Annotated in this window: 54 protein-coding genes and 4 tRNA genes (2 of these 58 only partly in view); 39 read left to right on the plus strand and 19 right to left on the minus strand. The window is 64.3% G+C overall.

Annotated features, from left to right (window positions below):
• Both purE and ACZ415_RS08450 read left to right on the plus strand, forming a co-directional pair.
• Positions 1-412, plus strand: the 3' portion of a protein-coding gene (gene purE, locus ACZ415_RS08445; RefSeq protein ID WP_344701522.1) for a 5-(carboxyamino)imidazole ribonucleotide mutase. 95 nt of this gene lie to the left of the window's left edge; the window shows 412 of its 507 coding nt (coding positions 96-507); the start codon falls outside the window, past its left edge; it ends in the stop codon at positions 410-412.
• A 50-nt stretch (positions 413-462) separates the two neighbouring features.
• The gene (locus ACZ415_RS08450) at positions 463-1,578 is read left to right on the plus strand and encodes a 5-(carboxyamino)imidazole ribonucleotide synthase (protein ID WP_344701520.1); all 1,116 of its coding nucleotides are present in this window, start codon (positions 463-465) and stop codon (positions 1,576-1,578) included.
• A gap of 18 nt (positions 1,579-1,596) precedes the next feature.
• Here ACZ415_RS08450 and ACZ415_RS08455 read toward each other — a convergent pair whose 3' ends face one another.
• The 5 genes from ACZ415_RS08455 to ACZ415_RS08475 form a co-directional block, all read right to left on the minus strand.
• Complete coding sequence (locus ACZ415_RS08455) at positions 1,597-2,367, minus strand: transporter substrate-binding domain-containing protein (RefSeq protein ID WP_344701518.1); 771 nt, start codon at positions 2,365-2,367, stop codon at positions 1,597-1,599.
• Positions 2,368-2,476: 109 nt separating this feature from the next.
• A complete protein-coding gene (locus ACZ415_RS08460; RefSeq protein ID WP_344701516.1) occupies positions 2,477-3,205 on the minus strand; it encodes an ABC transporter permease in 729 nt (242 codons plus the stop codon).
• Entirely contained in the window at positions 3,205-3,909 is a 705-nt protein-coding gene (locus tag ACZ415_RS08465) for an ABC transporter permease (protein ID WP_344701514.1), read from the minus strand. The genes ACZ415_RS08460 and ACZ415_RS08465 overlap by 1 nt, the downstream gene beginning before the upstream one ends.
• 15 nt (positions 3,910-3,924) lie before the next feature.
• Positions 3,925-4,695, minus strand: coding sequence for an ABC transporter ATP-binding protein (locus ACZ415_RS08470; protein WP_344701512.1), 771 nt, complete (start codon positions 4,693-4,695; stop codon positions 3,925-3,927).
• Positions 4,696-4,826: 131 nt separating this feature from the next.
• Entirely contained in the window at positions 4,827-5,822 is a 996-nt protein-coding gene (locus ACZ415_RS08475) for a succinylglutamate desuccinylase (protein ID WP_344701510.1), read from the minus strand.
• 174 nt (positions 5,823-5,996) lie between these two features.
• Here ACZ415_RS08475 and ACZ415_RS08480 point away from each other — a divergent pair, with 174 nt between their 5' ends.
• Complete coding sequence (locus ACZ415_RS08480; RefSeq protein WP_344701508.1) at positions 5,997-7,466, plus strand: alanine/glycine:cation symporter family protein; 1,470 nt, start codon at positions 5,997-5,999, stop codon at positions 7,464-7,466.
• A 24-nt stretch (positions 7,467-7,490) separates the two neighbouring features.
• Positions 7,491-7,811, plus strand: a complete 321-nt coding sequence (locus tag ACZ415_RS08485; RefSeq protein WP_344701506.1) for an MGMT family protein — start codon at positions 7,491-7,493, stop codon at positions 7,809-7,811.
• Here the strand turns inward: ACZ415_RS08485 and ACZ415_RS08490 are convergent.
• From ACZ415_RS08490 to ACZ415_RS08500, 3 genes are all read right to left on the minus strand, one after another.
• Entirely contained in the window at positions 7,808-9,394 is a 1,587-nt protein-coding gene (locus ACZ415_RS08490; protein WP_344701504.1) for a bifunctional GNAT family N-acetyltransferase/carbon-nitrogen hydrolase family protein, read from the minus strand. The genes ACZ415_RS08485 and ACZ415_RS08490 overlap by 4 nt on opposite strands.
• 176 nt (positions 9,395-9,570) lie before the next feature.
• Positions 9,571-9,897, minus strand: a complete 327-nt coding sequence (locus ACZ415_RS08495; protein ID WP_344701502.1) for a hypothetical protein — start codon at positions 9,895-9,897, stop codon at positions 9,571-9,573.
• Between the two features lie 364 nt (positions 9,898-10,261).
• Positions 10,262-10,576 (minus strand): high-potential iron-sulfur protein, encoded by a 315-nt coding sequence (locus tag ACZ415_RS08500; RefSeq protein ID WP_344701500.1) that lies wholly within the window; start codon positions 10,574-10,576, stop codon positions 10,262-10,264.
• Between the two features lie 180 nt (positions 10,577-10,756).
• Between ACZ415_RS08500 and ACZ415_RS08505 the strand changes: the two genes are divergently transcribed.
• Together ACZ415_RS08505 and ACZ415_RS08510 are read left to right on the plus strand one after the other, a co-directional pair.
• Complete coding sequence (locus ACZ415_RS08505; RefSeq protein ID WP_344701498.1) at positions 10,757-11,032, plus strand: Lrp/AsnC family transcriptional regulator; 276 nt, start codon at positions 10,757-10,759, stop codon at positions 11,030-11,032.
• Between the two features lie 23 nt (positions 11,033-11,055).
• Positions 11,056-11,913, plus strand: a complete 858-nt coding sequence (locus ACZ415_RS08510; protein WP_344701496.1) for a DNA/RNA non-specific endonuclease — start codon at positions 11,056-11,058, stop codon at positions 11,911-11,913.
• Between the two features lie 185 nt (positions 11,914-12,098).
• Here the strand turns inward: ACZ415_RS08510 and ACZ415_RS08515 are convergent.
• From ACZ415_RS08515 to ACZ415_RS08525, 3 genes are all read right to left on the minus strand, one after another.
• Positions 12,099-12,185: transfer RNA gene (locus tag ACZ415_RS08515), tRNA-Leu, on the minus strand.
• A gap of 42 nt (positions 12,186-12,227) precedes the next feature.
• Positions 12,228-12,314: transfer RNA gene (locus ACZ415_RS08520), tRNA-Leu, on the minus strand.
• 77 nt (positions 12,315-12,391) lie between these two features.
• Positions 12,392-12,478: transfer RNA gene (locus ACZ415_RS08525), tRNA-Leu, on the minus strand.
• Between the two features lie 303 nt (positions 12,479-12,781).
• Between ACZ415_RS08525 and rnr the strand changes: the two genes are divergently transcribed.
• From rnr to rloA3, 13 genes are all read left to right on the plus strand, one after another.
• Positions 12,782-15,091 (plus strand): ribonuclease R, encoded by a 2,310-nt coding sequence (gene rnr / locus ACZ415_RS08530; protein ID WP_344701494.1) that lies wholly within the window; start codon positions 12,782-12,784, stop codon positions 15,089-15,091.
• Positions 15,088-15,879, plus strand: coding sequence for a 23S rRNA (guanosine(2251)-2'-O)-methyltransferase RlmB (rlmB, locus tag ACZ415_RS08535; protein ID WP_344701492.1), 792 nt, complete (start codon positions 15,088-15,090; stop codon positions 15,877-15,879). The genes rnr and rlmB overlap by 4 nt, the downstream gene beginning before the upstream one ends.
• Before the next feature lie 167 nt (positions 15,880-16,046).
• A complete protein-coding gene (gene rpsF / locus ACZ415_RS08540; RefSeq protein WP_344701490.1) occupies positions 16,047-16,430 on the plus strand; it encodes a 30S ribosomal protein S6 in 384 nt (127 codons plus the stop codon).
• Positions 16,431-16,489: 59 nt separating this feature from the next.
• Positions 16,490-16,717, plus strand: a complete 228-nt coding sequence (rpsR, locus tag ACZ415_RS08545; protein WP_179928855.1) for a 30S ribosomal protein S18 — start codon at positions 16,490-16,492, stop codon at positions 16,715-16,717.
• Positions 16,718-16,729: 12 nt separating this feature from the next.
• A complete protein-coding gene (locus ACZ415_RS08550) occupies positions 16,730-17,587 on the plus strand; it encodes a hypothetical protein (RefSeq protein ID WP_344701484.1) in 858 nt (285 codons plus the stop codon).
• A 22-nt stretch (positions 17,588-17,609) separates the two neighbouring features.
• Positions 17,610-18,056 (plus strand): 50S ribosomal protein L9, encoded by a 447-nt coding sequence (gene rplI / locus ACZ415_RS08555; protein WP_344701482.1) that lies wholly within the window; start codon positions 17,610-17,612, stop codon positions 18,054-18,056.
• Between the two features lie 166 nt (positions 18,057-18,222).
• Entirely contained in the window at positions 18,223-19,623 is a 1,401-nt protein-coding gene (dnaB, locus tag ACZ415_RS08560) for a replicative DNA helicase (RefSeq protein ID WP_344701480.1), read from the plus strand.
• A gap of 120 nt (positions 19,624-19,743) precedes the next feature.
• Positions 19,744-20,031, plus strand: coding sequence for a hypothetical protein (locus ACZ415_RS08565; RefSeq protein ID WP_344701478.1), 288 nt, complete (start codon positions 19,744-19,746; stop codon positions 20,029-20,031).
• A 221-nt stretch (positions 20,032-20,252) separates the two neighbouring features.
• A complete protein-coding gene (hemH, locus tag ACZ415_RS08570) occupies positions 20,253-21,326 on the plus strand; it encodes a ferrochelatase (RefSeq protein WP_344701476.1) in 1,074 nt (357 codons plus the stop codon).
• Positions 21,327-21,502: 176 nt separating this feature from the next.
• On the plus strand, positions 21,503-21,679 hold the full coding sequence (locus tag ACZ415_RS08575; RefSeq protein ID WP_344701474.1) for a DUF2256 domain-containing protein: 177 nt from the start codon (positions 21,503-21,505) through the stop codon (positions 21,677-21,679).
• A complete protein-coding gene (locus ACZ415_RS08580; RefSeq protein WP_344701472.1) occupies positions 21,664-23,055 on the plus strand; it encodes a DASH family cryptochrome in 1,392 nt (463 codons plus the stop codon). Before ACZ415_RS08575 ends, ACZ415_RS08580 begins: the two co-directional genes overlap by 16 nt.
• 78 nt (positions 23,056-23,133) lie before the next feature.
• Positions 23,134-24,399, plus strand: coding sequence for a lytic murein transglycosylase (locus ACZ415_RS08585; protein ID WP_344701470.1), 1,266 nt, complete (start codon positions 23,134-23,136; stop codon positions 24,397-24,399).
• An 11-nt stretch (positions 24,400-24,410) separates the two neighbouring features.
• Positions 24,411-24,968 (plus strand): retropepsin-like aspartic peptidase RloA3, encoded by a 558-nt coding sequence (gene rloA3, locus ACZ415_RS08590; RefSeq protein ID WP_344701469.1) that lies wholly within the window; start codon positions 24,411-24,413, stop codon positions 24,966-24,968.
• Between the two features lie 12 nt (positions 24,969-24,980).
• Here rloA3 and ACZ415_RS08595 read toward each other — a convergent pair whose 3' ends face one another.
• Positions 24,981-25,694 (minus strand): 16S rRNA (uracil(1498)-N(3))-methyltransferase, encoded by a 714-nt coding sequence (locus ACZ415_RS08595; protein ID WP_344701467.1) that lies wholly within the window; start codon positions 25,692-25,694, stop codon positions 24,981-24,983.
• Between the two features lie 140 nt (positions 25,695-25,834).
• Between ACZ415_RS08595 and purD the strand changes: the two genes are divergently transcribed.
• The 3 genes from purD to ACZ415_RS08610 all read left to right on the plus strand — a co-directional run bounded on the left by purD (position 25,835) and on the right by ACZ415_RS08610 (position 28,454).
• Positions 25,835-27,154, plus strand: coding sequence for a phosphoribosylamine--glycine ligase (gene purD / locus ACZ415_RS08600; protein ID WP_344701465.1), 1,320 nt, complete (start codon positions 25,835-25,837; stop codon positions 27,152-27,154).
• Complete coding sequence (locus ACZ415_RS08605) at positions 27,154-28,026, plus strand: phosphoribulokinase (protein ID WP_344701463.1); 873 nt, start codon at positions 27,154-27,156, stop codon at positions 28,024-28,026. Before purD ends, ACZ415_RS08605 begins: the two co-directional genes overlap by 1 nt.
• Before the next feature lie 86 nt (positions 28,027-28,112).
• Complete coding sequence (locus ACZ415_RS08610) at positions 28,113-28,454, plus strand: histidine triad nucleotide-binding protein (RefSeq protein WP_344701461.1); 342 nt, start codon at positions 28,113-28,115, stop codon at positions 28,452-28,454.
• A gap of 73 nt (positions 28,455-28,527) precedes the next feature.
• Here the strand turns inward: ACZ415_RS08610 and ettA are convergent, their stop codons facing one another.
• From ettA to ACZ415_RS08630, 4 genes are all read right to left on the minus strand, one after another.
• A complete protein-coding gene (gene ettA / locus ACZ415_RS08615; RefSeq protein ID WP_344701459.1) occupies positions 28,528-30,189 on the minus strand; it encodes an energy-dependent translational throttle protein EttA in 1,662 nt (553 codons plus the stop codon).
• A 157-nt stretch (positions 30,190-30,346) separates the two neighbouring features.
• The gene (locus ACZ415_RS08620) at positions 30,347-30,781 is read right to left on the minus strand and encodes a PAS domain S-box protein (protein WP_344701456.1); all 435 of its coding nucleotides are present in this window, start codon (positions 30,779-30,781) and stop codon (positions 30,347-30,349) included.
• A gap of 72 nt (positions 30,782-30,853) precedes the next feature.
• Entirely contained in the window at positions 30,854-32,227 is a 1,374-nt protein-coding gene (gene iscB / locus ACZ415_RS08625) for an RNA-guided endonuclease IscB (protein ID WP_464387717.1), read from the minus strand.
• 341 nt (positions 32,228-32,568) lie between these two features.
• The gene (locus ACZ415_RS08630; RefSeq protein ID WP_344701888.1) at positions 32,569-33,882 is read right to left on the minus strand and encodes an MFS transporter; all 1,314 of its coding nucleotides are present in this window, start codon (positions 33,880-33,882) and stop codon (positions 32,569-32,571) included.
• A 140-nt stretch (positions 33,883-34,022) separates the two neighbouring features.
• Here ACZ415_RS08630 and ACZ415_RS08635 point away from each other — a divergent pair, with 140 nt between their 5' ends.
• On the plus strand, positions 34,023-34,892 hold the full coding sequence (locus tag ACZ415_RS08635) for a DMT family transporter (RefSeq protein ID WP_344701890.1): 870 nt from the start codon (positions 34,023-34,025) through the stop codon (positions 34,890-34,892).
• Positions 34,893-34,914: 22 nt separating this feature from the next.
• Here the strand turns inward: ACZ415_RS08635 and ACZ415_RS08640 are convergent, their stop codons facing one another.
• The gene (locus tag ACZ415_RS08640) at positions 34,915-35,568 is read right to left on the minus strand and encodes an arylesterase (protein WP_344701892.1); all 654 of its coding nucleotides are present in this window, start codon (positions 35,566-35,568) and stop codon (positions 34,915-34,917) included.
• Between ACZ415_RS08640 and ACZ415_RS08645 the strand changes: the two genes are divergently transcribed.
• Both ACZ415_RS08645 and ACZ415_RS08650 read left to right on the plus strand, forming a co-directional pair.
• Entirely contained in the window at positions 35,567-36,283 is a 717-nt protein-coding gene (locus ACZ415_RS08645; RefSeq protein ID WP_344701894.1) for an ABC transporter ATP-binding protein, read from the plus strand. The two genes, ACZ415_RS08640 and ACZ415_RS08645, sit on opposite strands and share 2 nt — an antisense overlap.
• Complete coding sequence (locus tag ACZ415_RS08650; RefSeq protein ID WP_344701896.1) at positions 36,280-38,877, plus strand: ABC transporter permease; 2,598 nt, start codon at positions 36,280-36,282, stop codon at positions 38,875-38,877. The genes ACZ415_RS08645 and ACZ415_RS08650 overlap by 4 nt, the downstream gene beginning before the upstream one ends.
• Positions 38,878-38,891: 14 nt before the next feature.
• Here the strand turns inward: ACZ415_RS08650 and ACZ415_RS08655 are convergent, their stop codons facing one another.
• Positions 38,892-39,548 carry a histidinol-phosphatase gene (locus tag ACZ415_RS08655; protein ID WP_344701898.1) on the minus strand — a complete coding sequence of 219 codons (657 nt, stop codon included), beginning with the start codon at positions 39,546-39,548 and terminating at the stop codon, positions 38,892-38,894.
• A gap of 204 nt (positions 39,549-39,752) precedes the next feature.
• Here ACZ415_RS08655 and ACZ415_RS08660 point away from each other — a divergent pair, with 204 nt between their 5' ends.
• The 9 genes from ACZ415_RS08660 (at position 39,753) to ACZ415_RS08700 (ending at position 49,391) form a co-directional block, all read left to right on the plus strand.
• Positions 39,753-40,235: an RNA pyrophosphohydrolase gene (locus tag ACZ415_RS08660; protein WP_344701900.1), complete on the plus strand. Its 483-nt coding sequence runs from the start codon at positions 39,753-39,755 to the stop codon at positions 40,233-40,235.
• Between the two features lie 65 nt (positions 40,236-40,300).
• Positions 40,301-42,562 (plus strand): phosphoenolpyruvate--protein phosphotransferase, encoded by a 2,262-nt coding sequence (ptsP, locus tag ACZ415_RS08665; RefSeq protein ID WP_344701949.1) that lies wholly within the window; start codon positions 40,301-40,303, stop codon positions 42,560-42,562.
• 221 nt (positions 42,563-42,783) lie between these two features.
• The gene (locus ACZ415_RS08670; protein ID WP_344701902.1) at positions 42,784-43,581 is read left to right on the plus strand and encodes a sulfite exporter TauE/SafE family protein; all 798 of its coding nucleotides are present in this window, start codon (positions 42,784-42,786) and stop codon (positions 43,579-43,581) included.
• Positions 43,582-43,621: 40 nt separating this feature from the next.
• Positions 43,622-44,446: a prolipoprotein diacylglyceryl transferase gene (lgt, locus tag ACZ415_RS08675; RefSeq protein WP_344701904.1), complete on the plus strand. Its 825-nt coding sequence runs from the start codon at positions 43,622-43,624 to the stop codon at positions 44,444-44,446.
• 123 nt (positions 44,447-44,569) lie between these two features.
• Positions 44,570-45,343, plus strand: a complete 774-nt coding sequence (locus tag ACZ415_RS08680; RefSeq protein ID WP_344701951.1) for a thymidylate synthase — start codon at positions 44,570-44,572, stop codon at positions 45,341-45,343.
• Positions 45,340-45,900: a dihydrofolate reductase gene (locus ACZ415_RS08685; protein ID WP_344701906.1), complete on the plus strand. Its 561-nt coding sequence runs from the start codon at positions 45,340-45,342 to the stop codon at positions 45,898-45,900. Before ACZ415_RS08680 ends, ACZ415_RS08685 begins: the two co-directional genes overlap by 4 nt.
• A 60-nt stretch (positions 45,901-45,960) precedes the next feature.
• A complete protein-coding gene (locus tag ACZ415_RS08690) occupies positions 45,961-46,770 on the plus strand; it encodes a ProQ/FINO family protein (protein WP_344701908.1) in 810 nt (269 codons plus the stop codon).
• A gap of 276 nt (positions 46,771-47,046) precedes the next feature.
• Positions 47,047-48,207: a porin gene (locus tag ACZ415_RS08695; protein ID WP_344701910.1), complete on the plus strand. Its 1,161-nt coding sequence runs from the start codon at positions 47,047-47,049 to the stop codon at positions 48,205-48,207.
• Positions 48,208-48,371: 164 nt separating this feature from the next.
• The gene (locus tag ACZ415_RS08700; protein WP_344701912.1) at positions 48,372-49,391 is read left to right on the plus strand and encodes a hypothetical protein; all 1,020 of its coding nucleotides are present in this window, start codon (positions 48,372-48,374) and stop codon (positions 49,389-49,391) included.
• Between the two features lie 44 nt (positions 49,392-49,435).
• Here ACZ415_RS08700 and ACZ415_RS08705 read toward each other — a convergent pair whose 3' ends face one another.
• The gene (locus ACZ415_RS08705; protein ID WP_344701914.1) at positions 49,436-50,605 is read right to left on the minus strand and encodes a DcaP family trimeric outer membrane transporter; all 1,170 of its coding nucleotides are present in this window, start codon (positions 50,603-50,605) and stop codon (positions 49,436-49,438) included.
• Between the two features lie 732 nt (positions 50,606-51,337).
• On the opposite strand from ACZ415_RS08705, the gene ACZ415_RS08710 reads away from it, so the two are divergent.
• From ACZ415_RS08710 to cysQ, 5 genes are all read left to right on the plus strand, one after another.
• Complete coding sequence (locus ACZ415_RS08710) at positions 51,338-53,368, plus strand: diguanylate cyclase (protein ID WP_344701917.1); 2,031 nt, start codon at positions 51,338-51,340, stop codon at positions 53,366-53,368.
• Positions 53,368-54,315, plus strand: a complete 948-nt coding sequence (locus ACZ415_RS08715; protein ID WP_344701919.1) for an AEC family transporter — start codon at positions 53,368-53,370, stop codon at positions 54,313-54,315. The genes ACZ415_RS08710 and ACZ415_RS08715 overlap by 1 nt, the downstream gene beginning before the upstream one ends.
• Before the next feature lie 92 nt (positions 54,316-54,407).
• Positions 54,408-54,484: transfer RNA gene (locus tag ACZ415_RS08720), tRNA-Arg, on the plus strand.
• 123 nt (positions 54,485-54,607) lie between these two features.
• Positions 54,608-55,876 (plus strand): serine hydroxymethyltransferase, encoded by a 1,269-nt coding sequence (glyA, locus tag ACZ415_RS08725; protein WP_344701921.1) that lies wholly within the window; start codon positions 54,608-54,610, stop codon positions 55,874-55,876.
• A 41-nt stretch (positions 55,877-55,917) separates the two neighbouring features.
• Positions 55,918-55,980, plus strand: partial view of a 3'(2'),5'-bisphosphate nucleotidase CysQ gene (gene cysQ, locus ACZ415_RS08730; protein WP_344701923.1) — the beginning only. 711 nt of this gene lie beyond the right edge of the window; only the first 63 of its 774 coding nucleotides appear in the window; it begins with the start codon at positions 55,918-55,920; its stop codon lies off the right edge, out of view.

The raw sequence follows: 55,980 nt of genomic DNA on the forward strand, positions 1-55,980 counted from the left end.
GGGCGTGGCCTATGAGACCCGGATCGTTTCGGCCCACCGCACGCCGGATCTTTTGTTTGACTATGCCAAGGGCGCGGCCGATCGCGGGATTCAGGTAATCGTTGCCGGGGCCGGCGGGGCGGCGCACTTACCGGGCATGGTGGCCGCACAAACGCCGCTGCCGGTGTTTGGCGTGCCGGTGGAATCCAAAGCGCTCAAGGGGCTGGACTCGCTTTTGTCCATCGCCCAGATGCCCGGCGGCGTGGCCGTGGGGACGCTTGCCATCGGCAAGGCCGGCGCTACCAATGCGGGCCTGCTGGCCGCCCAGGTGGTAGGGCTTAGCGATGCCCAGGTGCGCGCCAACGTCGAGGCGTTCCGCGCCGAGCAGACCCGGACCGTGCTCGATCACCCCGATCCGCGCGCCGGCGCCTGAGCGGGCGCCCGCCATCCGCCGCTACTGGCAAACCACCCCGGAGATGTGAAATGAACATTGGCATACTCGGCGCCGGCCAGCTCGGGCAGATGCTCGCCCTTGCCGGCTATCCGCTGGGCAACCGCTTTACCTTTCTCGATACCACCGGCGGCCACAGCGCGGCCATCGGCGATATCATCAGCGACCCGCAACATCAGCGTCTGGCCGAGTTTCTTGAACGGGTCGACGTGGTGACCTATGAATTTGAACACCTGCCCGTCGCGCTGATCCGCGAGATTGAGGCGCACCGGCCGGTGTATCCGAGCAGCCGCGCCATTGCCGTGTGCCAGAACCGGGTGGAGGAAAAGGCGCTGTTTGACCGGCTGGCGATTCCCACGCCGGAATATCGCGTGGTGGAAAGCGCCGAGGCCCTTGAGCATGCAGCGCGGGCGCTTGGCTGCCCGGTGGTGGCGAAGTCCACCACCGAAGGCTACGACGGCAAGGGCCAGGCGGTGCTCAAAGCGCCGGAAGATGCCCAAAGCGCCTGGGCCGCTATCGGCCATTCGCAGCTTGTTGTCGAAGCGTTCGTCGATTTTGTGCGCGAGGTCTCGATTATCGCCGTGCGCGGCCGGGACGGCGAAGTGCGCTTTTATCCCATGGCGGAAAATCAGCACGTGGACGGCATTCTGCGCTACTCCGTGGCGCCGCTGCCGGATCTTGACGATGCCGTACAACACACCGCCGACGGCTATATCCGCGCGCTGCTCGACGAGCTGGACTACGTGGGCGTGCTGGCCCTTGAGCTGTTTCAGACCCGGGACGGCCGGCTTTTGGCCAACGAGATGGCGCCTCGGGTGCACAACTCCGGCCACTGGACCCAAAACGGCGCGGTGACCGGCCAGTTCGAAAATCACCTGCGCGCGGTGCAGGGCTTGCCCCTTGGCGATACCGCCGCCCGGGGCGTGACCTGCATGGCCAACGTGATCGGGCGCGAACCGGCCAGCGCCGAGGTGCTGGGCCAGCCGGGCGCGCATCTGCACCGCTACGGCAAGGCCGAGCGCGCAGGTCGCAAGCTTGGGCATATCAACGTCGTCGCCCCGGACCACGCGGCCCTGCAGACGCGCCTCGATGCCGTGGCCGCGCTGCTGCCGGGCGCGCCGGCCCCGGCGTTCAGCTTCGTTTCCTGACGCTACCCGGCGTTGGCGTTATTGGGCGTCATCAAAGTAGCGCGCCTTGATCTTGTCGTAGGTGCCGTTGTCTTTGAGCGTTTCCAGCGCCTGGTTGAACTGCTCGGCCAGGTCGCGATCGCGCTGGCGAAACGCAATGCCGAAGCCGTCGCCGAAATACTGCTTGGGCTCGGTGATCATCTCACCGACGACCTGGTAATCGCGGCTGTCGCTTTCCAACAGCGTTGACTGGCCTACCGGGTAGTCGAGAAACACGATGTCCAGCCGCTCGGCTTCCATGTCCAGCACCATATCGTCGGCGGTGGAGTAGCGGTTGATGTCGGCCACGTCGCCGTACATGTCGGTGGCGTAGTTGTCCTGCAGTGTGCCGCGCTGTACGCCGATGGTCATGCCGTCAAGCGATGCGTCGGTGGCCTCGTCCAGCTCGGTGGTGGACGGGGCAAACCAGGCCGAGGGCGGGGTGAAATACGGCTCGGAGAACAGCACTTTTTCGCGGCGTTTGTCGTTGATGGTCATCGACGACATGATGGCGTCGTATTTGCGCGCCATGAGGCCGGGAACGATGCCGTCCCAGCTTTGCACGACCCACTCGCACTGCTTTTTCATCTCGGCACAAAGGGCGTTGCCCAGCTCGATGTCAAAGCCGGTGAGCTCGCCGTCCGGCGTGCGGTATTCCATGGGCTCGTAGGGTACGTCCACGCCGATGCGGAGCTGATCGTCGTTGCGTGCCTGGGCGGCGGTGGCGGCCACGGCAAGGCTCAAAAGGGAAAAGGTCAGCAGTTTTTTCATTGTAAGTATCTCCTCGCTAAGGGGATGCACCGCCAAGCGGCGATCAGTCTCAACGTACCTTTGCCGGGGTGTCGGGGCAAAGTTTTTTTGCTGCCGGAAAGGGGCGCGCCTAGGTAGCCGGGCCCAGGTGGGCCAGCAGGCGCTTTTCCAGAAAGCGGAAAAAGTAAAGAATGGCAAACGTCAGGCACAGATAGATCGCCGCGACGAACAAAAAGGCATCGAAAGGCGCATAGAAGCGGGCATAGACAAAACGGGCCGCGCCGGTCAGATCCATCAGCGTCACGACGCTTGCAATGGCGCTGGCGTGGAGCATAAAGATCACCTCGTTGCCGTAGGCCGGCAGCGCGCGGCGAAAGGCGCTGGGCAGCACGATGCGCCGCAGCGTCAGCATGGGCGACATGCCGTAGGCCCGGGCGGCCTCGACCTCGCCCTTGGAGGTGGCCTTGATCGCGCCGCGGAAAATTTCGGTGGTGTAGGCGGCGGTGTTCAGGGTAAAGGCCACCAGCGCGGGCACGAAGGGGTCTTTGATCAGCGGCCACAGCCAGGACTGCTGCACGCCTTCCACGAACACCACGCCGTAGTAGATCAGGTACAGCTGCACCAGCAGGGGCGTGCCGCGAAACACATAGGTGTAGGCAAAAATCGGCCATTTGATCCAGCGCCGCCCGGAGCAGCGGCCCACGGCCAGCGGCACGGCCAGCAAAAGCCCAAGGAGCAGCGAGAGAAACACCAGCTGTACGGTGGTGGCCAGCCCGTCGCCGTAGTAGGCAAGGGTCTGTAGCGTGAAGATGCTGTTGTCGGCGAGCAGCGCCTCCAGCCGGTCAACGAGTGCCTGCATTAGTCCCCCTCCCCGTAGCCGATGCTGTAGCGTTTTTGCAGCCGGGCGAAAATCCATTCCGAGACGCTGGCGATCAGCAGATACGCCACGGCGACGACCATCATGAAGGTGAACGGCTCGCGGGTGGCCTTGGACGCCTCGGCGGCAATGCGCACCATGTCGGACAGGCCGATCACCGAGACCAGCGCGGTGGTCTTGAGCAGCACCATCCAGTTATTCGAAAGCCCCGGCAGGGCGTGGCGCATCATCTGCGGAAAGCGAATGCGCCAGAACACCAGCCGCGGGCTCATGCCGTAGGCCTTGCCGGCTTCGATCTGGCCCTGCTCCACGGCCATGAAGGCGCCGCGGAAGGTTTCGCCCATGTAGGCGCCGAAAATCAGCCCGATGGTGACCACCCCGGCGACGAAGGCGTCGATATTGATGAAAATATCCACGTCAAAGGTGTAATAGAGCCAGTCGGTGAACGTGTTGACGCCGATCTGGCCGCCGAAGAACAAAAGCATCATCAGCACCAGATCGGGCACGCCGCGGATCAGCGTGGTGTAAAGCGTCGCTGCGCGGTGTGCCACCCGGCTTGGCGACATCTTGGCGCTGGCGGTCACCAGCCCCAGCACGATAGCCAGCGCAAGCGACAGCACGGCAAGTGATACGGTGACGCCGGCGCCTTCCAGCAGCCGGGGGCCGTAGCCCTGTAAATCCAGCATGGTGGCCTCCGGAGATCAGTACTTGGGCGCCAGAAACTGCTTGAGACGCGGCGACTGCGGGTTGCCGAGCACGTCGGCGGGCGCGCCGGCCTCTTCTACCAGCCCCTGGTGGAGATACATCACCCGGCTGGAAACGTCCCGGGCAAAGCCCATTTCGTGAGTCACCACCACCATGGTGCGGCCTTCGCGGGCCAGGTCGTGCATCACCTTGAGCACATCGCCGACAAGCTCCGGGTCCAGCGCCGAGGTGGGCTCGTCAAACAGCATGACGTCCGGGTCCATGGCCAGCGCCCGGGCAATGGCGCCGCGCTGCTGCTGGCCGCCGGAAATCTGTGTGGGGTAGGCGTTGGCGCGGTGGCTTAAGCCCACGCGTTCGAGCAGCGCTTCGGCGTGCTCAACGGCGTCTTTTTTTGACTTGCCCAGCACATGAATCGGCGCTTCGATGATGTTTTCCAGCACCGTCATATGCGCCCAGAGATTAAAGCCCTGAAACACCATGGAAAGCCGGGCGCGCATGCGCACCACCTGCTTCCAGTCGGCGGGCTCGCGGCCTTTGGCGGTGTTTTTAAAGCGGATGGGCTCACCGTGGACGATCAGCTCGCCGGCGTCGGGCTGCTCCAGCAGGTTCATGCAGCGCAAAAAGGTGCTTTTGCCCGAGCCAGAAGCGCCGATCAGGGTAATGACGTCGCCCTTGTGCGCTTCAAGCGATAGCCCTTTCAAAACATCAGTGTCGCCAAAGCGCTTGGTCACGTTGCGCACTTCAAGAGGCAGAGGAGTGGCGGCCATAGCAGGGGCTCCAGAACAGGGATTGCCGCGGCAACCGTTGCGTATCAATCAGAACAGGGCGTTAAAACGCTATGCCATAGTGCCGTATTTGGCGGGTAGCGTCGTGGTTGGCGCGCAAAAAAGCTGGTGATTTATTTGCCTGGAGCGCCGGGTGCCATCGTGCGCGCGGCCAGCAGCGCTGCCCGAGCGCCGATTTCCACCTGGGCGTTGGGAAAAACCACGTGCAGCGGCTCGCCGCTCACCCGGGTGTCGCCGCCCTGGCCGTCGTGGGCGATGCGCGTACCCGGGGCAAAGGCGGTAAAGTTGGGCGTGTCGTCGGCAAAGCACAGATGAAAGTCGTCGCTTTCGCGCCTGATTTCCTGCACGACGCGAAAAAAGGCCATGCGCTCGGTGCAAGCTTCAGCAGGTGTGCCGCCGCCGGCCAGCGTTTTCAGCAGAGCGAGCATGGGCGCCAGCGCGTCCAGGTCGTTGTGGCCGAAAGGTGCGACCTGACCCAGCTCCAGGGTGAAGGCCTCGGCAGCGTGGTAGTGGCGGCTGTAGTGAGAAAACGTCCAGCTATGGCGGTGCTGGCAGAGTGCTGCCTGCATGCCGGCGGCGGCGAGGCGCCGCCAGTGCGCCAGGCAGACAGGCGCGTTCGAAAACGGCGCCAGGGCAAAGCGCGGATAGCGGCTCTGGCGTATGGCGGTGTGCAGGTCGTAGTGCAGCGGGGGCAGCGCTGCGTGACGGGCATAAAAGGCGTCGACCTGAGCCATGAGCGCCCGGGCGCGGTCGGGCTCGTCGCCGGGCGTTGCCAGGCCGCGGTGAAAAAGCCGGTTGAGGTTGGTGTCGATATAGCGCACGCCGGCGCGCAGCGCGGGAATATTGCCAAGCATCACCAGCAGCGGCGCACCCGGGCGCAGCACGCCGGCCTCGATGGCGCAGAGCAGCTCGCCGATCAGCTCCACCGGCGCGGTTTCGTTGCCGTGGACGGCGGCGGAAAACACGCAGGCCCGGGCGTTGGCTGCCTGCTTTGCGGGTATGATTTCCACTACGCCCGGGGCGTGCAGCGTATAGCCGTACGCTGCCAGCACGCCTGAGCGCACCGGCGGCGTACCGTCCAGCGTTATGTCCAGCCATTGGTCGAGCATGGTTTTCCCCTGTGCCTAGGCACGTTTTTGTTGAATCGCGCTGAATTTTTTACTTAAAACTGTATTTATTGCTATTTTATGCCGGGCTCAAAAAGGGTAGACCGCATCATCGATGACGGCCAGTGCGGCATCGTGCTTGGGCCTTTCCCTATCATCCGCAAACGGAAAAACGCCATGGACAACACTTTTTTTGCTGCCTTCGCCGGGCTGGTGGATGCCGGCAACGGCCTTTTATGGGGCAGCGTGCTGATTTATCTGCTGCTGGGCGCGGGCCTTTATTTCACGGTCATGACCCGGGGTATCCAGCTACGCTATTTCGGCCACATGTTCAAGCTGCTGCGCCATTCCCGGGAGTCCGACGGCGGCATTTCTTCGTTTCAGGCGCTTTCCACCAGTTTGGCGGCGCGCGTGGGCACCGGCAACCTTGCCGGCGTGGCCGTGGCCATTTCGCTCGGCGGCCCCGGGGCGGTGTTCTGGATGTGGATGACGGCCATGGTGGGCATGGCGACCAGCTTTATCGAGTCGACCCTGGCCCAGGCGTTCAAGGTAGATCACGGCGACGGCACCTTTCGCGGCGGCCCGGCGCGCTATATCGAGCGCGGTCTGGGCCTGCGCTGGCTGGCCGTGGCGTTTTCCGTGTGCCTGATCATTGCCTTTGGCCTTGCGTTCAACAGCGTGCAGGCCAACTCCATTGCCCAGGCCATGGAGCAGGCCTTTGCCGTGCCCACCTGGGCCATCGGCGTGCTGCTGATCGCGGTGGTTACGCCGATTATCTTCGGCGGGCTGAAGTCCATCGCCCGGGTGGCGGAGCTGATCGTGCCGCTGATGGCGCTGCTGTATCTGCTTTTGGCGCTGGTCGTGGTCGCCACGAACGCCGCGGAGCTGCCCGGCGCCCTTGCCACGATTGTCAAAAGCGCGTTCGGCCTGGAGCAGGCCGCCGGCGGTGCGGTGGCCTATGCTGTGTCCCAGGCGATCATGAACGGTATTCAGCGCGGCCTGTTTTCCAACGAAGCGGGCATGGGCTCGGCACCCAACGCCGCGGCGACCGCTACCACCAAGCCCGACCATCCTGCCGCTCAGGGCTTTATTCAAATGCTCGGGGTGTTTCTCGATACGCTGGTAATCTGCACGGCGACGGCGGCGATTATTATTATGGCCGGGCCGGGGCTGCTGGCCGGTGACGAGGTTAACGGCATCCAGCTGACGCAGATGGCGCTTTCCAGCCACGTAGGCCAGTGGGGCGGCATGTTCGTTGCCGTGGCGATCCTGCTGTTTGCCTTCACCTCGGTGATTGCCAACTACTCCTACGGCGAGGCCAACGTGGAGTATCTGGCCGGCTGCCGTGCGCCGGTGGCGGTGCTGATCTATCGGCTGGCGGTGCTGGCCATGGTCATGGTGGGCTCGGTGGCAAGCCTGGGGCCGATCTGGAACTTTGCCGATTTATCCATGGGCATGATGGCGCTTATCAACCTGGTGGCTATTTTGCTGCTTTCGCCGGTGGCCTTTGCGCTGTTTCGCGACTACGAGCGCCAGCTCAAGGCCGGGGTGGAGCCGGTCTTTGACCCGGCGCAGTTCCCGGATTTGGCTCACAAGCTGGACGCGCAGGCCTGGCCGGCGCGCAAAGCGGGCCGCGAAACCCGATAGCGTTTTTCATCAACGGACGAAGCCATGGCCCGCCCTGAGCTGCTGGAGCAGATTCACACCGTAGTCGCGCAGATACCGCCGGGGCGGGTGACCACCTACGGCCGCGTGGCGCAGATGACCGAAGGCGCGACGGCGCGGATGGTGGGCACCGCCATGCGCAAGCTGCCCGCGGGCAGCGAGCTGCCCTGGCACCGGGTGGTGGCAGCCAGCCGGCGGCCGGCCGATCACGGCGGCGCCGATCGCCAGCGAGCACGGCTGGCTGACGAAGGCGTTGTATTTGATGCGGCGGGGCGTATCCCCGCGCATTTGCTGTGGCCCGATGCCGGCCCCGGGCCGGGCGGCTAGCCGTCGCGCCTTTTGTCCTGTTCCAGGTGGGCGCCGGACTTCCACGACCAGTCTCGCCAGCGCAGATCGAACAGGTCTTGCCGGCGATCCTTGAGGTTGGTCACCGAGCCTTCGGCGCGCACCACGGTCAGCCGGGTCAAATCCAGGTCAGAAAAGAAGATCATCTCGGTGTTGGGCGTGGTTTCTGCCAGCACCGCGTCGTGGGGAAAGGCGAAGTCTGACGGCGAGAATACCGCCGACTGGGCGTACTGGATGTCGAGATTTTCGATGGACGGCAGGTTGCCGACGCTGCCGCACAGCACCACGTAGCATTCGTTTTCGATCGCCCGGGCCTGGGCGCAGTGGCGCACCCGCAAATAGCCGTTTTTCGTGTCGGTCCAGAAGGGCACGAACAAAATATCCATGTCCTGGTCTGCCAGCAGCCGCGACAGCTCGGGAAACTCCACGTCATAGCAGATCAGAATGCCCACCCGCCCGGCATCGGTATGGAAGACGTGCAGCTCGTCGCCGCCCTCGATCACCCAGTCCCGGCGCTCCTGGGGCGTAATGTGCAGCTTCGCCTGGCGCTCGACGCTGCCGTCGCGATGAAACAGATAGGCGATATTGTAAAGCCGGTCGTCGTCGCCGATTTCAATCATGGAGCCGCCGACGATATTGATGTTGTAGGCCACCGCCATGCGCGAAAGCTCCGTTTTGAACGGCTCGGTAAAGCCGGCCAGAAAACGGATAGCGCCGATGGAATCCTGCTGCGCGGCGCGGTCCTGCAGCCCGATCAGCGGCGCGTTAAAAAGCTCCGGGAAAACGGCAAAGTCGCTTTGGTAGTCCGACAGCGCATCGACGAAATATTCGATCTGCTGCAGCGCGGCTTCCACCGAGGAAAACTCACGCATCTGCCACTGTACGGCCCCCACGCGCACCTGGGTGGGGCGGGTGTTGAGCACGCGCTCGGCGGGCTCGAAGAGGATGTTGTTCCATTCCAGCAAGGTGGCGTAGCCCCGGGACGGGGCATCTTCAGGCAGGTATTTGCGCAATAGCCGCTTGACCTGAAAATCGTTGGCCAGCTGAAACGACAAAATGGGGTCGTGCAGCTCTTTGCGCGCGACTTTTTCGATGTATTCGCTGGGGGCCAGATCCTCGGCATGCTCGTAATATCGGGGAATGCGTCCGCCGGCGAGAATGGCGCGCAGGTTAAGCGAGCGGCAAAGCTCCTTGCGCGCCTCGTACAGCCGGCGCCCCAGGCGGTAGCCGCGATAGTCCGGGTGGATGAGCACGTCCAGCCCGTACATGGCGTCGCCGTCGGGATTGTTGAGAACGGTCTCCCGGTGATCAATCAGGTCATCGTAGCGGTGAGGGTTGGAAAAGGCGTCGTAGTCGACCTGAACGGTCAGCGCCACTCCGACGATAACGCCGTCGTTTTCAATGGCGATCTGCCCGTCGGGAAAAGCCTGGATCAGCTTTTCGATCGTGCGCGCCGGCCAGGCGCCGCCGAGATCGTGATAGACGGCGTCCATCAGCGCTTTGAGCTGCGGATAGTCGGCGGGTGTCAGATTGCGCAAGTTCAGTTGCAGGTCTTCTAGCGACATGGCAAAACCCCGGATAAGAAAAGACGGCGCACTATACCGCGCATAGGGCAAGGCCGATAAGGCCGCAATGCAAAAACCCGGCACATGGCCGGGTTTAGCGCGTATGTTGTCAATGCGCCTCGGGCAGGCGCAGAGCCCGGCCTTGAAGCCTGGCCCTGCGCGGGCAGCCGCGAGCGTTATCCTTTGACGTTGGCGGAGTCGACGCCGTGATCATCTACCAGGCCGTCATCTTCCGGCAGTTTGCCGTCCGGCCCGTTTTCTGCGGAGGGAGCGTTGGCGCTGTTGGTGCTTTCCTGCTTGGTGACAACCGGATCGCCCGGATCGACTTCACCGGCTTGGCGCGTTTCGGCCTGTACGTCCGTGGGGTCGTTGGCGGAATCTGCCGCCTGGTCCGGATGTACGGCGTTTTCACCTTGCTGATCGGCGAGTGCCGTGCCGGAAACCAGGGTGAGAGCGCCGGCGATGGCGGCTGTCTGGATAACGTGTTTCATTGATAGCTTCATGCTCACCTCGTTTCGTAGGATGGAAAGCCTTGTAGGATACAAGGTGTTGTAGGATACAAGGTGTTGTAGGATGAAAAGTTGTGCAGGATAGAAGGCGTTGCCCGTTGCTCGCTGTTGTTTTTAGTTCTGCTCTCAGCATAGATGATACAGCGTATTTTTCAAATACAGCGTTTGATAAACCCTGCTATCCGCCGGCAGTGCGCCGCCGTACGGCGTGAGCCCGTGAAGATCCGTACGCATCGTCTCAGGCGTTATACGCTTGTTTGAAAACCGCACGACAAGAGCGTGATGGCACCGTATCCCGGACGTTGCCAACCGCCGCACCCGGGCTTGCCGCGACTGGCAGCGGCGCGTTACTTCAGGGTCAGCCGGCAGACGTCCACGACTGGCACCAGCCTCCGGAGGCTACGCTGTGCTGCGGGAAAAGCTGGCAGCCCTGGGTGTCAGCGGTGTAGAACATGCAGCTAGCGCAGGTCTGGCCGGGTTCGTAGGCCGGGTGATCGCTGGCGTTGCTGGCCTTTTCTACATAGTTGAGCGCCCGGGCGTTGCTGGAGGACGGGTCCAGCCGGGGCAGGGATTGCGCCTGCGCCGAGGGGGAGAGCAGCCCGGCGCCCAGCGGCAGGGCCGCCATGCCCAGCGTGCTTTGGCGTATAAAGCGGCGGCGGCTTTGATCAGCCATAAAAACCTCCTTGGGTTGTCAATGGGCGTAGTGCACGTCCGCATTCATGCTAGCGCAGCCGCTTGCCGGGTGCGACCCGCTGTGTGGCGCGGCGCTTGCTGCTATACTCGCCTGGCTGCCGGCAAGGCAGACAGCTGATTTGACACAGCGCTGCACCGAATACGTGCGCAGGGGGAGGTTATGCAAAACGCGGTAATTCTGATCAATACCCAGCAAGGCCAGGTCAAGCCCGTGGCTGAACGGCTGGCCGAGGTGGACGGCATCAGCGAAGTGTATTCGACCTGCGGGCGGTACGACCTGGTGGCCATTGCCCGTACCCGGGATTTTGAAAGCCTGGCCGAGCTGGTCACCGGCAAGCTCAACGCCGTAGAAGGCGTCAGCGATACGGAAACCCTCAACGCCATGCAGGTGCACTCGCGCCACGATCTGGAAAGCATGTTTTCTCTGGGCTGGTAGCGCCCCGATCACAGGAGCCTGATGTGGCCAAGCCGCTACGCTTTCGCCGATACGGACGTCGTTTGGGCATTACGCTGCTTTTCGCAGTGGCGATCACCGGGCTCTGGCAGTATCAGGAGCGCCAGTACCGCGACGACTATACCTGGATGGGCGTGCCCGGCTGGGATGAGCTGACGCCGACCAGCGTCCACCGCGTGCTGCGTAACGACGGCTATCTGGTGGGCTGGTCGGACGTGCGCATCGGTGCGCTGTGGGTAAGCTATCAGGTGCACGCCGTACGCGACCGCCGCATCGGCTCGCGCCCGGGCTTTACCAGAGACTGGCGTACGCTATGGCCGATTGCCCCGGACAGCTATTTCGGCAGCGGGTACGACCGGGGTCATCTGGCGCCCAACTACGCCATTGCCGCGGTACACGGCCGCGATGCCCAGGTCGACACCTTCCGCATGAGCAACATGCTGCCTCAGAAGCCGGCGCTCAATCGCCAGCTCTGGCAGCGCCTGGAAGAGGCGATCATGGATCATTTTGCCCCGCGCTTTACGCGTTTGCAGATCGTGACCGGGCCGGTGTATCCGCCGTCTTTTATGGAGAATGTCTTCAACCGCGTAGGGCTTGTCGAAGTGCCCGCGGCGTTTTACAAGATTATCGTCGCCCCGGACGCTGCCGACCCGAAAGCGCTGGCGTTTATCATGCCGCAAAACGTCAAGGGCAACGAGCCGCTGGACGACTACCTGGTCAGTATCGACGAAATCGAGGCGCGAACCGGGCTGGATTTTTTCCCCGACTTGCCCGTGGACATGGAAGACCGCCTGGAAGGGCAGACGCGAACCGAGGGCTGGGCGCTGGACGCGGTGGCAAACAAGCCCGGGCGTTTTCAGTAGCAGTCGCCCAACCAGAACAGACAAAAGGATAGAACGAAACAGAACAGGAGAAAAGCAGGACAGAGAGAAGTTAGTACAGAGAGAAATGAGTACAGAGGAAGGGCAGTGCAGAGAAAAATCAGTATGGGCAAGAAAAACACTGCAGGAGAAAGCAGGAAAAGATGCGCGGGCTGCCACCGTTGCGGTGGTGCCCGGGAGAGGACTTGAACCTCCACGTCCTTACGGACACTAGCACCTGAAGCTAGCGCGTCTACCCATTCCGCCACCCGGGCGCATCGTTGTTTTGCGTACTTGCCGTGTCGGTTATATTCGCGTGGTGCCCAGGAGAGGACTTGAACCTCCACGTCCTTACGGACACTAGCACCTGAAGCTAGCGCGTCTACCCATTCCGCCACCTGGGCGAATATAACCTTGTGCACCCGTTCATGTCTCGCAGCACGATCACGCTTTGCGCGACGATCTGCCTTGATCCATGAAATGGTGCCCGGGAGAGGACTTGAACCTCCACGTCCATACGGACACTAGCACCTGAAGCTAGCGCGTCTACCAATTCCGCCACCCGGGCAAGTGGCGCGTATGATACCGCCGTGATGATAAAACGCAAGCTTTTTTTATCGGCCGCCGGCGCTGCCCGCCCCGCACCGCTTGGCCGCGGGCCAGTGCCGGCGGCCTGTGTAGCCGGCTGCGGGTATTTGGCGGTTGGGTGATAGCGCGCGCAACGCTATACTGCCCGCATGATGAAAAGCACATTCCCCGAAAGAGCGCCCTTTTGTATCAGCGCCGCCGGCGCTGCATTTTACTGCTCGCCGCGCTCTGCGCCTGCCAGGCATGACCGCCTGCCACGCACGTCATCAAGGATGCCTACCGCATGAAAGAATGGACGTTACGCGATGATCCGCACGCCCGTCGCGAAGCCCACAAGTATTCCAATCCGGCGCCCAGCCGAGAGTATCTGCTGGCGGCGCTGGAAGCCTACGGCAAGCCGATCACCCACGAGAACATGAGCCGCATGCTGGGCCTGGACGATGACGAGCTTCAGGAGGCCGTGCGCCGCCGTCTGGCCGCCATGGAGCGCGACGGCCAGGTGCTGCGCAACCGCGGCGGCGCCTACGCGCTGATTGACAAGCTCGACCTGATCAAAGGCAAAATCATCGGCCACCGCGAGGGGTTCGGTTTTTTACAGCGCGACGACGGCAAAAAGCCTGACCTGGTGCTGCAGCCCCGGCAGATGCGCCGCGTCTTCCACGGCGACTACGTGCTGGTGCGTATCAGCGGCCGCGACCGGCGCGGGCGTGACGAAGCCACGATTGTCGACGTGCTGGCGCGCAACACCCAGACCCTGGTCGGCGTGTATCGGCGCAACACTCCTGAATTCGGCGTGATGATTCCGGAAAACCCGCGCATTACCCAGGAAGTCATCGTGCCGCACAGCGCCTGCGCCGGCGCTCAGGACGGTCAGGTTGTGTCGGTCAACATTACCCAGCAGCCGGCGACGCGAGTGCAGCCGGTAGGTGAGGTGGCCGAAGTGCTGGGCGAGCGCATGGACCCGGGCATGGAAATCGACATTGCCATCCGCAGCTACGAGATTCCCGCCGAGTTTCCGCCCGAGGTGATCGATCAGATCGCCTCGATTCCTGCCGAGGTCGAAGAAGACGACAAGCGCCACCGCATCGACATGCGTGACGTGCCGCTGGTGACCATCGACGACGAAACCGCCAAGGACTTCGACGATGCCGTCTATGCCCGGCCGGCCGAAGGCGGCGAGTGGAAGCTGATGGTGGCGATTGCCGACGTTTCACACTACGTGCGCCCGGGGACGCCGCTGGACGACGAAGGCCGCCGGCGGGGCAACTCGGTGTACTTCCCCGGCCAGGTGGTCCCCATGCTGCCGGAGCTTTTGTCCAACGGGCTTTGCTCGCTGAATCCGAAAGTCGACCGGCTGGTGCTGGTCTGCGAGATGACCATCACCGCCGCCGGCGAAGTGAAGGACTACCGCTTTTACGAAGCAGTAATGAACTCCCACGCCCGGCTGACCTATAACAAGGTGGCCGCGATTCTCGATGAAGACAGCGAAGACGGCGCGGCCCTGCGCGAGGAGTATCGCGATCTGGTCACGCCGTTAAAGCAGCTCCACGGGCTGTACCGTGTGCTGCGCCAGGCCCGTGAGGCCCGCGGCGCCATCGAGTTTGACACCACCGAAACGGCGATCGTGTTCAACGACGAGCGCAAGATTGAAAAGATCGTGCCGCGCAGCCGCAACGACGCCCACAAGATGATCGAAGAGTGCATGCTGGCGGCCAACGTGGCCACCGCGCGCTTTCTTGATACCCATGATCTGCCGGCGCTTTATCGCATTCACGAAAAACCCTCGGCCGAGCGGCTGGAAAAGCTGCGCCTGTTTCTCAGCGAGCTGGGGCTGACCCTGCCCAACGGCGACGACCCCACGCCCCAGGACTTTCAGGCGCTGCGGGAAAGCATCGCCGACCGGCCGGACGCCGACGTTATTCAAACGGTAATGCTGCGTTCAATGAACCAGGCGGTGTATTCGCCCCAGAACGAAGGCCACTTTGGTCTGGCTTACGACGCCTATGCGCATTTCACCTCACCGATCCGCCGCTATCCGGATCTGCTGGTGCATCGCGCCATCCGCTCGGTGATTCGCGGGCCGCGCAAGACTGATACGGTGCTGCGCGCCGAGGGCGCACCGGTCGAGCCGCCAAGCCAGTGGAGCCCCTACACGTTTGAGCAGATGCTGGAATTCGGCGAGCACTGCTCGATGACCGAGCGCCGCGCCGATGACGCCACACGCGACGTGGAAAGCTGGCTCAAGTGCGAGTTCATGTCCGACAAGCTGGGGGAAACCTTCGACGGTAGCGTGGCGGCGGTGACGCAGTTTGGCCTGTTCGTGCGGCTGGACGCGTTTTTCGTTGAGGGGCTTTTGCACATCAGCTCGCTGCCGTCGGACTACTACCACTACGAAGCCGAAAAGCACCGCCTCAAAGGCGAGCGTACCGGTACCACCTACCGGCTGGGCGATGGCGTCACCGTGCAGGTGGCAAGAGTGGACATGGACGATCGCAAGATCGACTTCATCCTGGCCGATGAACGCCCGCCGCGGCCGCAGCGCCCGTCGCGCCGTCGGCGTACCGGCTCGGGCGGCAAGGGTGATGCATCGTGAGTGCTCACGGCTCTGCGCATCGTCGGGGACCGCGCCCGCCGGAAGGGCTGGATCACGTCTTTGGCGTGCACGCCCTGGAAAGCCTGCTGGAGCGGGGCGAAGCGCCCCGGGCGCTGTGGGTGCAGCAAGGAGCCGCTAAGCGATTGCAGACGATCATCCGCCGGGCCCGGGACGGCGGTGCCGTGGTCAAGGAACACCCGCGGGAGGCGCTCGATCAGCTGACTCGCGGCGCCGCTCACCAGGGCGTGGTGGCGTTCTGCCCGCCGCTGGTGGCGGAAAGCGAGGCCTCACTGATGCTCAAGCTCAAGGCCTGGCCCCACGACACGCCGCCGCTTTTGCTGGTGCTTGACGGCGTGACCGACGTGCACAACTTCGGCGCCTGCCTGCGCAGCGCCGATGCCGCCGGCGCCCACGGCGTGATCGTGGCCAAGGACAAGGCCGCGCCGCTGAACGCCACGGTGCGCAAGGTCGCCTGCGGCGCGGCGGAGAGCGTGCCGGTGTATCAGGTGACGAACCTGGCGCGCACGCTGGGTGCCTTGAAAGATGCCGGGGTGTGGATTACCGGCACCGCCGGCGAAGCCGACCATAGCGTCTATGATATCGATTTCAGCGGCCCGGTGGCGCTGGTGATGGGCGCTGAGGGCAAGGGCATGCGAAGGCTCACCCGAAACGCCTGCGACTACCTGGCCAAACTGCCCATGGCCGGCGAGGTTTCCAGCCTCAACGTCTCTGTTGCCACCGGCATCTGCCTTTTCGAGGCGCTGCGCCAGCGTCGGCTTGCAAGTTAGCCGGCGCTTCCATAGAATGCCTGCGCCCGCTTTTTACCGGCGGGCATTTTTATCCGTTCTGCTTGATGCCCGGCAGCGCACCCGCGCGTCCGGCGCATTGTAGTATGACTCCTTGCTTCCTTGCGGCCGCGTGCCCAACGGAAGCTGCCAAACCGCAAGGAGATTCCATGCGTCATTATGAAATCGTGTTCATGGTCCACCCGGACCAGAGCGAGCAGGTGCCGGCCATGGTCGAGCGCTACACCGGCATTGTCACCGACAACGGCGGCACCGTGCATCGCCTGGAAGACTGGGGCCGCCGCCACATGGCATACCCGATCAACAAGATCCACAAGGCCCACTACGTGCTGATGAACGTCGAGTGCGAAGGCGAGACGCTTGAAGAGATCGAAAACATCTTCCGTTTCAACGATGCGATCATCCGCAGCCTGGTCATGCGCTGCAAGGAAGCCATCACCGAAGCCTCGCCGATGATGAAGCCGGTGGAAGAAAAGCGTCAGCGTCGCGACGACAAGCCGCGTGATGACAAGCCGCGCAGCGAGTCTGCGTAACGCCGCTTGCTGTTTTACGCCCTGCGCTTTATCTACTGCACGTATTAAGGAGCTGTTCCATGGCACGTTTTTTCCGTCGCCGCAAGTTTTGCCGCTTTACCGCTGAAGGCGTCAAGCAGATCGACTACAAGGATCTGGACACGCTGAAGGCTTACATCACCGAAACCGGCAAGATCGTTCCCAGCCGTATCACCGGCACCAAGGCACGCTACCAGCGTCAGCTGGCCGGCGCCGTCAAGCGCGCGCGCTACCTGGCCCTGCTGCCCTACACCGATAGCCACCAGTAAGCCGCCAACGCCATGCTGGCTTTTGCCCGTTGGCTGATGCAGCGCCCGAGCTACGCCGTGGGCGCTACGCTGCTGGCCTCGCTCATACCCTGGCTTTTTTGGCTGGGTGCGGCTATTGCCGCGCTGGTCACCTTGCGCAAGGGTGCTGCAGCCGCGCTGCCGGTTATCCTGGCCGCGGCCATTCCCGCCGGCTGGTGGTGGACCCAGGGCGACGTAGTGCCCCTGGCAAGCGTACTGCTGGCCACGCTGATGGGCGTGGTTCTGCGCGAGCGCATGCGCTGGAGCGAAGCGCTGCTGGCCGGCACCCTGGCCTGCGCTGCCATGATTGAGCTGGGCATTTTTCGCCCGCCGGGCGGCACCGAAGCCATGCTCGCACAGCTGCGCCAGAGCTCGGCCGAGTTCGACCGCATGGTCACCGAGCTTGGCCGCACCGGCTACGACACCACGCTGCTGGCCGACCTGGTCGTCAGCGGGGTAACCGGGCTTGTGATTTTGCTGCTGGCCGTTGCCTGCCTGGCGATCGGGCGCAGCTGGCAGGCCGGGCTTTATAACCCCGGCGGCTTTCGCCGGGAGTTTCACGCCCTGCGCCTGGCCCCGCGTGAGCTCGCCCTGCTGGCAGGGCTTGGCGCTATCAGCATGCTGTTCGGCATGGCCGGGTTTGCGCTGGTGGGCTGGGTGCCGCTGCTGATTGCCGGCGTGGCGCTGGTACACGGAATTATTGGATTAAAGGAGATGAACGGGCTGTGGCTCGGCGCATTTTACCTGCTGCTGATTACCACCTGGCCCATGATTCTCATTGTGCTGCTGTCAGGGCTGATTGATTCGTTCGCCAACGTTCGCGCACGCCTTGCCCGCAGCAACGGACAGTAGCAACTGACAAGAGGTTTACGAGATGGAAGTCATTCTGCTCGACAAGATTGGCAAGCTGGGCGGCCTGGGTGATCAGGTCACCGTCAAGCCCGGTTACGGACGCAACTACCTGATTCCCTACGGCCACGCCGTACCGGCCACCAAGGACAACATTGCCGCGTTTGAAGCCCAGCGCGCCGAGCTCGAAGCGCAGGCCGCCGAGCGCCGCGCCGAGGCCGAAGCTCGCGCCGAGCAGCTCAACGAGATTGAGCTTTCGCTGGTGTCCAAGGCCGGCGAAGAGGGCAAGCTGTTTGGCTCCATCGGTCCGCGGGATCTGGCCGACGCCATTTCCTCTGCCGGCATCGACGTGGCCAAGCGCGAAGTGCGCATGCCGGAAGGGCCGCTGCGCCAAACCGGCGAGTACGACATCACGCTGCACCTGCACGCGGAAGTCGACGCCGTGGTGCGCATTATCGTCGTGGGTGAATAAGCCATGACCGCATAAACGCCGCCGCGCCCCGAGGGCGGCGGCGCTATGTACGACGCGCAGAAGGGCGCGGGGAAACTCCCCGCGCCCTTTGTGTTCCCGGCCGCCGGCCGGATGTCGTATGCTTTCGCTGATTTTTTCGTTGACCGTGCTGCCAAGGAGCCTTGCCATGCCGGACACCACGCATGAGGCGCTGCCCGTGGATCAGCAGACCGCCGCGCTGAAGCTGCCGCCTCACTCGCTGGAGGCGGAGCAGTCGGTGCTGGGCGGGCTGATGCTGGATAATCCGGCCTGGGATCACGTTGCCGATCATCTGGCGGCGGATGATTTCTATCGCTACGAGCATCGGCTGATTTTCAACGTCATGGCGCACCTGGCCGAGGCCGGCCAGCCGCTGGACGTGGTGACGCTCTCTGAGGCGCTGGAAGCCCGGGACCAGCTCGATACCGTGGGCGGGCTTGCGTTTCTCGCCGAGCTTGCGCGCAACACCCCGTCGGCCAGCAACATCCGCGCCTACGCCGAGATCGTGCGCGAGCGCGCCACGCTGAGAAAGCTGATCCGCGCGGCCAACCAGATTGCCGACGGCGCCTTTGCCTCCCAGGGGCGCCCGGCGGATGAACTGCTCAACGAGGCCGAACGGCTGGTGTTCCAGATTGCCGAGGAGCGCCCCAAGGCCGGTGGCCCCATCGGCATGAGCGAGCTTTTGACCAAGGCCGTGGATCGTATCGACGAGCTTTTTAACCTCAAGGGGGAAATGACCGGGCTGCCCTCGGGGTTTCGTGACCTCGACGAGATGACCACCGGGCTGCAGCCGTCGGATCTGGTGATCATCGCCGGCCGGCCTTCCATGGGCAAAACCTCCTTTGCGATGAATATGGTCGAGCACGCAGTCATTTCCAGCGACAAGCCGGTCATGGTGTTTTCCATGGAGATGCCTGCGGAATCGCTGATGCTGCGCATGCTGTCGTCGCTTGGGCGCATTGACCAGACCCGTGTGCGTACCGGCCAGCTTGAAGACGAGGACTGGCCGCGGCTGACCTCGGCGGTCAATATCCTCAAGGACAAGCAGCTTTTTATCGACGATACCGCCGCACTTTCGCCCAACGAGATGCGCTCGCGCATTCGCCGGGTGGTGCGCGAGCACGGCAACGTAGCGCTGATCATGATCGACTATCTGCAGCTGATGCAGATTCCCGGTTTTTCCGAGAACCGCACCGGGGAAATTTCGGAAATTTCCCGCTCGCTCAAGGGGCTGGCCAAGGAGTTCGGCTGCCCGGTGGTGGCGCTTTCCCAGCTCAACCGCTCGCTGGAGCAGCGGCCCAACAAGCGCCCGGTGATGTCGGATCTGCGCGAGTCCGGTGCCATCGAGCAGGACGCCGACGTTATCGCCTTTGTGTACCGCGATGAGGTTTACAATCCCGACAACCCCGATAACCAGGGGCTGGCCGAGCTGATTATCGGCAAGCAGCGTAACGGGCCCATCGGCACTGTGCATATGGCGTTTATCGGCAAGTACACCCGCTTTGAAGACCTGGCGCCGGACAGCTACGGCGAAACCTTTGGCGAGTAGCGCGCCGGCGCAGATTGGCTTGTGCCGGCGCGCTTGAGACTCGCCGGCGAGCACGTATAATGCCCGGCCCGTTGCACAAAGCGCCGGTATCCGGCTCACATATCACAAAGAGGAAACACGATGGCAGGTGGTTTTCGCCGAGGTAAACGTACGCCCAAACTGCAGGCGCGTGGAGAGCTTCAGGCCGTGGAGCGCGAAGGGCCGTTCAAGGAGTGGCTGGGTATGCCCGATCTGTACCGCTATGCGCTGAAGGTGGACGGAGAGGCCTACAGCTATCAGACCGAAGATGCCGAGCTGCCCGTGGCCATCGGTGATCGGGTGGTGTTTCGCTACAAGGAAACCAAGGCCGGCAACTGGATTGACCGCAACTCTCTAGGCAAGGCCATTGATCCGTCTGAATACCAGTGACGGGTTGCAGGGGCGCTTTTGCATTTTTGCATAGCGCCGTTTTGCCAGCGGGCTTTTGTTAAGAGTGGCTTTGTGAAGACAATCTTTTCGAGACCGGTTTCATCAAAAACTATTTGATCAATAGTTATACAACGCGTTTTTCGGGCACAAGGACGTACCGCGCTGTGCGGTAAAAGTGCTATCATCCGGGCTTATGACAACGCCGGATTCAGGAGAGACGCATGAGCACCACGATAGCCAAGGATCAGCCGGGTGAGGGCCGCCTGGCTCACGCCGACAGCGACCACCCGCCCATTGCACCGGCAAAGGTCGGTGTTGTGCTGGCCAACCTCGGCACCCCGGACAATACCGACTACTGGTCCATGCGCCGCTACCTGGGCGAGTTTCTCTCTGATCGGCGCGTGGTCGACTACGCCCGCTGGAAGTGGCAGCCGATCCTGCAGCTGATCATTCTCACCCGGCGGCCTTTCGCTTCCGGTCAGGCCTACAAGGGCATTTGGAATACCGAACTTGACGAAAGTCCGCTGCTCACCATTACCCGGGCGCAGACGGAAAAGTTCGCCCAGCGTATGCAAGCCCTTTACGGCGACGACGTGGAAGTCGATTTCTGCATGCGCTACGGCAACCCGTCTACCGAAAGCGTGCTCAACCGCATGGCGGAGAAGGGCTGCAAGCGCATCGTGTTCTTCCCGCTGTACCCGCAGTACGGCTCGCCCACCACGGCCACGGCCAACGACCAGGCGTTTCGCACGCTGATGAAGATGAAATGGCAGCCGGCCATTCGCACGGTGCCGGCCTATTTTGATCATCCGGGCTATGTGCGCGCTCTGGCGGCGTCGGTGGTGGACGGCTGCGCCGGGCTTGACTCGGCGCCGAGCAAGCTGGTGGCAAGCTATCACGGCGTGCCCGAGCGCTACCTGCTGGAAGGCGACCCCTACCACTGCCAGTGCCAGAAAACCACGCGCCTGCTGCGCGAGCAGCTGGGCTGGGAAAAAGGCGATATCGACACGGCCTTTCAGTCCCAGTTTGGCCCGGAGAAGTGGGTGGGGCCGGCAACGGTAGACCACGTCGCTGAGCTGGCGAAACAGGGGCACAAGCATATTGCGGTGATTTCCCCGGCGTTTTCCGCCGACTGCGTGGAAACTCTGGAAGAAATAAAAGAAGAGATCCACGACAGCTTCATGGCCGCCGGCGGCGAGACCTTTACCTACATTCCCTGCCTGAACGACCGCGACGATCATATCGACGCGCTGGTCGATATCGCCAACAACGAGCTTGGCGGCTGGCTGCGCTAACCCCGTCACGGCGCATGTACCTGCCCGCTCTTGCCTCGCCCTCCGCCAGCGCCGCCGTACCCGTCGAGGGTTGCGGCGGCGCTGCACCGTGATTTCCCCGCGACGCGTCTCTTTTGTGTACATTCATTGTACGACGTGTTTTTATTGTCGAATTATTGATATCCAGCGAGCGAGCCATGCAGCGCAAAGCCGACCTGCCGCACAAACGCTGCGCCTGCTGCCAGCGCCCCTTTGCCTGGCGCAAGAAATGGGCGCGCTGCTGGGACGAGGTGCGCTACTGCAGTGAACGCTGCCGCCGCCAGGCACGGGCCGCTCGCCGCCACCGGGAGACGCCGCTATGTCCCAGACCGTGACCGACATCATCTGGCTCAACAATGATCTGCGCGTAGCGGATAATCCGCTGCTGCGCTTTGCCTCGCCGCCCGAGGCCATGCTGGTGGTGTATGTGCTGGACGGTCGCGAACTGGACGCTTGGCACCGCGAGGAAAGCGGAATGCGCCTGGGGCCTGCTCGGCTGACGTTTATCTGGCAAAGTCTGATGGCGCTGCGCGGCGAGCTGCTGCGGCTGGGCAGCGATCTGCTGGTAAAAATCGGCACGCCGGCCGATGAGCTCGCCGCGCTGTGCAACACGCTACGCCCGCGCCGGGTTCGAGTAAGCCGCCAACCCTGCTGCGATGAAGCGGCTCAGATCGATGCGCTACGATCAAAACTGCCGGCCGGCACCGCGCTTGAGGTGGTTGCAGGCAACACCCTGGTTGATACCGCCGCCCTGCCGTTTGCCCTGGACGCGCTGCCGAGCACCTTTTCGGCGTTTCGCCGCCGCGTGGAAAAAGACGCCGAAATTCCCCCGGCCTTGCCCGCGCCGGTGACGCTGCCGCCCTGGCCGGATGACGCATCGCGCGGCTTTCCGCCGCTTGCCCGGCTGAGCCGGCAAAGCGCCGCCTGGCAGCCCGACCCGCGCGGGCAGTTTGACTACGTCGGCGGCGAAGCGGCCGGGCACAAGCGCCTGGAGGCGTATCTGTGGCAAACCGGCGCGTCGCCTGCGCCTTCGGGGCCGGCGCACTATAAACAGACGCGCAACGGCCTTGCAGGGCCGGATTTTTCCACCCGCCTGTCGGCCTGGCTGGCCCGGGGGTGTCTGTCGCCGCGCCAAGTGCATCAGGCCGTCAAACGCTGGGAGGCGCGCCACGGCGCGTGCGAATCCAGCTACTGGATCACCTTCGAGCTGTGGTGGAGAGACTACTTTCACCACGCCGCGGCCCTCGACGGCAGCGGGCTTTTTGGCCGCCGCGAGCTGCCCCCGCTCAGCGATGCCTTCTGCGCCTGGCGCGACGGGCGCACCGGCATTCCCTTTATCGATGCGGCCATGGTCGAGCTTGCCGCTACCGGCTTTCTTTCCAACCGCGCCCGGCAGAACGTCGCAAGCTATTTGGTCAAGGATCTGGGCGTGGACTGGCGGCTGGGCGCGGCCTGGTTCGAGCACTGCCTTGTCGACTTTGACGCGCCGAGCAACTGGGGAAACTGGCGCTACGTCGGCGGCACCGGCCGCGATCCGCGTCGCGACCGCTACTTCAACGTGCTCAAACAGGCCGAGCGCTACGACCCCGACGGGCATTACGTGGCCCGCTGGCTGCCCGAACTGGCGGCGCTGCCCGCCGCCTTGCGTCACCGCCCGTGGCGCCACGCGCCGGAGCGCTTTGCCCCGCCCCGGGTCACTCCGCCCGCCTGACGGGCAGGCGCCGGGGCTGGCGTTGGCCGCGTTTATAAGGGACCATCGCTTCTTTGCCCGCGACAACTGAGGAGCGCCATGTTGCCTTTTATCCCCGGTGTGCTGTCTGCTCGATCAGGTCTTGCCCGCGCCTCGCTGCTGGGCGTACTGCTGGCGGCCGGTAGCGTTCAGGCCGAAAGCGCGCTGATGCAGGAAGTCGATAGCCGCTCGGCGCCCGAGGCCAGCGAGCAGCGCGCCGGCTTCGTCGACTGGCTGGGCGCGTTTCGTCGCCGCGCCGCAGGTCAGGGCATCAGCGAGCGCACCCTTGAGCGAGCGCTGGACGGCGTGCGCTACCGCCCCGAGGTTATCGAAAACGACCGCTACCAGCCGGAATTCGTGCGCCCGATATGGCAGTACCTCGACACCGCCGTTTCCAGCGCCCGGGTGAACACCGGCCGGGAAAAGCTTGCCGCCCACCGGGCTACCGCCCGGGCCATGCAAAAGCGCTACGGCGTGCCGGCCGAGGTGATCGTGGCGATCTGGGGCATCGAGAGCAACTACGGCCGCCATTTCGGCGACTATTCCACGCTGGACGCTTTTGCCACCCTGGCGTTTGACGGCCGCCGGCGCGACTTTGCCCGCCAGGAGCTTTTGGCCGCGCTCAAGATCATCGATGCCGGGGACATTGCCGCCGACGACATGGTGGGCTCCTGGGCCGGGGCCATGGGCCATACCCAGTTCATCCCCTCCAGCTTTCGCGCCTACGCGGTAGACGGCGACGGCGACGGCCGCCGGGATATCTGGGGCAGCATCCCTGACGTTATGGCCTCCACGGCCAACTACCTCAAGCGCGCCGGTTGGCAGCCGGGCCAGCCCTGGGGCACCGAGGTGCGCCTGCCGGAAGACTTTGACTACGCCCAGACCGGGCAGCTGAGCACGGCCCAGTGGCGCCGGCGGGGCGTGCGCGCCGTCGACGGCGCCACGCTGCCCGAGTTTGCCGAGGCCAAAATCATCGTGCCCGCGGGGGCCGAAGGCCCGGCGTTTCTTACCGGCCCCAATTTTCGCAGCATCCTGCGCTACAACAACGCCACCAGCTACGCGCTGGCCGTGGCCAAGCTAAGCGATGCCGTTGCCGGGCGCAGAGGCATCGTCAACGCCTGGCCCCGGGAGCAGGCGCCGCTGACCCGGGACGACGTAACTCGGCTGCAGCGGCTGCTGAACCGGGCCGGCTATGAGGTAGGCGGCGCCGACGGCATCATGGGGCCCAATACCCGCAAGGGGCTGCGCGCCTTTCAGCGCGATCAGGGCCTGACGGCGGACGGCTTTGCCACCCAGGCGCTGCTCAAGCGGCTGGAAAACAGCTAACGGAGTACTGTATGACCGCATGCGTGACGCGAATGCTCGCCGGGCTGGCGGCCGGCTGCCTGCTGGCGGCCGGCGGCGCCGCTGCCGACTCGTCCGAGGTGTTGGGCTGGGTCGAAAAGGCCGAGCTCAAGCCGTGGGACATCAAGGTCAAGGCCAAGCTGGACAGCGGTGCGCTGACGTCATCCATCGACGCCCGAGACATTGCATCTTTCACCCGAGACGGCGAAGACTGGGTGCGCTTTCGTTTCCGGCTGGAAGACGAAGACACCGGCGACACCGTTACTGAAGAAGTCGAGCGCCCGCTGTATCGCACCCTGACCGTGCGCGGCGCCGGCGGGCGCGACCAGCGCCCGGTGGTGCTGCTCAAGCTGTGCATAGGCAACACCGTGTACGAAGAGCAGTTCAGCCTGCGCGATCGCAGCGCGATGAACTACCCGGTACTGCTGGGGCGGCGCACCCTTGGCCATCTTGGACACCTGGACGTAGGCCGAACCTTTACCCGGGATGCCGAATGCGGGGAAGACGCCGAGTTTGTGGCGCACAAGCCGCACGCGCAAGACGACGACTAGCCTGCAGGCCGCCTAGAACAGCCGCGACAGCAGGGCGGTCACGGCGGTTTCCACCCGTAAAATGCGCGGGCCCAGGTGCATGCCTTCGCAGCCGGCGGCAAGCAGCCGCTCGACTTCCCAGTCGATAAAGCCCCCTTCGGGCCCCACGACCAGCACCGCAGGCTCGCGCAGCCCGCGGGGGCAGGCGTTGGCCATGCCCGGATGCGCCACCAGCCCGCGGCGGGTGCTCAGCAGCCCGGGCAGCACGTCTTCGACAAAGGGGCGAAAGCCGCGGCGTAGCGTCACCTCGGGCAGTACGGTATCCCGGGCCTGCTCCAGTCCCAGCACCAGATGCCGGCGGATTTTTTCCGCCGCCAGCTCCGGCGACTGCCAGTAGCTTTTCTCCACGCGCCGGGTATGCAGCAGGGTGATGTCTTTGACTCCCAGCGCGGTGACGTGCTCCAGCGTGCGCGCCAGCATGCGCGGGCGGGGCAGGGCCAGCACCAGATGCACCGGCAGCGCCGGCGGCGGGGTCTGGGTCAGCGGCGCGCAGTGAAACGTAGCCTGCTGGTCGTTCAGCGCGGTGAGCTCGGCGCGGCCCATGGCGCCGCCGGCCACGCCTACGGTCAAATGCTGGCCGGGCGCGGCGCGGTGCACCTCGCGCAGGTGGCGCAGGCGGCGCGGATCGCGGATCGTCGCGTTGCCGTCGGCGGTGATATCCTCAGGGCTGAGTAAAATCAGGTTCATGGCGTATCGGTTGATGGGTGGGAAAAACGCCGGCAGGGGCTGGCCGGCCCGGCGCTTGGCTGTGGCATAATACGCCTCTGCAGCGCGCCTGGCGAACGCGGCACCGGCGCCCACGACGCTTTAGCTCAAGAAGGGACAGCATGAAGGTACTACTCATAGGCGGCGGTGGCCGCGAACACGCGCTGGCGTGGAAAATCGCCCAGTCGCCCTCGGTCGAGCAGGTGCTGGTGGCACCGGGTAACGCCGGCACGGCCGGCGAGCCCGGCCTGACCAACGTTGACATCGCCGTCACCGACATCGACGGGCTGGTCGCGCTCGCCCGTAGCGAGCAGGTCGGCCTGACCGTGGTCGGGCCCGAAGCGCCGCTGGTGGAAGGCGTGGTGGATCGTTTTCAGGCGGCCGGGCTTGCGATCTTCGGCCCCACCCGGGCGGCGGCCCAGCTGGAAGGCTCCAAGTCGTTTGCCAAGGATTTTCTGGCTCGCCATGCCATTCCCTCGGCGGCCTATCAGACCTTTACCGAGGTGGCCCCGGCGCTTGACTACATGCACAGGCTCGGCGCGCCCGTGGTCATCAAGGCGGACGGCCTGGCAGCCGGCAAAGGCGTGGTCGTGGCCGCCAGTGAAAGCGAAGCCGAGGCGGCCATTCGCGACATGCTGGAAGACAACGCCTTCGGCGATGCCGGCGCCCGGGTAGTGGTCGAGGCGTTTCTCGAAGGCGAAGAAGCCAGCTATATCGTCATGGTGGACGGCGAAAATATCGTGCCCATGGCCACCAGCCAGGACCACAAGCGCGCCTGCGACGGTGACACCGGCCCCAATACCGGCGGCATGGGCGCCTACTCGCCGGCGCCGGTGGTCACCCCGGAAGTGGACGCGCGCATCATGGAGCAAGTGATTGCGCCTACGGTGCGCGGCATGGCCGCCGAGGGCAACGCCTACACCGGCTTTCTCTACGCCGGGCTGATGATCGACGCGGCGGGCAACCCCAAAGTCATCGAATACAACTGCCGCTTTGGCGACCCGGAAACCCAGCCGATCATGCTGCGCCTTGAGTCCGACCTGGCCGAGCTGTGCCTGGCCGGCGCCAACGGCGCGCTTGCCGGCCGCGAGTGCCGCTGGGACAGCCGCGCCGCCGTGGGCGTGGTCATGGCCGCCGGCGGCTATCCCGGCCGCTACGCCAAAGGGGATGCGATCAGCGGCATCGACGCCGCCGAGGCCGGCGGCTGCAAGGTGTTTCAGGCCGGCACCGCAGTGGACGCTGACGGGCGCTTGCTTACCGCCGGCGGGCGCGTGCTCTGCGTTACCGCGCTGGGCGAGCGCGTGCTCGACGCCTGCGACGCCGCTTACCGGGGCGTGGCCTGCGTGCACTGGGACGGCGCACAGTACCGCCGGGATATCGCTCACCGCGCCATTGCCCGGGAAACCGAGCAGGCCGCCGGCGCCGCGCCTCGGGGCCGCTGATGTCCCGCGAGTATCCGATCATTGCCGTTACCGGCTCGTCCGGTGCCGGCACCACCACGGTGCGGCGCAGCTTTGAGCGCATGTTTCAGCGCGAAGACGTGCACGCCGCGATAGTCGACGGCGATGCCTTCCACCGCTATACCCGCGACGACCTGCACCGCATGTACTGCGCCGAGCCCGAGCGCTACGAAAAGCTGTCGCACTTTTCCGTCGAGGCCAACCTGATGGACCGGCTGGAAGCGCTGTTCGTGGAATACGGCGACGGCGGCAGCGGCCAGTACCGCCACTATATTCACGCCGAGGATAAGCAAAAGGTGGAGGCGGGCTATAAGGTCGGCACCTTCACCGAATGGCGGCCGCTGCCCAGCGGCACTGATCTGCTTTTTTACGAAGGGCTGCACGGCGGGCTGGTCACCGAAGAGTACGACATTGCCCGCCACGTGGATTTGCTGGTGGGCGTGGCCCCGGCGATGAACCTGGAATGGATCCAGAAAATCGACCGCGATACCCGGATGCGCGGCTATTCCCAGGAAGCGGTGATCGACACCATTCTCGGGCGCATGGGCGACTACGTGCGCTGCATTCAGCCGCAGTTTTCGCGCACCCACATCAACCTGCATCGCGTGCCCGCGGTGGACACCTCCAATCCCTTTGAGGTGCAGGATATTCCCACCGACGGTGAATCGTTTGTGGTCATTCGCTTTCGCGAGCACTCAAGGGTGGACTTTCCCTGGCTGCTGGCGATGATCAGTGACTCGTTCATGACCCGGCCGCACACCCTGGTGGTGCCCGGCGCGCGCCTGGCGCTGACGCTGGAGCTGATCATGGCGCCGCTGTTGCGCCAGCTTCTGGCCGAGCGGCGCTTTTACTAGCGCTGACCGTGGCGTATGCCGCGCAAAAACGCTACCGTAAGCGCAGCCGTGCGCGGCAGCGTTGCGGATTGCAAGGAGGAAAACGGATGGAATGTTTGTTCTGCAAGATGATCGAGCGGGAAGTGCCCGCCGACATCGTTTACGAAGACGAGCACGTGCTGGCGTTCAACGATATCAATCCTCAAGCGCCGACCCATGTGCTGATCATCCCCAAAAAGCACATCGCCACGCTCAACGATATCAACGAAAGCGATCTGGAAACCGTAGGGCGGCTGCAGTACGCGGCCGCGAAGCTGGCCAGGCAAAACGACTTTGCCGAAGACGGCTACCGCGTGGTGATGAACTGCAACGAGATGGGCGGCCAGACCGTCTATCACATCCACATGCACCTGCTTGGCGGGCGCGAATTCACCTGGCCGGCGGGCTAACACTTAAAGCACTGAACACAAAAAAGGCACCCTCGGGTGCCTTTTTTGATCGTACATGCTGCGCGCTGCGCTATTACGCGTCGATGCGCTTGTACTTCATGCGCTTGGGCGTGTCGCTGCCCACGCGCTTTTTGTGGTCGGCTTCGTACTCGGTGTAGTTGCCGTCGAAGAACTCCACGTGGGAATCCCCTTCAAACGCCAGAATATGCGTGGCGATGCGGTCGAGGAACCAGCGGTCGTGTGAGATCACCAGGGCACAGCCGGGGAAGGCCAAAAGCGCTTCTTCCAGCGCCCGCAGGGTCTCGATATCCAGATCGTTGGACGGTTCGTCAAGCAGCAGCACGTTGGCGCCCTGCTTGAGCGTCTGGGCCAGCTGCAGCCGCCCACGCTCGCCGCCGGAGAGCTCGTCGAGGCGCTTTTGCTGGTCGTTGCCCTTGAAGTTGAAGCGGCCCACGTAGGCCCGGGACGGCACTTCGTAGCCGTTGATGTTGAGGATATCCTGGCCGTCGGATACCGCCTCCCAAACGGTCTGCTTGTTTTCCATGTCGTCGCGCAGCTGTTCGACATAGGCGGTTTCGACGGTTTCGCCCAGCACGACCTCGCCGGCATCGGGCTTTTCGGTGCCTTCGATCAGCTTGAACATAGTGGATTTGCCCGCGCCGTTGCCGCCGACGATGCCGACAATCGCACCGGGGGGAATGGCAAAGCTCAGGTCGTCGTAGAGCAGCTTGTCGTCAAAGCGCTTGGCGACGTTGTGAAACTCGATGACCTTGTCGCCCAGGCGCGGGCCGGGCGGAATATAGATCTCGTTGGTTTCGTTGCGCTTTTGAAAATCGCCGGACTGCATCTCCTCGAAGCGGTTCAGGCGCGCCTTGCTCTTGGCCTGGCGGCCCTTGGCGTTGGAGCGCACCCACTCAAGCTCTTTCTTGATGGCCTTTTGACGCGAGGCCTCCTGCTTGGATTCCTGGGCCAGCCGCGCTTCTTTCTGCTCCAGCCACTGCGAGTAGTTGCCCTCGAAGGGAATGCCCTCGCCGCGGTCGAGCTCAAGAATCCAGCCGGCCACGTTGTCGAGGAAGTAGCGGTCGTGGGTAATCGCCACCACGGTGCCGCTGTAGTCGTGAAGAAAGCGCTCCAGCCAGGCCACGGACTCGGCGTCCAGGTGGTTGGTGGGCTCGTCGAGCAGCAGCATGTCCGGGTTGGACAGCAGCAGGCGGCACAGCGCCACCCGGCGACGCTCACCGCCGGACAGGTTGCCCACAGTGGCGTCCCAGGGCGGCAGGCGCAGCGCCTCGGCGGCGACTTCCAGCTTGCGCTCAAGGTTGTGCGCGTCGGCGGCTTCGATGATGTTTTCCAGTCGCGCCTGCTCGGAGGCCAGCGCGTCGAAGTCGGCATCCGGCTCGGCGTAGGCCATATAGACGGCCTCAAGCTCTTCCTGGGCCTTTTTGATCGCGCCGAGGGCTTCTTCTACCGTGTCGCGGACGTTGTTGTCATCATCGAGCTCCGGCTCCTGGGGCAGATAGCCGATGTTCAGACCCGGCATCGGGCGGGCTTCGCCCTCAAACTCCGTATCGACACCGGCCATGATGCGCAGCAGCGTGGACTTGCCCGCGCCGTTCAAGCCCAGAACGCCGATTTTGGCGCCGGGGAAAAACGACAGCGAAATGTCCTTGAGGATTTGCTTTTTGGGCGGCACGATCTTGCCGACCCGGTTCATGGTGAAGACGTATTGCGCCATGGATATCCGATAGGTTGGTAAACGAAAGCGTCGGCGGCCGCTGCGTGGGCTGCCCGGGCAAACGCGCCGGGCAGCGGGATTACACGCAAACAGGGCCGGATTGACAGGGCCACGATGATAGTGCCGGGCGACGGGAAAGGCCAGCGTTGCCGGCGGCTTACTCGGCGGCATTGGCGCGCTTGAGTGCTGCAAGCTCTTGCTGCGCTTCTACCCGGTCGGTCACATCCTTTTGCACGCCGATGTAATACATCAGGTTATCGGCTTCGTCGAATACCGGGGTAATCGACAGCTCGTTGTAGAACATGGTGCCGTCCTTTTTGTAGTTGCGCAGCACCTGCCGGGACGGCAGGCCCTGCTTCAAGGCGCGGCGGATGGCATCAAGCGCTTCCTGGTCGCGGTCATCGCCCTGCAGAAAGCGGCAGTCGCGATAAAGAATCTCGTCTGCGCTGTAGCCGGTCAGGCGTTCAAACCCCTTGTTGACGTAGATCAGGATGTTTTCGTCGCCTTCCTGCTCGGCCACGACAATGCCGTCTTCCGAAGCGTCAACAATGCGTTCCAGCAGCGCCGGGCTGATCAAGGGAGATCGTGTCATCAGAACTTGCGCGGGATACCCGGTACTTCGAGTGCCGGGAGGGATAGCGCGTCACCCGCAGGGCGACCCGGATTATGCCACCGCCTGTCCCGCTCCTCCTTTCCGTTGGTGAGTGGTTATTGTGAGGTGGTAGCCGTAGCCATCTCCACGTTGGATAACGGTGCAGTATGTGTGCGAAATGCCCTGCACTGCTTCCTGTTGGGTCTGGATATTAAAGCGGCCGGTTTTGCGGACGGCCACACGGCCCGTATGCGTGCCGGCTTTCCTGCCGGTGGGCACGGTGGCGCTTACCATGTCGCCGGTCTGAAAACCGTGTACCTGTTTTTGTCGCATCAGGTAGCCACGCGGAAAACCGTGTTTGGTCAGTCGAGTGCGCTGATAGCTGCCGCGCCCGGTGGCTTTGATCGTCAGCGTTGGCACTTGCCAGTGGTGCAGGGCGTCCATTGGGCCGACGCAAGCGGCGTCCAGGGCGTGAGTTTTGGGAATACCGAGGCGCTGGCGGTTGTATTTGGTACGGCCACCCGTGCCGACCGTCACCGGCAAGCCGGTGGCCTTGAGGGCATTAAACAGCGCCCAGCGGGTCGTATTGACTGCACTGGCATCGCGTAGCGGTTGCTTGAGTTGGCGCTGTACGCGCTCAAGCTGCGCGCTTGCCGACAGACCATTGGCCTTGAGGCGCTTCTTCAAGCCCTTGTCGGTGGCGAAAAAGTCCGCCAGCGGCAACGTATCCTTCGCCTGGTTGCAGTTATGACACGACAGAGCCAAATTGCTGATGCGGCTGGAACCGCCCCGGCTGCGTGGTTCAACATGCTCGACTTCCAACGGCGTCTCGGTGGCGCCGCAGTAGGCACATGCCCGCCCCCATTTTTCCAGCAGATACTCCCGCACCTCGTAACCGAGCAGCGTGCCTTGCTGGTACTCGACGCCGCTTATCTCCGGATTGTCGAGCCGCTGGGTATCAAAGCGCACCAGCTCCTTATCCAGCGCGGTGATGGGGGCGAGCTTGCTTAGCCGCTTTACCCACGCCATCACCGTATCGACTTGATGCTGCAGGCTGGGCGGCAACCAATCGGCTTTGCGCGTGCGGTTGTTAAATCGTGGCGCCCGGTAGCGCAGATGGGCCGAACGGCGGCGGCGCCGAAACGCGGCGCGCTGCTCCAGCGCCTTTTTGATCTGGAAGCCGCGATGCAAAAGCTCGAACAGACACAGCACATGGCGCTGCTCACCGTCTGATTCACGCATCAGCGCCAGCCCCGTGGTCTTGCTGCCGGGGTCAATGCCCAGGCGAAGCGGTTGCGTGTCGCCGCCCACCCGATCCTTGAGCCGGATCGTGAACGGGTAGCGTTTATGCACCACGGCGCGACCGCGTTTCAGCAGCAGCCGGGCACGCTTTTCGCTGCACGGCATCAACGGCTGCTTGTGTTTATCCCATACGAAAACCGCCATGGCGATTTCCTCCCGTGTTCATGCCCTTACGGGCCTTGTGTCGCGGATCGTTCGATCCGTCTCCCCTCGGGAATGTCGATAACCGGCTCCTGCCTGGCGGCAGCGGTCAGAACCTTCGGCGTTTTACCTTGCGCCCGCATGATCCCGACCTTTCAGAGCGCCGAACTGAGGAAGCATTCGGCGGTGAGTCTTGACGACCTGTTATCAACGTAGCGGCCATGTTGCCCGCTCTCCCTGGTCAACCGGGCCTGCTTTCACAAGCCTCTCCCTTCAGGGAGAGGTAGTTGACTCCAGTCCTTAATGTGGTACCGGCGGGCATCGCCGTTTTGCTGAGCTGCCGGCTATTCGACGTCGGGAAGCGTGCGGGCGCTGAAAAAAGCGCCCAGAGCCGCCGCCGCCAGCACGACCAGCAGGGCGGCACTGCCAAGCCACTGCGCCAAAGCGCCGAGTAGGCTGCCAAACAACAACATTAAACCACCCGTCAGCGTGTTGGAAAGCGCCACGTAAAGCGCCCGATTGTCGCTGCTGGCCATATCCACCACGTAGGTCTTGCGCCCCAGGCGCACGCCGTGATGCACAATGACCAGTACCCCATAGATTACCGCGTAGGGCAGCACGCTGGCACTCCATTCACCGGGCAGCCAGACAAGGCCCGCCCCGGCCAGGCAGCAGGCGACGGTGCCCAGCGCGGCATCGCACATGACTCGCCGGCTGGAGGCATCGGCACGCTTGCCCCACACCGGGCTTGCCACCATCGCCGCGACGCCGGAAATCACCACCAAAAGCCCCAGCCCGCCTAGCGCTGCGTCGCTTTGTCGCTGGCCCAGCAGGGCGATGTAGGGCAGTGCCAGCGCGCTTGACAGCAAAAGCGTGCGCGACACGTTGAAGTGTAAAAACGCGCGGTCCTCGCGTAGCAGGGAAAACCCCAGCTTGAGGCTGTCCCAGGCGTTTTCGCCGCCGTCCACAGCGCCGGGCTGCTCACTGATACGTGCAGCGAACAGCGCATTCAGCGCCCAGCCCAGCGCCGCCACGCCAAGCAGCACAGCCAGCGCCAGCTCCCCGGGACGCTCGTCGAACAGCATCAGCACGCCGCCGGCGACCAGCGTGACCGCGCCGGCCACGCTGCCGCTGTAGCCCATCAGCGTGCCGCGGCGCTTTTTGGCGATGGTTTTGCCCATCACGTCTTTGGTGGCAATGGAGGAAAGCCCGCGCGCCAGCGACAGCGCCACCAGCACGGCCAGCACCAGCGCGCCGCCGACCCCGCCGCGGCCCCAAACGGCAAGCAGCGCCAGCGCCAGCGCGGCCAGTGCCTGCAGCGCGCCGCCGGCTACCCATACCCACTTGCGCTGGGGCTTGAGGCGGATAAAGCCGGCCACGAACAGCTGGGGCAGCAGCGCGCCGGATTCGCGAATGGGCACCAAAAGGCCCACCATCCACACCGGTGCGCCGATAACGCCCATCAGCCACGGCAGCACCAACCGAGCGCTGGACAGCTCATCGGCCAGCTTGTTGCCCAGCGCCGCCCACAGGTGGCGGGCAAAGTTGGCCGGCTGGTCGCGGCAGGCGGTGTCGGGAATGTCGTCGCACATGCGGCTGTCTTCGTCGCCGGTCAGCCATTCGTAAAGGCGTGACTGAGAGATGTCCTGATCGGCCATGAAAGCTCCTTGGGTGTTATGCTGCACACGATACATGGTACCCCGTTGCCGCGCGCGCTGCCGGCGCTGGCGGATGCCGGCGTACCACCAGTGTTACCAGTCCCCGACGCAATGTCACGTTTTCCACGCAAGGAGCCAGCATGAACCAGGATCGTCAGGCAATGTTGTACGGCCTGGGCGCGGTGGCGCTGTGGTCCACCGTGGCCACGGCGTTCAAGGTAGCACTGGGGTATATGAGCCCGCTGGAGCTGATGGCGCTGGCCGCCCTGGTGTCCTGGGCGCTGATGGGGGCGCTGGTGGTCAAGCGCGGCCAGCTCGGCCGGGCGCTTGCGCGCGGCTGGCGCACCGCGCTGTGGGCCGGGCTGATGAACCCGGTGGCCTACTATCTGGTGCTGTTCGCCGCCTACGACCGCCTGCCGGGCCAGGAAGCCATGGCGCTGAACTACACCTGGGCGCTGGCCATGGCGTTTCTCGCCGTGCCCATACTCGGCCAGCGGATTACCCGCACGGACGTGGCCGCCGGGCTGATCGCCTACGCCGGGGTGTGGGTGATCGCCACCCGCGGTGCGGTGTTGGATGTCGCCTTCGCCGACCCGCTGGGCGTTATCTTTGCCCTGATGTCCACGCTGCTGTGGGCGCTTTACTGGCTGCTCAACACCCGGGACGCGCGCGAGCCGCTGGTGGGCCAGTGGCAGAACTTCACCGTGGGGCTGCCGGTGCTCGGCGCGCTGCTGGCCTTTGGCCCCGGGTTTGAGTGGCACGGCTGGGCGGCGCTTTCCGCCGGGGTTTACGTGGGCCTTTTCGAGATGGGCGTGGCGTTTATCCTCTGGCAGCTGGCCATGCACAAGATTTCGCGCACGGCGAAGGTGTCCAACCTGATCTTTCTCTCGCCGCCGGTGTCGCTTTTGCTGCTGCATCTGGTCGTCGACGAGCCGATTCGCGCCTCGACCCTTGCCGGGCTGGCGCTGATTCTCGCCGGGCTGGCCCTGCAGCAGCGCCAGAAAACCTGACGCAGCCAGCCCCGGCGAGCGCTTAGCGGGCGGCTTTAAAAAGCGGCGCGAGTACCGGCCAGACGTTGGCCAGCACGGCGGGCTGGGCCTCGGCGGTGGGATGAATGCCGTCTTCCTGCATCAGCGAGTCGTCCAGCGCGATGCCGTCAAGCAAAAACGCCACCAGCGCCACGTGATACCGGGCCGCCAGGCGCGGATAGACCCGGGTAAAGGCCCGGCGGTAGGCCTGGCCGTAGTTGGGCGGAATGTCGATCCCTGCCAGCAAAACCCGGGCCCCCGCCGCCTGGCTTTGCTCGATCATCTGCGCCAGGTTGGCGTAAAGCGCGCTTGGCGGCGTGCCGCGCAGGCCGTCGTTGCCGCCCAGCTCAAGTACCACAAGCGCGGGGGCGTGCCGGTCCAGCAGCGCGGGAAAACGCGCCGCGCCGCCGCTGCTGGTTTCGCCGCTGATGCTGGCGTTGATCACGCGGGCCTTGCCTTCCAGCCGCCGGCGCAAAAGATTCACCCAGCCGGCGTCTTGCTCAATGTTGTGCGCCGCGCTTAGGCTATCGCCCATGACCAACAGCGCCGGCCGGCCCGCGGCGACTGCGGGCACCACGGCCAGCAGGGTCAGCGCTGCCAGTACGATGGCACCTGCCTGCGCTAACCCGCGTTTTTTTCCAGGGATACATACGCTCATGTCGGACTCCTTTTCTGCCGCTGCACCGCTGATCCGCGCCGATCGCCTGAATAAGCAGGTGGCAAGCGGCGAGGGCTCGCTTGCCATCTTACACGAGCTGTCGCTTGCCGTAGCACCGGGGGAGAGCGTGGCGATTCTGGGCAAGAGCGGCTCAGGCAAATCCACCCTGCTGGGGCTTTTGGCCGGGCTGGATACCCCAACTGCCGGCGAGCTTGCGCTGTTCGGCGAGCCGCTCGGTGCGCTTGATGAAGACGCCCGCGCGGCGCTGCGCGCCGGGCGCGTGGGCTTTGTGTTTCAAAACTTTCAGCTGCTGCCCACGCTCAGCGCGCTGGAAAACGTGGCCCTGCCGCTGGAGCTTGCCCCCGGCGGCCACCGCCGCGATGCGGCCCGGGAGTGGCTGGCCCGCGTGGGGCTGGGCGAGCGTACCGGGCATCTGCCCAAGCAGCTCTCCGGCGGCGAGCAGCAGCGCGTGGCGCTGGCGCGGGCCTTCGTTACCGAGCCCGAGCTGGTATTTGCCGACGAGCCCACCGGCAACCTCGATCCGGAAACCGGCGCGGCGGTAATCGAGCTTTTGTTTACCCTCAACCGCGAGGCCGGCACGACGCTAGTGTTGGTCACCCACGATTACGCCCTGGCAAGGCGCTGCAGCCGCTGTTTGCGCCTTGCCCACGGGCGGCTGGAAGCGTTCGACCCCAACGGGGAGGCCACACCATGACGGCTGCTCTGCGGCTGGCGCTGACCGGCCTGAAACGTGATCTGCGCGCCGCCGACGTGCGCGCGCTGTTCATGGCGCTGGTGCTGGCGGTGGCCGCCGCCACCATGATTGCCTTTTTTCTTGACCGGCTGGAGCGCGGCCTGGAGCGCCAGGCCGGGCAGCTTTTGGGCGGGGATCTGGTGCTGGAGCAGCCCGAGCCGTTTGCTGATGCGCTGGTCAAACAGCTGCAGGACGCCGGCCTGACGGTCAGCCGCCAGGTGGAAATGGCGTCCATGCTGCGCCGGGGCGAGAATTTTCAGCTGGCAAGCCTCAAGGCGGTGGATGACGCCTGGCCGCACTACGGCCGCTCGGACGTGGCGCGTGACGGCGGCAGTGCAAGCCTTGAGCGCCCGCCCGCGGCGGGCAGCGTGTGGGCCGATCCGCGGCTGAAGTCGCTGCTGGGACTAAGCCTTGGCGATACGCTTCAAGTGGGCGAGGCCGAGCTGCAGGTGAGCGGTTTTATCCAACGCGAGGCCAATCCGTCGGGCGGCTTTGGCAGCTTCAACCCGCGGGTTTTGCTCAACGCCGCTGACCTTGAGGCCACCGGGCTGGTGCAGCCCGGCTCGCGGATTGACTACGCGCTGCTGGGCGCCGGCCCGCCCGCGGCGCTTGAGCGCCTTGAGCCGCTGCTGGCGCGGCTGCGTGAAGAAGGCGTACAGATCAGTGACGTGCGCCGCGACCGCCCGCGGCTGGGCAGCGCCCTGGCCCGGGCGGAAAACTACCTGGGCATTGCCGGGCTGGCGGCGGTGCTGCTGGCCGGGGTGGCCGTGGCCATGGCCAGCCGGCGCTACGTCGAGCGCCATCTGGATACCGCCGCGCTGCTGCGCTGCTTTGGCGCCGGCCAGCGCCAGCTGACGCTGATTTTTGCCGGCCAGCTGCTGGCGCTGGCGCTGGCGGCTTCCATGCTGGGCGCGCTCGCCGGGCTTGCGGGTCAGGCGCTGCTGGTGCGGCTGCTGGCGGGCTTTTTGCCGCTGACGCTGCCGGCGCCGGGCATCGCTCCGCTGTTTCTGGGCACGTTCACCGCCCTTGCCGTGCTGGTGGGCTTTGCCGGGCCGATGCTGCTGCGCATCAAGCGGGTGAGCGCGCTGAAGGTGCTGCGCCGCGAGCTTGACCCGCTGCCGCCTTCGGCCTGGCTGGTGGCCGGCGTGGCGGCGGCGGTGTTTGGCGGCCTTTTGTGGCTGTATTCGCAAAGCCTGACGCTGGCGCTGACGGTGCTGCTGGGCGGCGGTGCTGCGCTGGGCGTGCTGTGGGTCGGCGGCGCGCTGCTGCTGCGCGGCGTGCTGGCACTGGCCGGACGGCTGACGGGCCGCGGCCTCTGGTCGCAAGCGCTGCGGCTGGGCGGCGGCCAGCTGGCCCGGCGCCGCCGGGCCGGGCTTGGCCAGCTGCTGGCCTTTGCCGTGACGTTTTTTGCCATGGCAATGATGACGCTGGTGCGCGGCGATTTGCTGGCCACCTGGCAGGCTCAGCTGCCGGATGACACGCCCAACTACTTTGCCATCAACATTCAGCCCGGCCAGCGCCAAGCGTTTGCCGAGGCCATCGCGCCGGCCGTGGAGGCCAGAAGTGCGCTGTATCCCATGGTCCGCGGGCGCATCAGCGCGGTGAACGGTGCACCGCCGGCCGAGGCGCTGTCGTCCGAGGCACTGGCCGACAACGCGCTGCGCCGGGCGCTGAACCTGACCTGGCGGGCCACGCTGCCCGAGGGCAACCGCGTGGTGGCCGGCGAATGGTTTGCCGACGCCGACATTGAGCGAGACGCTTCCCCGAACGAGGCCGCCTCGCACGATGCTGCCGAGGGCTGGCTGGGCGCGGTGGACGCCGTGCCCGCTGAGGCCCCGGTGCCGATTTCCATGGAAGACGGCCTGGCCGGGCGGTTGGGTCTGGGGCTTGGCGACACGCTGACCTTTGGCATCGGCAGCGAGTCGTTGACCGGGCGCATTACCAGCCTGCGCAGCCTCAACTGGGACAGCTTTACGCCCAACTTCTACGTGATCTTTCCGCCCGGAGTGCTGGAAGATTTCGCCCACAGCTACATTACCGCGTTTTATCTGCCCGACGACGACCAGAGCCTGGCCAACCGCCTGGCAGAGCGCTTTCCGGGGGTGTCGCTGCTCAACGTTGACGCGCTGCTGGGGCAGGTGCGTGAGGTGCTGTTTCAGGTGACCCGCGCCATTGAGCTGATTCTCGTGCTGGTGCTGCTGGCCGGCGTCAGCGTGCTCTATGCCGCGCTCACCGCCAGCCAGCCGGTGCGCGCCCATGAAAGCGGGCTTTTGCGCGTGTTTGGCGCCGGCAACCGGCTGATCTCGCGGATGCAGGGGGCCGAGTTTGCCCTGCTGGGCGGCGCCAGCGGGCTGCTGGGGGCGGCACTGGCCGAGCTTGCCGCGGCGCTTTTGTACCGCTACTGGCTGGACCTGCCGGTGCAGCTGCACGTCTGGGTGTGGCTGGCGCTGCCGCTGGGCGGGGCGCTGGCGATCGGGGTGATCGGTCACGCGCTTTCCAGGGGGCTGCGCCGAGCAGCCCCGGCGGCCAGTCTGAGGCTGCTCGGCGAGGTGTAGCCGTACCTTTGCGCTTACCCGCGCAGGGAGAGAATGCGCCAGCCGCGCTCCTGTGCGGTCTGGCGCAGAGTGGGGTCGGGGTCCACGGCGACGGGGTGCTCTACCTGTTCCAAAAGCGCGATGTCGTTGTGCGAGTCGCTGTAGAACCAGGCATCGTCAAGGGTGTCGCTGCGCGTTTCCAGCCACTGGTAAAGCCGGGTCACCTTGCCGTCGCGAAAGCTTGGCGTGCCGGTGACCCGGCCGGTGTAGCGGCCGTCCACCACCTCCGGCTCCACGGCGATAAGATGATCAATGCCCAGCCGCTCGGCGATGGGGTCGGTAATAAAGCGGTTGGTGGCGGTAATGATCAGCAGCGTGTCGCCCTGGGCGCGGTGGCGGGCGATCAGCGCTTCGGCCCGGGGGAGAATGCTCGGCTCCACCTTGGCCGCCATGAACTGCTGGTGCCAGGCGGCAAGCTGCTCCGGGGTGTTGTCGGCCAGCGGTTTGAGGGCCACGGCAAGAAAGGCATCGATGTCCAGCGTGCCGGCCTCGTAATCGGCCATGAAGCGTTCATTGGCTTCGCGGTAGGCCTTGGCGTCCACCGCCCCCTGTTCGAGCAGAAACTCGCCCCAGGCATGATCGCTGTCGATGGACAGCAGGGTGTTATCCAGGTCGAAAATGGCCAGGCTCACGGCACTCCCCTTAACGTTAATGGCATTGCGGCGCGATTATGGCAAAAGCCGTACGGTTTGCCCAACGTGCAAAACGATTGCGGTGCAAGGCCGGCCGGCGCTGCTGGATCATGTGCCGGCCTCAACGGTATAACGAATGTATTGATCGTGCTGTGACCATTGTGGAAAAATGAGCGCAACTGATACTTTTTTAAGGTGACGTCCGTGATCGACGCAGACGGCTTTCGCCCCAACGTTGGCATCATTATCGCCAACGCCAGCGGGCAGCTGCTTTGGGCGCGTCGGGTCGGGCAAAACGCGTGGCAGTTTCCCCAGGGGGGCATCAAGGCAGACGAAACACCGCAACAGGCGCTTTTTCGTGAGCTTCACGAAGAGATCGGCCTTACCGCCGATGACGTTGCCGTTGTGGCCTGCACCCGGGGGTGGCTGCGCTACCGCCTGCCGCGACGCATGATTCGCACACATTCCCGGCCGGTATGTATCGGCCAGAAGCAAAAGTGGTACCTGCTGCGGATTCGCTGTCAGGACAGCCAGATCTGCATGAGTGCTACGCCCAAGCCGGAATTCGACGGCTGGCGCTGGGTGAGCTACTGGTATCCCCTCGGGCAGGTCGTGGCGTTCAAGCGCGACGTGTACCGGCGCGCGCTGCGCGAGCTCTCGCCGCGACTTCAGCGTATCGCCCGGTAAACGCCGGCCGCAGTGAGCGGCTTCACCCCTCAGCGAGGCACCAATCCGTGAAGCAGAAAACCTCCATGCTTGAGGTGTTGCGCCGCATCATCCAGGAAGTCAACGGTGCGCGCAGCCTTGATGCTGCCCTGGCCACCATGGTGCGCCGTATCCGCAAGGCCATGGGCACCGATGTGTGCTCGTTTTATCTCTACGATGAAGCGCTGGAAACGCTGGTGCTGATGGAAACCATCGGCCTGCGCACCCAGGCCGTGGGGCGGGTGATGCTGCCGCTGGGCGAGGGGCTGGTGGGATTGGTGGCCAAGCGCAGCGAGCCGCTCAACCTGGAAGACGCCCAGTCCCATCCGCATTTTCGCTACTTTGCCTCCACCGGCGAGGAGCGCTACTCCAGCTTTCTGGGCATTCCCATCATCCACCAGCGCCGCATGCTCGGCGTTTTGGTGGTGCAGCAGGCGGAAAACCGCCGCTACAACGATGAAGACGAGGCGTTTTTGGTCACCATGGCCGCCCAGCTTTCCGGGGTACTGGCCCATGCGCTGGCAACGGGAGACTTAACGCGCCCCGCCCCGGCCGGGCGCCAGAAGGTGTTTCGCGGCGTGGCGGTAGCGCCGGGTATTGCCATGGGCGAGGCGGTGGTGATTACCCCGCCGGCGGATTTGAACAGCGTGCCGGATCTGATCCCCCGGGATGAGGCCTTCGAGATCGCCCGGCTTAAAGAGGCCATTGATAAAACCCGAGAAGAAATCGGCAGCGCCGGCCGGCGGCTTTCCAAACGAATTTCCGCCCAGGAGCTGGCGCTGTTTGACGCCTACCAGCAGATGCTCGGCGAGTCGGCGCTTTCACGCGAGGTGGAAAAACGCATTCGCGAAGGCCAGTGGGCGCCCGGGGCGCTCGCCGACGTGGTGCGCCGCCACGTGCAGTATCTGGAGCGGGTGGACGACGACTACCTGCGCGAGCGCGCCGCCGACGTTCGCGATCTGGGCCGGCGCGTGCTGGCGCACCTGCAGCAGGGCGTGTCCGCCACGCCCGACGTTTACCCCGACAACACCGTGCTGGTGGGGGATGAAATCAGCGTAGCACTGCTCGGTGAAGTGCCGCGCAGCAAGCTCAAGGGCGTGGTGTCGGTGCGCGGCTCCAGCACCTCGCATGTGGCGATTGTGGCGCGCGCCATGGGGGTGCCCACCGTGCTTGGCATGATGGATTTGCCGCTGCCGCGCCTTTCCGGGGCCCCGGTGGTGGTAGACGGCCATCGCGGCCGGCTGTTTGTTCATCCCACCCCGGAGCTGGAGCACTACTACGCCACCCTGGTCAACGAGGAGCGCGAGCTCAGCGAACTGCTGGAGCACGAGCAGAACCTGCCCAGCGAAACCACCGACGGCCACGATATGCCGTTGATGGTCAACACCGGCCTGGCCGTGGATGCCGTGGCGCTGCTCAAAAACCGCATCAGCGGGGTGGGGCTTTACCGCACCGAAGTGCCGTTCATGATTACCCAGCGCTTTCCCGGCGAGCAGGAGCAGACCCGGCTGTATCGCGACCAGCTGGAAGGCTTTGCGCCGCTGCCGGTGGTGATGCGCACCCTGGACATCGGCGGCGACAAGGATCTGCCGTATTTTCCCATCGACGAGGCCAACCCGTTTCTCGGCTGGCGCGGTATGCGCGTGACGCTGGACCACCCGGAGGTGCTGATGGTGCAGCTGCGCGCCATGCTCAAGGCCTCCGTGGGGCTTGAAAACCTGCACGTGCTGCTGCCCATGATCACCAACGTAGGGGAGGTGGACGAGGCGCTGGGCCTTTTGCAGCGCGCCATCGTCGAGCTGGGCGAGGAGGGCGTGGCCGTCACGCGGCCCCGGGTCGGGGCCATGATCGAGGTGCCCGCTACGCTCTATCAGATGGACGCGCTGGCCGGCCGTGTGGATTTTTTTTCGGTAGGCAGCAACGACCTGACCCAGTATCTGCTGGCTGTGGATCGCAACAACCCGCGGGTATCGGAGCTTTACGACCCGCTGCATCCGGCGCTTTTGACCGCGCTTGACAAGCTGGCCCGGGACGCCCGGCGCCTTGAGCGGCCGATTTCGCTGTGCGGCGAGCTGGCCGGCGACCCGGCCGGGGCGCTTTTGCTTATGGGCATGGGCTTTACCGGCCTGTCGATGAACGCCCCCAGCCTGCCCAAGGTGCGCGCTGCCATTCGCCGGGTCGCGCTGGACGACGCCCGCGCGCTGCTGGAAGAAGTCATGGAAAAGGACACCCCGGAAGAGGTGCATCGCCACCTGCAGTCGCGCATGGCCGGCTGGCAGCTGGCGCATCTTCTGCCCCCCAAAGACTGAAGGTCCGCCAAGGCCCGGCGCACTAACGCAGGGTGGCGACAGGCGCAGGCGGCAACGTAGAATACCGCCAGCGCCGGTGCAGGTTGCCCGGCTGTACGACGTTTATCGCGGCGGCAGCGCCAGAAGACGGAGGCGCCGCTGTTGCGGATTTCAGCCCGCGAAGATGCTGGGGCAACACGGCATTCGCGCAATGCACTGCCTTTGATACGAGAGCCTTGACCATGAGTATTGCCTTGACCCTGCTTGGGTATCTGGCGCTGGGCGCTACCGCCGGTACGCTGGCCGGCCTGTTCGGCGTGGGCGGCGGCATCATCATTGTGCCTGCGCTGGTGTTTGCCTTCGGCCTGCAGGGGGTGGCCCCGGAGGTGGTGGTGCACCTGGCCGTGGGCACCTCGCTTGCCACCATTGTGGTGACCGGGGCGTCGTCGGCTTACGGCCACTGGCAGAGGGGCAGCATTCGTCTGCCCTGGCTCAAGGCGCTGCTGCCCGGGCTGGTTGCCGGCGCGGTGCTCGGCGTGTTTGTCGCCGACGGTCTCTCGGCGACGCTGCTGGGCACGCTGTTTGGCGTGTTCGTGGTATTGGTGGCCGTCAAGATGCTGCTGGGGCTTGCCCCCAAACCCGGCGCACAGCCGCCGGGCCGGGCCGCCATGGGCGTGGCCGGGGTGGTCATCGGCGGCATTTCAGCGCTGTTCGGCATCGGCGGCGGCACGCTGAGCGTGCCCTGGCTTTCGCGCTGCGGTGCCGGCATGACGCAGGCCGTGGGCACCTCGGCCGCCTGCGGGCTGCCCATCGCCCTGACCGGCGCGCTTACCTTCATCGTGGTTGGCTGGGGCAACCCCGTGCTGCCCGCTGCCGCCACGGGGTTTGTCATGTGGCCGGCGTTTTTGGGCGTGGTGCTGGCAAGCGTACCCTTTGCCCGGGTAGGCGTCCGCCTGGCGCACGTGCTGCCCGGCCATATACTGCGCTACGCCTTTGCCGTTTTGCTCATCGTGGTCGGCGTGCGCTTTATCATGAGTTAACGCCCGTGACTCCCTTCCCTGTTTGCCGTTTGAGGCCCGTATGATTGCCTACCCCGCTATTGATCCTGTCGCCATATCGCTCGGCCCGCTGCAGGTGCACTGGTACGGGCTGATGTATGTGGTGGGCTTTGTCGCTGCCTGGTGGCTGGGCGGGCGTCGGGCCGCGCGCCTTGGCCTGACCCGGGACGACGTCAGCGACCTTTTGTTTTACGCCGCGCTGGGCGTGGTGCTTGGCGGGCGGCTGGGCTATGCGCTGTTTTACGGCCTCGGCCAGTGGGCCGGTGACCCGCTGTGGATTTTCCGCGTCTGGGACGGCGGCATGAGCTTTCACGGCGGGCTGATCGGCGTGCTGCTGGCGTCAGCGTGGTTTGCCCGCAAAAAGGGGCTGGCGTACTTTACGCTGACCGACTTTGTGGCCCCGCTGGTGCCCATCGGCCTCGGCGCCGGGCGCATCGGCAACTTCATCAACCACGAGCTGCCGGGCCGGGTCACGTCGCTGCCCTGGGGCATGCCGTTTCCCGGCACGGCAGGCCAGCCGCGCCACCCCTCGGCGCTTTACGAGGCCGTGCTGGAAGGCGCGGTACTGTTTGCACTGCTGTGGTGGGTGTCCGCGCGCCCCAGGCGCCGGGGGCTGGTGTCGGGGGTGTTTCTCATCGGCTACGGCGTATTTCGCTTTGCCGTCGAATTTGTCCGCCTGCCGGATGCGCAGCTGGGCTTTATCGCCTTCGGCTGGCTGACCATGGGCCAGCTTTTGACGCTGCCGATGGTGGCCTTTGGCCTTTTGCTGGTGGCGTGGTCGCGCCGCCAGCCTGTCGATGTGCGCTTGGCTGATGAGGGCACAAAAAAAGGGACAAACAAGGCATAATGCGGCCTTTGGCCTTTGATATGCCCTTGAAGACTATGCCCTTGAAGACCATGCACTTTGAATAAACGGGAACGCCTTGTGATCGCCAATCAACCGGCCCTTGAACAGCCCTATCTCGATTTGATGCGCTACGTGCTGGCGCACGGCAGCGACCGCGACGACCGCACCGGCACCGGCACGCGCTCGGTGTTCGGCCACCAGATGCGCTTTGATCTTGCCCGGGGCTTTCCCGCGCTGACCACCAAAAAGCTGCACCTGCGCTCGATCATCCACGAGCTTTTGTGGTTTCTAAGCGGCGACACCAACATCGCCTACCTGCAGGACAACGGCGTGCGCATCTGGAACGAGTGGGCCGATGAAAACGGCGACCTCGGCCCGGTCTACGGCTACCAGTGGCGCAGCTGGCCGCGCCCGGACGGCGGCCACGTCGACCAGATCCGCCGGGTCGTCGAGCAGATCCGCACGAACCCGCAGTCGCGCCGGCTCATTGTGTCGGCGTGGAACCCGGGGCAGGTCGACGAAATGCAGCTGCCGCCGTGCCACTGCCTGTTTCAGTTTTACGTGGCCGACGGGCGGCTGTCGTGTCAGCTTTATCAGCGCAGCGCGGATATTTTCCTCGGCGTGCCGTTCAACATCGCAAGCTATGCGCTGCTGCTGTGCATGGTGGCGCAGGTAACGGGGCTGGAGCCGGGAGAGTTCATCCACACCCTGGGCGACGCCCACCTGTACAGCAACCATCTGGAACAGGCCCGGGAGCAGCTGGCACGCACGCCCAAAGCGCCGCCAAGGCTTGTATTGTCGCCGCAAGTGGACGATCTTTTGGCGTTTACCTTTGATGATATTCATCTGGAGGGCTACCAGGCCCATCCGCCGATTAAAGCCAAGGTGGCCGTATGACTGCTCGCAACAGCGCCAGCGCCTTCGCCTGGCCCGACGCCGCGCCGTTGGTGCCCGTGGCCATGATTGCCGCCATGTCGCGCAGCCGCGTCATCGGGGTGGACGGCACGCTGCCCTGGCATCTGCCCGAAGACCTTCAGTTTTTCAAGCGCATGACCCAGGCCAAACCGGTGGTGATGGGGCGCAAGACCTTTGCCTCCATCGGCCGTGCGCTGCCCGGCCGGCGCAATATCGTCATCACCCGGGATACGGCGTTTGCCCACCCGGACGTTGAGGTCTGCCATAGCCTGACGCAGGCGCTTACGCTGGCTGACCGCTACGCCACCGTCGAGGCCGCCGAAGAGATCATGGTAATAGGCGGCGGCGACGTTTACGCCCAGGCAATGCCCTACGCCGAGCGGCTTTATCTTACCGAGGTGGATGCCGAGCTGGCAGGCGATACCTACTTTCCCGCCATCGACGCTGCCCGCTGGCGTGAAACCCGGCGCCGGGCCGGCGCTGCCGCTGAAGGCCAGCCCGGCTACGACTTTGTTACCTATGAGCGCCGTGCGACGTAGCGCCCTGGCCCGGCTTCGGGCGAGTGAGCCACGGCACAAAACCCCACAAGAGGAAGACGGATGCCTGCACGCGTGATGCATCTGCTGGATGACCTGGAAGCCCGCCTGGCAAAGGCCCGAACGCAGCTCGCCGTCTTGCGCGAGGATAACCGCCGGCTGAAACGCCGCCTGGCCGAGCTGCTGGCCGCAGAACGCAGCGCCCCGATTGATTCCGACGCCTTATCTGCCACGGCTTTTGTATCCGCCGCGACCTCGTTGCCCGCCGTTACCCCTTTATTTTCCGGAGACGCCAAGATGCCCGATCACTCGTCCCCCGCCGCGCCCGAGCGCGAAACTTCGGCCAGCGCCGAGCAGGCCAGCGCCACGGCCCCCGAAACGCCGCCCACCCCGCAGGCGCTGCTCAAGCAGTGGCAGACGCGCTACCCCCTAGCGTTTGCCGGGGCCGAAGCTCGCCCGCTGAAGGTGGGCATTCATCATGATCTGGCGGCGCGCGAGCCCTGGTCCACCAAGCTGATACGCCGGGCGCTGGCCGGCTACGTTAACCGGCCCCGCTACGTCAAGGCGCTGAAAGAAGGCGCGACGCGCATCGACCTTGACGGCAACCCGGCGGGTACGGTGGATGCCACCGCCGCCCAGACCGCGCAGGAAAAATACCGCCGCAAGGCGGCGAGCAAAGCCCGCCCAGAGGCGCGAAAAAAGAAACCGGCTGACAAGCCGGGGCGCTCGCCCAAAACCGGGGCCGCGTCTGGCGCCGGAAAAAAAGCCGCCACCGGCGCACCGGCAGACAGCGAGGCGGCCAAGCGTCCGGCACAGCAAAGCATGGAAGACAAGCTGGCGAGTTTGCAGCGCCGCTTTGGCGGGCAAGAATAGCTGCGCGTACTGCCGGCCTCAGACAAAGGCACACTGGCAGAGTTCCACAAAAAGTGGGCGCAACGTAAAAAAACAGTGTTTTTTTCTATTGCGTTCCCGCAAAGCCCGGTATAGAGTTCTCCCTGCGAGCATTGGAAAACGTACCAGGCTTGAGCAAAACATGGCGCTTGCCGGCGTGTAACGCGACGGAAATAAAAGAACCGCATGCTTTCAAGCCAATAGCGGGCCTTGCGCCCAAAGACGATCGAAACAGTAGGTTAGTTAAGGATTAATCTCATGAAAAAGACACTCTTGGCGACTGCTATTGCGGGTGCTGCCTTCGCTTCCGGCGCACAGGCTGCCACGATCTACAACGAAGACGGCACCAAGCTTGACCTCTACGGCAACGTTCAGATTGCCTACAAGAGCGTTGAAACCGCACAAAACGCGGTAAATGCTGCTGGCGGCGTTGAATATACAGGTACCGAAAGTGAAGACGAGCTGTTTGACAACGGTTCCACCATCGGCTTTGCCGGCGAGCACCTGATCACTCGCGACCTGAAAGGCTACTTCAAGGCCGAGTTCGAGCACGACGTTGACGAAGCCAAGACTGCCGGCGGCTTGAACACCGGCGACCAGGCCTACACCGGCCTGAAGGGCAGCTTCGGTGACGTGCGTGTCGGCTCCTGGGATCCGCTGATCGACGACTGGATCCAGGATCCTGTTACCAACAACGAATACTTCGATATCTCTGATACAAACCAGAACATCGTTGGTCTGTCAGAGCGCGAAGGCGACAAGGTGTCCTACACCTCACCGTCCTTTAACGGCTTCCAGTTCGCCGTGGGTACCCAGTTCGAGGGCGACGCTGAAGACTTTGAAAAATCCGATGTCTTTGGTGATGGAGATGTAAACAAGAAGTCTGACAGCAACGCCTCCTTCTTCGGCGGCGTGAAGTACACCGCCGGCGCGTTCTCTATCGCTGCGGTCTACGACAACCTCGACAACTACGACGGTACTTACGGGGTCCGGGACGCTGCTGGCAACGTAACCGAGGGCGTCGACTACGACGCGGGTGACCAGTACGGTATCACCGCGCAGTACACCGTTGACACGCTGCGCGTGGCGCTGAAGCTTGAGCGCTTTGATGCCGGCGATGACCTGATCGAAGACGTCAACTACTACGGCCTGGGCGCGCGCTACGGCTACGGCATGGGCGACGTGTACGGCGCTTACCAGTACGTCGATGTGGGCGGTGATGGCTTCCTCGATACGGCTTCAGACGGCCTGAAGCACGGTGACTTCCCGAACGACGGCGGCGAAAGCTACAACGAAATTGTTCTCGGCGCGACCTACAACGTCTCCGACGCCATGTACACCTTCGTTGAAGGCGCGATGTACGATCGTAAGGACGACGTAGACGACGGCGTCGCCGTAGGTGCGGTATACCTCTTCTAAACCGCGGACGACCCCGGATGGCAGGGCGGCTAGCGCCCTGTCGGGCTTAACGCCGCTAGCGGATGCGTTCAAGCGGCGTGCGACAGTACCAAGCCGGCCCCCTGGGGTCGGCTTTTTTGTTATCTTGGCGCCACTTTCCGTTAGCCGACAACCGAGTATCGCTTATGAAACCCGCAGTTATCGTAACCCTGGCGCTCAGCCTCGGCGTGGCCAGCGCGCCGGCCGCCGCCAGCGAAGTGCAGGATCGCTTTCGTGAACAGGGCAAGCAGATCGATTTGACGCGCTTTTTGCAGTCCGACAACGATGCGCGCAGCGAAAGTTTTCTATACGGCCGCACGCATGCCCACGACTTCACCGTAGAAAAAGCCGGCACCTACGTGTTTGAAAGCCACGTTCTGGCAGGCGAGTCTGACGACTATCGCGTTGCCGCTGCGCTGCGCGACAGCGCCGGCAACGTAGTGGCCCGCGGGCGGGCGCTGGGCAACGCCGGCGGGCTGGCCTTGCGCCAGCGCCTGGCAAAGGGCGACTACACCCTTGAGGTCGAAGGCCACAAGTTTGGCTCCAGCACCGGCTCGGGTAACAGCTACTACGTGACGGTAGAAGGCGTGGACGTGGCCGGCGGCGTTTCTCGCGGCGACGGCATTGCCTTTGTCGGCAATCGCCGGGGAGGCGGCAAGACGGCCTTTGTGCGCCGCTCAAGCGCGGTGGCCGCGGTGGCGCCGCCGTCGCAGCCAGAGCGGGAAACACCGGCAGCGGCCAGCGCTGCGCCCGAGGCCGGCGCGGCTGCCCCGGCTGTCGCCAAGCAGCGCGAAGCGGCCCCGGCCGATAGCGCCGGCCAAGAGGCGAGCGCATCGCCGCAGGAAGGCTTTGAAGAAATCGTCACCGACGTCAAGATTCGCGCCAGCGGCGAGGTGCTAACGTTTGAAGTGCTGGAAAAGGGCACCGTGGCGATTACCACCTCAACCTTCCCCGGCAACGAAGGCACCTATCGCATTGAAGCCGAGGTGCTGGACCGCCAGGGCAACGTCGTCGCTCAGGATGCCGGCGAAGGCTTCGACGGCGACGTTGACCTGCGCACCGTGCTGGCGCCGGGGGAATACCGCGTGCGTGTCAAAGGGCAGAAGTTTGGCGCGGCGCGCAGCGGCGTGAACAACTACGAGCTCAAGGTCCGCCAGCTGGACTGATGCGGCCACGTCCCGGCCGCCGCGCAGCGGTGGCCGGGGCAGGCTTAAAACGCGTAGCGCACCATGCCCTGCAGGCGCAGCGCATCGCCGTCGCGGCCGTCGGCCACTTCACGCGTGTGGTAGCTGGTTTCCATGCCGTAGCTGATGTGGCTGGCCGGCGACCAGATGTAGTTGAGGTGCACGGCCTCAAACTGCTTGTTGGCGCCCTCGGCGCCGGCGAGCCCGGCGCTGCGCACGTCGTCAAGGTCCGCGCGGGAAATACCGTACCCCAGGTTAACCGCGCCCGGGCCCACGGCGAGGCTGGCACCGAGGTTGGCGCCCCAGGCGCTGATGGTCTCGACCGAGCTGCCGTCAACAAACGCCGGCGCCGAAGGGTTGTTCTGCAGGTATTCGCCGATGCCGTCGCCGTAGGTGACCACGCCGCGCAGCGTCAGCGCCTGGCTTGCCTTGAAGCGTGCCGCGGTGCTGACCCCCCAGCCCATGGCGCTGTCGTCTACGCTGTCGCTGTCAACGCTGAGCCGGCGGCCCACGGCCGCAGCGGAGTACGCCAGCCGCTCGCCTGCCGCCTGATAGCGCAGTGACACATCGGGCATGGATTGCCGGGCGTCGGCATCTGCCTTGTAGACGCCGCGGTCGGCGTTGAAGCCGGCGGCAACGCTGTCTTTGAAGTCGTCCGGGTCGGGGTTTTCCAGCGCGATATGCACGTTGCCCATGGAATAGCGCAGCTGAGCCTTGCGCCCGCTCTTGCTCTGGCCGGGGCTGGGGGCAAAGTCGATAATCGGCGTGCGGCTTAGCCGGCTGCCAAAGTTGGTCCAGGTTTTACCGGCGAGCACGCCGTTCCAGCTGCCGTAGGCGTGGCGCAGGCGCAAATCGCCGCCTTCGGGCGGGTTTTTCATCCAGTCCACTTCAAATCGCGTTACCAAAGCGCTGCCGTCAACCGGCGTTTGCGTTTTAAAGCCCAGCCGGCTTTGGTAGGGGTGCATGGTCAGGTGGCCGTCGCTGCCTTGCTGGCCGTCGATCAGGATGCGCGGCCGCGCTGCCAGATCGCCCAGGTCGTTGTCGGTATCATAGATCATGTCGAGCTTGGCAAAGCCGTAAATGCTTGCCTGGGTATCGCCCACGGTAAAATCCACTGCCGCCGCCGGCGTGCCAAGGCACAGGGCCACCAGGCCGGCCGGCAGGGTAATGCGAGTGAAGCGGAAGTCCTTTGTCATCTTGTAATTCCTTGCAGTAGGGCCATGGATCGGTACGAGAGCCGGTGCTAAAGCGCTTTGCGCTACGCTACGGCAAGCATAGAAATGCGCGCGCCACGCGGGGTTGATCAGTATCAATGTTCGGGCGTTTAATGGACTTTTTTTCCAATTAAATCAATAGGTTTTTCCGGTTTTGTTAAGAGAGGATTACGGTGCTGTTCCAGCGCAACTTTGCTGTGGTTTTTCGCTTTTGGCTGTCGCGTATCGACGCGTTAAAAAACACGCGACAGGCCGTCCGGCTCTTTTTGCGCGCGTGCCAAAGCCGGTGGTAAGCGCAAGAGCATCACGCTATCATGCGCCGTTATCGGCAAACGCTACGCAGCTCACCTCACCGTTGACGCAAGCGATTGCAAAAGGCCAATCCGCGCTTTTTCAAACAGGCGCAAACATTAGTTAGTTTCAAGCGTAAACGGCAGGCGCTGTCTTGTAAGTCAGAGCAGCGTCCGGGCGCCGGCAACGATTTCCAGCACTCTCTGTTTTGGCAGATCGTTGACCCACATCGACGATGCGTCGTGCCGTGGTGCGTCATTGCACGTTAAAGACAGAAAGCGGCTCGCCTTTGCCCGAGCCAACGGCGCAAAAGACAGCGCCGCAGGCCCAGGCAAACAGTGCAAATCGGGAAAGACAGGAAGGGACGATGTTTTCATGCGCTACAACCTCATACAAAGGTGACGCGTGACCGGGCGACAGTGGATGACGCCGCCATGGCAGCCGTTGAAACGCTGGATCAAAGCCGGCAGAACAGTGCACTCGCTCAGAGGGCGCCTGGTGGTTGGGCTGGCGTTTACCTGGCTTGCCATTGTAGCGCTGGTGCTGGCCATGACCTGGTATCTGGGCAAAAGCATGGTCAACGACACCAGCCTTTCCTATCTGCGCTATGAAACGGCCATGCTGGCCGATGAGCTGTCCCATGAGATCCGCTCGCGTACGCGCACGCTGTCGCATGTGGCAGACATCACACAGGCAGTGCACGACCCGGAGGCGCTGCAGCGCCGGCTGCGGCACAACGATGCGCTGCTGGAGTGGTTTGAGCGGCTGGTGATTACTGATGCCCAGGGCGATATCGCTGCCAGCTGGCCCAAAATAGACCGCAAAAGCATGGCCAGCGTGGAAAATCGCGAGTTTTTCCGCATGATCCAGGGCACCGGCTACCCCCACGTCAGCGAGCCTTTCGTCGGTCGCGCAAGCCGGGTGCCCATGGTGCTTATCGGCGTGCCGCGCCGGGATGCCAACGGCGACTTTGCCGGCATGATCGGCGGGGCCATGAGCCTGCAAAGCGGCGGTCTGTTTGCCCGTCTTGCCAGCAAGCAGGCCGGCGACGGCAGCTACGTCACCATTTTTACCGCCTCGGGCAAGGTGCTGTATCACCCCGACCGCGATGAGCTGATGACCGATATTCGCTCTTTGACCCACAATGCGAATTTGGAAAGCGCGCTGATCGGCTGGGAGGGCACGGCGGTGGGCGAGCTGCTTGACGGCCAAAAAGGGCTGCAGTCCTACAAGCAGGTGTGGCCGGCGAACTGGATTGTGGGGCAGTTTACCACCCAGGAGCAGGCCCAGGCGCCGCTTGCCGAGTTCATCAAGCGGCTGTGGTGGATCTGGGCGCTGATGGTGCTGTGGATGCTGCCGCTTTTGTGGTGGGTGCTGGGCAGCATGCTGCAGACCCTGCGGCATTTGGAAATCCAGATTGGCGAGGTAGGCCGCGAGCGCCGCGCGCAGATTGATCTGACCAGCGACGTGGACGAGTTCCAAAGCATCGCCAGCACGTTCAACCACGTGGAAGCGCAGCGCAAGACCCTTTTGAACAGCCTGCAAGAGCGCGAGGCGTTTCTCAACGCCATGCTCGACGCCACGCCCCAGGGCATGTTCGTGGCGAACTTCGACGGCGAAATTACCTACATGAACCCCACGCTGCTGGATATTCTGGGGGTCAGCACAACGATTACCACCACCTGCTGGCTTGGCTACGTTCATCCGGACGACCACGACGGCACCGCGGATATGTGGCGCCATAGCCTGGCCTCGCACAGCGAGTTTGTGCGCCAGCTGCGTTTCATCCGCCCGGATGGCAACACCCTCTGGCTGGAAGTGCACGCCCGGGTGGTCATGCTCTCCCGGGGCGGCCAGTCGCTGGGATTGGTGGGCACCATGAAAGACATTACCCAGCGCCGCGAACAGGAAGCGCTGGCGCGCTGGGAAGCCGAGCACGACCCGCTCACCGGGCTTTTGAACCGCCGCGGATTTGAGCGCCGGCTGGACGAGGCCTTTGCCGAGTACAAAAAAACCAGTACGCCCTCGGCGCTGCTGCTGTTTGACCTTGACCATTTCAAGCCCATCAATGACGAAGGCGGCCATGCCCTTGGCGATGAAATGCTGCGCCGTATCGCGCAAATCGTTGCCTGGGAAGTGCGCCGCAGCGATCACGTCGCTCGCCAGGGCGGGGACGAGTTTGCCGTACTTTTGCCCAGCTGTACGCTGCCCCAGGCGCGCAACATTGCCGATTCGCTGCGCATCGCGGTCAGCAACATTGCCGTTACCCACCAGGGCAAGGAGTACTGCGTGACGTTGAGTATCGGCGTGACCAGCTTTATCGACAGCGATCAGGACGTGGCGGCCGCGCTTTCTCGGGCGGACGCTGCCAGCTACGAGGCCAAGCTGAACGGGCGCAACGCGCTGGTGGTCAACGTGCCGGATGATGACGACGTGCCGGCGCTTTTCGACTGATGGCGCTGCTGGAGATTCTGGCCCGCACCCTTGAGGTGACGCTGCCGGTGTTCGTCATGGTGTTTGCCGGCATGGGCCTTAGGCGAATCGGCTGGATCGATGCGGCCTTTGTGGGCACGGCCTCCTCGCTGGTGTTCAAGGGTACGCTGCCGGCGCTGGTGTTTCTCAGCCTGATACGCGCGGATTTGGGCGTGGCGCTGAACGTGTCGCTGCTGAGTTTTTTCGCCCTGATGACGCTGCTTCAGTTTGCGCTGGTCTGGCTGTGGTCGCGCCACCGCGCCGGGGCAAGCGAGCGGGGCACCTATATTCAAGGGGCGTTTCGCGGCAACTGCGGCATCGTCGGGCTGGCGCTGGCCCACGCCATGTACGGCGACTACGGCCTATCGGCGGGCAGCGTATTGCTGGGGCTGGTGATTGTTTTGTATAACAGCCTGTCGGTGGTGGCCCTGGTGGTTCACCGGCCCGGGCCGAGCGGCGGCGCCACCACGCTTGGCCGCAACATTGCCACCAACCCGCTGATCATAGCGGTGGTGGCCGCGCTGCCCTTTGCCGCGCTGGGGATTACGCTGCCCGACTGGCTGATGCACACCGGTGATCTTTTCGCCTCGCTGACGCTGCCGCTGGCCCTTCTGTGCATTGGCGGCACGCTGTCGATTGCTTCGGTGCGTACCAGCGGCCGTACCGCCGTTAGCGCAAGCCTGTGCAAGATGCTCTGGCTGCCGGCTCTGGCCACGCTTGCCGCTTTGGCGCTGGGCTTTCGCGGCCGCGAGCTGGGGCTTTTGTTTTTGTATTTTGCAAGCCCCACGGCTACCGGCAGCTTTGTCATGGCCCGCGCACTGGGCGGCCATGCCGGGCTTGCCGCCAATATCATCGCCATGACCACCCTGGCGGCCAGCGTCACGGTCACCCTGGGCATTTTTACCCTGCAAGCGACAGGGTGGCTATGACGCAGTGCGGCCGCGGCGGCGCGCTTGGCGGCCCCGGCCCAACGCGTTATACTGCCCGCGCTTTTTCAAGCCCCAGCCTTGCCCTGCAAGCTGCCCCTATAGCTCAGCCGGATAGAGCGTCCCCCTCCTAAGGGGAAGGTCTCAGGTTCGAATCCTGATGGGGGCGCCACACAATACCCGTACTCCCTCCTTCCTTCGCAGGCTGAAAACGCGGCGATGAAACCCGGCCGGCGCTGCGTTATGATGACGTCTGAGTTGTCCATGTTCGTCTTTCGTTACGAGGGTACCGCCGATGTTTAGCCGCAGCATGTCCATTGCCGGATTCGACGACGCGCTTCACCGCGCCATTCAGCAAGAAGAGCAGCGCCAGGAAGATCACATTGAGCTGATCGCCTCGGAAAACTACGCAAGTCCTCGGGTGATGGAAGCCCAGGGCACCCAGCTGACCAACAAATACGCCGAAGGCTACCCCGGCAAGCGCTACTACGGCGGCTGCGAGCACGTCGACGTCGTCGAGCAGCTGGCGATCGACTACGCCTGCGAGCTGTTCGGCGCGACCTACGCCAACGTCCAGCCGCACTCGGGCTCTCAGGCCAACGCTGCGGTGTTCCAGGCGCTGGTCAAGCCCGGTGATACCATCCTCGGCATGAGCCTGGACGCCGGCGGCCACCTGACCCACGGCGCGCGCCCCAACTTCTCCGGCAAGCACTACAACGCCGTGCAGTACGGCATCGACGAGCAGGGCCGCATCGACTACGACGAAGTCGCCCGCCTGGCCCGGGAGCACAAGCCGAGCATGATCATCGCCGGCTTCTCCGCCTATTCCCAGGTAGTGGACTGGGCGCGCTTTCGCCAGATTGCCGACGATGCCGGCGCCTGGCTGCTGGTTGACATGGCCCACGTGGCCGGCCTGGTCGCCGCCGGCGTGTACGCCGATCCCGTGCCCCACGCCCATGTGGTCACCACCACCACGCACAAGACGCTGCGCGGCCCCCGCGGCGGGCTGATTCTGTCCGCCGAAGGCAACGCCGACATGGAAAAGAAACTCCAGTCGGCCGTTTTCCCGGGCAGCCAGGGCGGCCCGCTGGAGCACGTCATCGCCGCCAAGGCCGTGTGCTTCAAAGAGGCCATGGCGCCCGATTTCAAGGCCTACCAGCAGCAGGTCATCGAAAACGCCCGTGCCATGGCCGAGGTGTTTATTGCCCGCGGCTTTGACATCGTTTCCGGCGGCACCGACGACCATCTGTTTCTGCTCTCGCTGATCAAGCAGGGCGTGACCGGCAAGGACGCCGACGCCGCCCTCGGCCGCGCCCATATCACGGTCAACAAAAACGCCGTGCCCAACGATCCGCAAAGCCCGTTTGTCACTTCCGGGCTGCGCATCGGCACGCCTGCGGTCACCACGCGCGGCTTCAAGGAAGACGAATGCCGCCGGCTGGCCGGCTGGATCTGCGACATTCTCGACGTGCTCGCCGCCGGTGACGACACCGCCGAGGTAGAAGCCAGCGTACAGGGCCAGGTGGTTGACGTCTGCCGGCAGTTTCCGGTATATGCCGACTGAGCCACGCCATTTTTCCCATCGGTAACAGGAACAAGGCACTGATGACACTGGTCAACCAGAATCTGCTGGACACGGTAGAAACCATTGCCCGCCGCGCGGGCAAT

This window comes from Halomonas cibimaris, assembly GCF_055379665.1.

Coding starts and splice junctions, on each gene's coding strand:
- ACZ415_RS08450 (WP_344701520.1), top strand. CDS start 463: ATGAACATTGGCATACTCGGCGCCGGCCAGCTCGGGCAGATGCTCGCC.
- ACZ415_RS08455 (WP_344701518.1), bottom strand. CDS start 2,367: ATGAAAAAACTGCTGACCTTTTCCCTTTTGAGCCTTGCCGTGGCCGCC.
- ACZ415_RS08460 (WP_344701516.1), bottom strand. CDS start 3,205: ATGCAGGCACTCGTTGACCGGCTGGAGGCGCTGCTCGCCGACAACAGC.
- ACZ415_RS08465 (WP_344701514.1), bottom strand. CDS start 3,909: ATGCTGGATTTACAGGGCTACGGCCCCCGGCTGCTGGAAGGCGCCGGC.
- ACZ415_RS08470 (WP_344701512.1), bottom strand. CDS start 4,695: ATGGCCGCCACTCCTCTGCCTCTTGAAGTGCGCAACGTGACCAAGCGC.
- ACZ415_RS08475 (WP_344701510.1), bottom strand. CDS start 5,822: ATGCTCGACCAATGGCTGGACATAACGCTGGACGGTACGCCGCCGGTG.
- ACZ415_RS08480 (WP_344701508.1), top strand. CDS start 5,997: ATGGACAACACTTTTTTTGCTGCCTTCGCCGGGCTGGTGGATGCCGGC.
- ACZ415_RS08485 (WP_344701506.1), top strand. CDS start 7,491: ATGGCCCGCCCTGAGCTGCTGGAGCAGATTCACACCGTAGTCGCGCAG.
- ACZ415_RS08490 (WP_344701504.1), bottom strand. CDS start 9,394: ATGTCGCTAGAAGACCTGCAACTGAACTTGCGCAATCTGACACCCGCC.
- ACZ415_RS08495 (WP_344701502.1), bottom strand. CDS start 9,897: ATGAAGCTATCAATGAAACACGTTATCCAGACAGCCGCCATCGCCGGC.
- ACZ415_RS08500 (WP_344701500.1), bottom strand. CDS start 10,576: ATGGCTGATCAAAGCCGCCGCCGCTTTATACGCCAAAGCACGCTGGGC.
- ACZ415_RS08505 (WP_344701498.1), top strand. CDS start 10,757: ATGCAAAACGCGGTAATTCTGATCAATACCCAGCAAGGCCAGGTCAAG.
- rnr (WP_344701494.1), top strand. CDS start 12,782: ATGAAAGAATGGACGTTACGCGATGATCCGCACGCCCGTCGCGAAGCC.
- rpsF (WP_344701490.1), top strand. CDS start 16,047: ATGCGTCATTATGAAATCGTGTTCATGGTCCACCCGGACCAGAGCGAG.
- rpsR (WP_179928855.1), top strand. CDS start 16,490: ATGGCACGTTTTTTCCGTCGCCGCAAGTTTTGCCGCTTTACCGCTGAA.
- ACZ415_RS08550 (WP_344701484.1), top strand. CDS start 16,730: ATGCTGGCTTTTGCCCGTTGGCTGATGCAGCGCCCGAGCTACGCCGTG.
- rplI (WP_344701482.1), top strand. CDS start 17,610: ATGGAAGTCATTCTGCTCGACAAGATTGGCAAGCTGGGCGGCCTGGGT.
- dnaB (WP_344701480.1), top strand. CDS start 18,223: ATGCCGGACACCACGCATGAGGCGCTGCCCGTGGATCAGCAGACCGCC.
- ACZ415_RS08565 (WP_344701478.1), top strand. CDS start 19,744: ATGGCAGGTGGTTTTCGCCGAGGTAAACGTACGCCCAAACTGCAGGCG.
- hemH (WP_344701476.1), top strand. CDS start 20,253: ATGAGCACCACGATAGCCAAGGATCAGCCGGGTGAGGGCCGCCTGGCT.
- ACZ415_RS08575 (WP_344701474.1), top strand. CDS start 21,503: ATGCAGCGCAAAGCCGACCTGCCGCACAAACGCTGCGCCTGCTGCCAG.
- ACZ415_RS08580 (WP_344701472.1), top strand. CDS start 21,664: ATGTCCCAGACCGTGACCGACATCATCTGGCTCAACAATGATCTGCGC.
- ACZ415_RS08585 (WP_344701470.1), top strand. CDS start 23,134: ATGTTGCCTTTTATCCCCGGTGTGCTGTCTGCTCGATCAGGTCTTGCC.
- rloA3 (WP_344701469.1), top strand. CDS start 24,411: ATGACCGCATGCGTGACGCGAATGCTCGCCGGGCTGGCGGCCGGCTGC.
- ACZ415_RS08595 (WP_344701467.1), bottom strand. CDS start 25,694: ATGAACCTGATTTTACTCAGCCCTGAGGATATCACCGCCGACGGCAAC.
- purD (WP_344701465.1), top strand. CDS start 25,835: ATGAAGGTACTACTCATAGGCGGCGGTGGCCGCGAACACGCGCTGGCG.
- ACZ415_RS08605 (WP_344701463.1), top strand. CDS start 27,154: ATGTCCCGCGAGTATCCGATCATTGCCGTTACCGGCTCGTCCGGTGCC.
- ACZ415_RS08610 (WP_344701461.1), top strand. CDS start 28,113: ATGGAATGTTTGTTCTGCAAGATGATCGAGCGGGAAGTGCCCGCCGAC.
- ettA (WP_344701459.1), bottom strand. CDS start 30,189: ATGGCGCAATACGTCTTCACCATGAACCGGGTCGGCAAGATCGTGCCG.
- ACZ415_RS08620 (WP_344701456.1), bottom strand. CDS start 30,781: ATGACACGATCTCCCTTGATCAGCCCGGCGCTGCTGGAACGCATTGTT.
- iscB (WP_464387717.1), bottom strand. CDS start 32,227: ATGGCGGTTTTCGTATGGGATAAACACAAGCAGCCGTTGATGCCGTGC.
- ACZ415_RS08630 (WP_344701888.1), bottom strand. CDS start 33,882: ATGGCCGATCAGGACATCTCTCAGTCACGCCTTTACGAATGGCTGACC.
- ACZ415_RS08635 (WP_344701890.1), top strand. CDS start 34,023: ATGAACCAGGATCGTCAGGCAATGTTGTACGGCCTGGGCGCGGTGGCG.
- ACZ415_RS08645 (WP_344701894.1), top strand. CDS start 35,567: ATGTCGGACTCCTTTTCTGCCGCTGCACCGCTGATCCGCGCCGATCGC.
- ACZ415_RS08640 (WP_344701892.1), bottom strand. CDS start 35,568: ATGAGCGTATGTATCCCTGGAAAAAAACGCGGGTTAGCGCAGGCAGGT.
- ACZ415_RS08650 (WP_344701896.1), top strand. CDS start 36,280: ATGACGGCTGCTCTGCGGCTGGCGCTGACCGGCCTGAAACGTGATCTG.
- ptsP (WP_344701949.1), top strand. CDS start 40,301: ATGCTTGAGGTGTTGCGCCGCATCATCCAGGAAGTCAACGGTGCGCGC.
- ACZ415_RS08670 (WP_344701902.1), top strand. CDS start 42,784: ATGAGTATTGCCTTGACCCTGCTTGGGTATCTGGCGCTGGGCGCTACC.
- lgt (WP_344701904.1), top strand. CDS start 43,622: ATGATTGCCTACCCCGCTATTGATCCTGTCGCCATATCGCTCGGCCCG.
- ACZ415_RS08680 (WP_344701951.1), top strand. CDS start 44,570: ATGCGCTACGTGCTGGCGCACGGCAGCGACCGCGACGACCGCACCGGC.
- ACZ415_RS08685 (WP_344701906.1), top strand. CDS start 45,340: ATGACTGCTCGCAACAGCGCCAGCGCCTTCGCCTGGCCCGACGCCGCG.
- ACZ415_RS08690 (WP_344701908.1), top strand. CDS start 45,961: ATGCCTGCACGCGTGATGCATCTGCTGGATGACCTGGAAGCCCGCCTG.
- ACZ415_RS08695 (WP_344701910.1), top strand. CDS start 47,047: ATGAAAAAGACACTCTTGGCGACTGCTATTGCGGGTGCTGCCTTCGCT.
- ACZ415_RS08700 (WP_344701912.1), top strand. CDS start 48,372: ATGAAACCCGCAGTTATCGTAACCCTGGCGCTCAGCCTCGGCGTGGCC.
- ACZ415_RS08705 (WP_344701914.1), bottom strand. CDS start 50,605: ATGACAAAGGACTTCCGCTTCACTCGCATTACCCTGCCGGCCGGCCTG.
- ACZ415_RS08710 (WP_344701917.1), top strand. CDS start 51,338: ATGACGCCGCCATGGCAGCCGTTGAAACGCTGGATCAAAGCCGGCAGA.
- ACZ415_RS08715 (WP_344701919.1), top strand. CDS start 53,368: ATGGCGCTGCTGGAGATTCTGGCCCGCACCCTTGAGGTGACGCTGCCG.
- glyA (WP_344701921.1), top strand. CDS start 54,608: ATGTTTAGCCGCAGCATGTCCATTGCCGGATTCGACGACGCGCTTCAC.